The sequence below is a fragment of the Brevundimonas sp. 2YAF1 genome (genome assembly GCF_052114745.1).
GTDB lineage: Bacteria > Pseudomonadota > Alphaproteobacteria > Caulobacterales > Caulobacteraceae > Brevundimonas.
Window position 1 is genome coordinate 56270 of sequence record NZ_JBFRFI010000007.1, and the last position, 57250, is coordinate 113519.

48 protein-coding genes, 1 tRNA gene and 1 other RNA gene (2 of these 50 cut by a window edge) are annotated in these 57250 nt (G+C 68.7%); 20 read left to right on the top strand and 30 right to left on the bottom strand.

All coding sequences use genetic code 11. The features are described from left to right. From AB4Y68_RS10940 to murC, 3 genes are all read right to left on the bottom strand, one after another. Positions 1–229 carry the start of a D-alanine--D-alanine ligase gene (locus AB4Y68_RS10940; RefSeq protein ID WP_441455698.1) on the bottom strand. The gene continues 710 nt to the left of window position 1, outside the view, so only the first 229 of its 939 coding nucleotides appear in the window; the start codon lies at positions 227–229; its stop codon lies off the left edge, out of view. 228 nt (positions 230–457) lie between these two features. Beyond that, a complete protein-coding gene (murB, locus tag AB4Y68_RS10945) occupies positions 458–1366 on the bottom strand; it encodes a UDP-N-acetylmuramate dehydrogenase (RefSeq protein ID WP_441455699.1) in 909 nt (302 codons plus the stop codon). A gap of 151 nt (positions 1367–1517) precedes the next feature. Then, positions 1518–2963 (bottom strand): UDP-N-acetylmuramate--L-alanine ligase, encoded by a 1446-nt coding sequence (gene murC / locus AB4Y68_RS10950; RefSeq protein ID WP_441455700.1) that lies wholly within the window; start codon positions 2961–2963, stop codon positions 1518–1520. A 287-nt stretch (positions 2964–3250) separates the two neighbouring features. On the opposite strand from murC, the gene AB4Y68_RS10955 reads away from it, so the two are divergent. The 3 genes from AB4Y68_RS10955 (at position 3251) to AB4Y68_RS10965 (ending at position 7748) form a co-directional block, all read left to right on the top strand. Continuing rightward, positions 3251–4330, top strand: coding sequence for a site-specific DNA-methyltransferase (locus AB4Y68_RS10955; RefSeq protein ID WP_441455702.1), 1080 nt, complete (start codon positions 3251–3253; stop codon positions 4328–4330). 128 nt (positions 4331–4458) lie between these two features. Next, positions 4459–5568, top strand: a complete 1110-nt coding sequence (locus tag AB4Y68_RS10960) for a glycosyltransferase family 4 protein (protein WP_441455704.1) — start codon at positions 4459–4461, stop codon at positions 5566–5568. Positions 5569–5600: 32 nt separating this feature from the next. Then, the gene (locus AB4Y68_RS10965) at positions 5601–7748 is read left to right on the top strand and encodes an amylo-alpha-1,6-glucosidase (protein ID WP_441455705.1); all 2148 of its coding nucleotides are present in this window, start codon (positions 5601–5603) and stop codon (positions 7746–7748) included. On the opposite strand, the gene mutY is transcribed toward AB4Y68_RS10965, so the two are convergent. Beyond that, on the bottom strand, positions 7745–8767 hold the full coding sequence (gene mutY / locus AB4Y68_RS10970) for an A/G-specific adenine glycosylase (protein WP_441455707.1): 1023 nt from the start codon (positions 8765–8767) through the stop codon (positions 7745–7747). The genes AB4Y68_RS10965 and mutY overlap by 4 nt on opposite strands. A 103-nt stretch (positions 8768–8870) precedes the next feature. Then, positions 8871–9812, bottom strand: a complete 942-nt coding sequence (locus AB4Y68_RS10975; protein ID WP_441455709.1) for an acyl-CoA thioester hydrolase/BAAT C-terminal domain-containing protein — start codon at positions 9810–9812, stop codon at positions 8871–8873. Positions 9813–9964: 152 nt separating this feature from the next. Here AB4Y68_RS10975 and AB4Y68_RS10980 point away from each other — a divergent pair, with 152 nt between their 5' ends. From AB4Y68_RS10980 to smc, 5 genes are all read left to right on the top strand, one after another. Then, the gene (locus AB4Y68_RS10980) at positions 9965–10528 is read left to right on the top strand and encodes a DUF721 domain-containing protein (protein WP_441455711.1); all 564 of its coding nucleotides are present in this window, start codon (positions 9965–9967) and stop codon (positions 10526–10528) included. 100 nt (positions 10529–10628) lie between these two features. Next, the gene (locus AB4Y68_RS10985; RefSeq protein ID WP_441455712.1) at positions 10629–11261 is read left to right on the top strand and encodes a DsbA family protein; all 633 of its coding nucleotides are present in this window, start codon (positions 10629–10631) and stop codon (positions 11259–11261) included. Positions 11262–11285: 24 nt separating this feature from the next. Continuing rightward, complete coding sequence (locus AB4Y68_RS10990) at positions 11286–11891, top strand: DsbA family protein (protein ID WP_441455714.1); 606 nt, start codon at positions 11286–11288, stop codon at positions 11889–11891. After that, the gene (locus tag AB4Y68_RS10995) at positions 11888–12514 is read left to right on the top strand and encodes a DsbA family protein (RefSeq protein WP_441455715.1); all 627 of its coding nucleotides are present in this window, start codon (positions 11888–11890) and stop codon (positions 12512–12514) included. Before AB4Y68_RS10990 ends, AB4Y68_RS10995 begins: the two co-directional genes overlap by 4 nt. Positions 12515–12524: 10 nt before the next feature. After that, on the top strand, positions 12525–15965 hold the full coding sequence (gene smc, locus AB4Y68_RS11000; RefSeq protein WP_441455717.1) for a chromosome segregation protein SMC: 3441 nt from the start codon (positions 12525–12527) through the stop codon (positions 15963–15965). A 227-nt stretch (positions 15966–16192) separates the two neighbouring features. On the opposite strand, the gene AB4Y68_RS11005 is transcribed toward smc, so the two are convergent. Further along, the gene (locus AB4Y68_RS11005; RefSeq protein WP_441455718.1) at positions 16193–17068 is read right to left on the bottom strand and encodes a WecB/TagA/CpsF family glycosyltransferase; all 876 of its coding nucleotides are present in this window, start codon (positions 17066–17068) and stop codon (positions 16193–16195) included. Between the two features lie 55 nt (positions 17069–17123). Here AB4Y68_RS11005 and AB4Y68_RS11010 point away from each other — a divergent pair, with 55 nt between their 5' ends. Further along, complete coding sequence (locus tag AB4Y68_RS11010) at positions 17124–17594, top strand: hypothetical protein (RefSeq protein ID WP_441455719.1); 471 nt, start codon at positions 17124–17126, stop codon at positions 17592–17594. Between the two features lie 123 nt (positions 17595–17717). Here the strand turns inward: AB4Y68_RS11010 and AB4Y68_RS11015 are convergent, their stop codons facing one another. The 11 genes from AB4Y68_RS11015 to AB4Y68_RS11065 form a co-directional block, all read right to left on the bottom strand. Continuing rightward, positions 17718–18848, bottom strand: coding sequence for a mechanosensitive ion channel family protein (locus AB4Y68_RS11015; protein ID WP_441455720.1), 1131 nt, complete (start codon positions 18846–18848; stop codon positions 17718–17720). 248 nt (positions 18849–19096) lie between these two features. Further along, positions 19097–20179, bottom strand: a complete 1083-nt coding sequence (gene murG / locus AB4Y68_RS11020; RefSeq protein WP_441455721.1) for an undecaprenyldiphospho-muramoylpentapeptide beta-N-acetylglucosaminyltransferase — start codon at positions 20177–20179, stop codon at positions 19097–19099. A 13-nt stretch (positions 20180–20192) separates the two neighbouring features. Next, entirely contained in the window at positions 20193–21374 is a 1182-nt protein-coding gene (ftsW, locus tag AB4Y68_RS11025; protein ID WP_441455722.1) for a putative lipid II flippase FtsW, read from the bottom strand. After that, positions 21371–22891: a UDP-N-acetylmuramoyl-L-alanine--D-glutamate ligase gene (gene murD, locus AB4Y68_RS11030; protein WP_441455723.1), complete on the bottom strand. Its 1521-nt coding sequence runs from the start codon at positions 22889–22891 to the stop codon at positions 21371–21373. The genes ftsW and murD overlap by 4 nt, the downstream gene beginning before the upstream one ends. 133 nt (positions 22892–23024) lie before the next feature. Then, complete coding sequence (gene mraY, locus AB4Y68_RS11035; protein WP_441455725.1) at positions 23025–24134, bottom strand: phospho-N-acetylmuramoyl-pentapeptide-transferase; 1110 nt, start codon at positions 24132–24134, stop codon at positions 23025–23027. A 12-nt stretch (positions 24135–24146) separates the two neighbouring features. Further along, positions 24147–25589 carry a UDP-N-acetylmuramoyl-tripeptide--D-alanyl-D-alanine ligase gene (locus AB4Y68_RS11040; protein ID WP_441455727.1) on the bottom strand — a complete coding sequence of 481 codons (1443 nt, stop codon included), beginning with the start codon at positions 25587–25589 and terminating at the stop codon, positions 24147–24149. After that, on the bottom strand, positions 25582–27054 hold the full coding sequence (locus AB4Y68_RS11045) for a UDP-N-acetylmuramoyl-L-alanyl-D-glutamate--2,6-diaminopimelate ligase (RefSeq protein ID WP_441455729.1): 1473 nt from the start codon (positions 27052–27054) through the stop codon (positions 25582–25584). The genes AB4Y68_RS11040 and AB4Y68_RS11045 overlap by 8 nt, the downstream gene beginning before the upstream one ends. After that, complete coding sequence (locus AB4Y68_RS11050; protein ID WP_441455863.1) at positions 27051–28832, bottom strand: peptidoglycan D,D-transpeptidase FtsI family protein; 1782 nt, start codon at positions 28830–28832, stop codon at positions 27051–27053. Before AB4Y68_RS11050 ends, AB4Y68_RS11045 begins: the two co-directional genes overlap by 4 nt. A 20-nt stretch (positions 28833–28852) precedes the next feature. After that, the gene (gene ftsL / locus AB4Y68_RS11055) at positions 28853–29302 is read right to left on the bottom strand and encodes a cell division protein FtsL (RefSeq protein ID WP_441455731.1); all 450 of its coding nucleotides are present in this window, start codon (positions 29300–29302) and stop codon (positions 28853–28855) included. Beyond that, positions 29299–30261: a 16S rRNA (cytosine(1402)-N(4))-methyltransferase RsmH gene (gene rsmH / locus AB4Y68_RS11060; RefSeq protein ID WP_441455732.1), complete on the bottom strand. Its 963-nt coding sequence runs from the start codon at positions 30259–30261 to the stop codon at positions 29299–29301. Before rsmH ends, ftsL begins: the two co-directional genes overlap by 4 nt. Then, positions 30258–30734, bottom strand: a complete 477-nt coding sequence (locus AB4Y68_RS11065; protein WP_441455733.1) for a division/cell wall cluster transcriptional repressor MraZ — start codon at positions 30732–30734, stop codon at positions 30258–30260. Before AB4Y68_RS11065 ends, rsmH begins: the two co-directional genes overlap by 4 nt. Positions 30735–30879: 145 nt before the next feature. Between AB4Y68_RS11065 and AB4Y68_RS11070 the strand changes: the two genes are divergently transcribed. After that, complete coding sequence (locus AB4Y68_RS11070) at positions 30880–31176, top strand: hypothetical protein (RefSeq protein WP_441455735.1); 297 nt, start codon at positions 30880–30882, stop codon at positions 31174–31176. Between the two features lie 50 nt (positions 31177–31226). Here the strand turns inward: AB4Y68_RS11070 and rnpB are convergent. The 5 genes from rnpB to AB4Y68_RS11095 all read right to left on the bottom strand — a co-directional run bounded on the left by rnpB (position 31227) and on the right by AB4Y68_RS11095 (position 35556). Further along, positions 31227–31605: RNase P RNA component class A (gene rnpB / locus AB4Y68_RS11075), an RNA gene on the bottom strand. Positions 31606–31637: 32 nt separating this feature from the next. Further along, a complete protein-coding gene (locus tag AB4Y68_RS11080) occupies positions 31638–32399 on the bottom strand; it encodes an N-acetylmuramoyl-L-alanine amidase (RefSeq protein ID WP_441455736.1) in 762 nt (253 codons plus the stop codon). A 9-nt stretch (positions 32400–32408) separates the two neighbouring features. Beyond that, positions 32409–32729 carry a hypothetical protein gene (locus AB4Y68_RS11085; RefSeq protein WP_441455738.1) on the bottom strand — a complete coding sequence of 107 codons (321 nt, stop codon included), beginning with the start codon at positions 32727–32729 and terminating at the stop codon, positions 32409–32411. 127 nt (positions 32730–32856) lie between these two features. Next, complete coding sequence (gene sppA / locus AB4Y68_RS11090) at positions 32857–34644, bottom strand: signal peptide peptidase SppA (RefSeq protein WP_441455739.1); 1788 nt, start codon at positions 34642–34644, stop codon at positions 32857–32859. Positions 34645–34794: 150 nt separating this feature from the next. Next, entirely contained in the window at positions 34795–35556 is a 762-nt protein-coding gene (locus AB4Y68_RS11095; protein ID WP_441455740.1) for an SIMPL domain-containing protein, read from the bottom strand. 184 nt (positions 35557–35740) lie between these two features. Between AB4Y68_RS11095 and AB4Y68_RS11100 the strand changes: the two genes are divergently transcribed. The 8 genes from AB4Y68_RS11100 (at position 35741) to AB4Y68_RS11135 (ending at position 43193) form a co-directional block, all read left to right on the top strand. Then, positions 35741–35816, top strand: a tRNA-Ile gene (locus AB4Y68_RS11100). Positions 35817–36330: 514 nt separating this feature from the next. Beyond that, the gene (locus AB4Y68_RS11105) at positions 36331–36825 is read left to right on the top strand and encodes a GAF domain-containing protein (RefSeq protein ID WP_441455741.1); all 495 of its coding nucleotides are present in this window, start codon (positions 36331–36333) and stop codon (positions 36823–36825) included. Next, on the top strand, positions 36822–37718 hold the full coding sequence (locus tag AB4Y68_RS11110; protein ID WP_441455743.1) for an ROK family protein: 897 nt from the start codon (positions 36822–36824) through the stop codon (positions 37716–37718). The genes AB4Y68_RS11105 and AB4Y68_RS11110 overlap by 4 nt, the downstream gene beginning before the upstream one ends. 52 nt (positions 37719–37770) lie before the next feature. Further along, positions 37771–38448, top strand: a complete 678-nt coding sequence (locus tag AB4Y68_RS11115) for an SDR family NAD(P)-dependent oxidoreductase (protein WP_441455745.1) — start codon at positions 37771–37773, stop codon at positions 38446–38448. Beyond that, a complete protein-coding gene (locus tag AB4Y68_RS11120) occupies positions 38448–39266 on the top strand; it encodes an HpcH/HpaI aldolase/citrate lyase family protein (protein ID WP_441455747.1) in 819 nt (272 codons plus the stop codon). Before AB4Y68_RS11115 ends, AB4Y68_RS11120 begins: the two co-directional genes overlap by 1 nt. A 202-nt stretch (positions 39267–39468) precedes the next feature. Next, positions 39469–41529 carry a capsular polysaccharide biosynthesis protein gene (locus AB4Y68_RS11125; protein WP_441455749.1) on the top strand — a complete coding sequence of 687 codons (2061 nt, stop codon included), beginning with the start codon at positions 39469–39471 and terminating at the stop codon, positions 41527–41529. Positions 41530–41680: 151 nt separating this feature from the next. Further along, positions 41681–42826, top strand: a complete 1146-nt coding sequence (locus tag AB4Y68_RS11130; RefSeq protein WP_441455750.1) for a beta-ketoacyl-ACP synthase III — start codon at positions 41681–41683, stop codon at positions 42824–42826. Between the two features lie 100 nt (positions 42827–42926). Continuing rightward, complete coding sequence (locus AB4Y68_RS11135; RefSeq protein ID WP_441455751.1) at positions 42927–43193, top strand: hypothetical protein; 267 nt, start codon at positions 42927–42929, stop codon at positions 43191–43193. Positions 43194–43277: 84 nt separating this feature from the next. On the opposite strand, the gene AB4Y68_RS11140 is transcribed toward AB4Y68_RS11135, so the two are convergent. The 8 genes from AB4Y68_RS11140 to AB4Y68_RS11175 all read right to left on the bottom strand — a co-directional run bounded on the left by AB4Y68_RS11140 (position 43278) and on the right by AB4Y68_RS11175 (position 55236). After that, complete coding sequence (locus tag AB4Y68_RS11140) at positions 43278–43805, bottom strand: porin family protein (RefSeq protein ID WP_441455753.1); 528 nt, start codon at positions 43803–43805, stop codon at positions 43278–43280. A gap of 320 nt (positions 43806–44125) precedes the next feature. Beyond that, positions 44126–46816, bottom strand: a complete 2691-nt coding sequence (ppdK, locus tag AB4Y68_RS11145) for a pyruvate, phosphate dikinase (protein ID WP_441455755.1) — start codon at positions 46814–46816, stop codon at positions 44126–44128. 292 nt (positions 46817–47108) lie between these two features. After that, the gene (gene glyS, locus AB4Y68_RS11150; protein WP_441455756.1) at positions 47109–49313 is read right to left on the bottom strand and encodes a glycine--tRNA ligase subunit beta; all 2205 of its coding nucleotides are present in this window, start codon (positions 49311–49313) and stop codon (positions 47109–47111) included. Then, positions 49313–49693: a hypothetical protein gene (locus AB4Y68_RS11155; protein ID WP_441455758.1), complete on the bottom strand. Its 381-nt coding sequence runs from the start codon at positions 49691–49693 to the stop codon at positions 49313–49315. The genes glyS and AB4Y68_RS11155 overlap by 1 nt, the downstream gene beginning before the upstream one ends. Next, entirely contained in the window at positions 49690–50577 is an 888-nt protein-coding gene (locus tag AB4Y68_RS11160; RefSeq protein ID WP_441455759.1) for a glycine--tRNA ligase subunit alpha, read from the bottom strand. Before AB4Y68_RS11160 ends, AB4Y68_RS11155 begins: the two co-directional genes overlap by 4 nt. Before the next feature lie 194 nt (positions 50578–50771). Beyond that, positions 50772–51635 carry a 4-(cytidine 5'-diphospho)-2-C-methyl-D-erythritol kinase gene (locus AB4Y68_RS11165; protein ID WP_441455760.1) on the bottom strand — a complete coding sequence of 288 codons (864 nt, stop codon included), beginning with the start codon at positions 51633–51635 and terminating at the stop codon, positions 50772–50774. A gap of 4 nt (positions 51636–51639) precedes the next feature. Continuing rightward, positions 51640–53529 (bottom strand): tetratricopeptide repeat protein, encoded by a 1890-nt coding sequence (locus AB4Y68_RS11170; RefSeq protein WP_441455761.1) that lies wholly within the window; start codon positions 53527–53529, stop codon positions 51640–51642. 54 nt (positions 53530–53583) lie between these two features. Continuing rightward, a complete protein-coding gene (locus AB4Y68_RS11175; protein ID WP_441455865.1) occupies positions 53584–55236 on the bottom strand; it encodes an electron transfer flavoprotein-ubiquinone oxidoreductase in 1653 nt (550 codons plus the stop codon). A gap of 191 nt (positions 55237–55427) precedes the next feature. Here AB4Y68_RS11175 and AB4Y68_RS11180 point away from each other — a divergent pair, with 191 nt between their 5' ends. Together AB4Y68_RS11180 and AB4Y68_RS11185 are read left to right on the top strand one after the other, a co-directional pair. Next, a complete protein-coding gene (locus tag AB4Y68_RS11180; protein ID WP_441455763.1) occupies positions 55428–56240 on the top strand; it encodes a uracil-DNA glycosylase in 813 nt (270 codons plus the stop codon). A gap of 93 nt (positions 56241–56333) precedes the next feature. Continuing rightward, positions 56334–57250, top strand: partial view of a lytic transglycosylase domain-containing protein gene (locus AB4Y68_RS11185; RefSeq protein WP_441455764.1) — the 5' portion only. 811 nt of this gene lie beyond the right edge of the window; the window shows 917 of its 1728 coding nt (coding positions 1–917); its start codon is at positions 56334–56336; its stop codon lies off the right edge, out of view.

The window sequence follows — 57250 nt, forward strand, 5'->3', positions numbered from 1 at the left end:
CGCAACCGTCCTCGCCCCATTCGCCGTGCAAGGCGTTGAAGACGACATCGGGTTTAAGGGCGGTCAGCACCTGGGCCAGGTCGCGACCGGCGTCGACGCGCGTGACCTTGGCCACCTGCCCCTCCAGGGCGTCGGCGCAGCCGCGGCCGGACGACAGCGAAACCTCGCGTTCCGACGACAGGCCGCCCATCAGGACAGCGACGTGGAGGGTGTTCAGGGGCGCGCGCATGGGACGATCCGACTACTAGCCCGCCCCTATCGCCTGAATACGGTTAACCAGCTGGAAACGATAGCGGGACCGAGGGCGAATTCGTTGCGTCTTCCTTCTCCCCTTGAGGGAGAAGGTGGCGCGGCGCGCAGCGACGTGACGGAGGGGGCGTCTCGACGGCTGAAGTTTGCGTCGCCCCCTCCACCACTTCGTGGTCCCCCTCCCCATGGAATGGGGAGGAAAGAGCTTTTACTTCCGGCCGATCCGCTTGATTTCCCAGTCCAGCTGAACGCCGGTCTTGGCCAGGACGTCGGTGCGAACCGCCTCGCCCAGACCTTCGATGTCGGCGGCGGTGGCGTCGCCCGGGTTGATCATGAAGTTGGAGTGCAGTTCGCTGAACCTGGCCCCTCCCCCGGTCTCGGCGTGCAGCTTGCCGCGCCAGCCCGCGTCATCGACCAGCTTCCACGACGAATGGCCCTCAGGGTTCTTGAAGGTCGAGCCGCCGGTCTTTTCGCGGATCGGCTGGGTCGTCTCGCGACGGCTGGTGATCTCGCCGATACGGGCGGAAACAGCCTCGGGAGCGTCGGGCGCGCCGCGATAGGTCGCCTCCATCCAGATGATGTCGGCGGGGGCGTTGGAATGGCGATAGGTGTAGCCGAAGTCGGCCAGCACCAACTCGATGCGCTGCCCCCGACGGGTCAGGCCCCAGGCCGAGACCAGAACGTCCTTGGTTTCCGCGCCGTAGCAGCCCGCGTTCATGGTCAGGGCGCCGCCGATGGTGCCCGGAATGCCCGCATAGAACTCCAGCCCGGCGATGCCCGCCTTGGCCGAGGCCTTGGCCACCATGGAGTCCAGCGCGCCCGCGCCGACGGTCAGGGTCTCGCCCTCGGTCGTGATGGCGGCGAAGGCGCGACCCGCCAGACGGATCACCACGCCCTCGACCCCGCCGTCGCGCACGATCAGGTTGGAGCCCACGCCGATGATGGTGACCGGCACAGCCTCGGGCAGAGCCTTGAGGAAATCGGCCAGATCGTCAGCGTCCGCCGGGATGAACAGGGCGTCCGCCGCCCCGCCGACGCGGAACCAGGTGTAGGGCCCCAGCGGCTCGTTCAGCAGCAGCTTGCCGCGCACGGCGGGGAGGGTGTCAGTCCAGGACATCTATTAATCCGCTCATCCCGGCGGACGCCGGGATCCAGTTCTTTGGCTGCATCCAGCCGTTTGGCGTTCCGACCGATGTAGGGCGGCAAAGGCGCGTCGTGAAGCTCTCACTGGATCCCGGCGTCCGCCGGGATGAGCGGGAGCCAATGATCTAGGCGAGGGCTTCAAGCTGCGCCGGCAGGGCGTAGGCCCAGCTGGTGATGTCTCCGGCGCCGAGCAGGACGACCAGATCGCCCGGCCTGGCTTCGTCCTTGATGACGCGCGGCAGGACGGCGGCGTTTTCGAGGGCGGCGACCTGACGGTGGCCATAGCGGCGGATGCCGTCGACCAGAGCATGCTTGTCGACGCCTTCGATCGGCTGCTCGCCCGCCGGATAGACGTCGGCGACCAGAACGCTGTCGGCATCCGAGAAACAGGTGGAGAAGTCGGCCATCAGGTCGCGCAGGCGAGTGTAGCGATGCGGCTGGACCACGGCGATGACGCGCCCTGGGGCCTCGGCGTTCTGGACGACCTGACGGGCGGCCTTCAGCACGGCGGCGATCTCCACCGGGTGGTGGCCGTAATCGTCGATGATGCGCACGCCGCCGACCACGCCCGTGGTGGTGAAGCGCCGCTTGACCCCGCCGAAGCCGGCCAGACCGGCGCGCAGGGCGTCGTCGTCCACGCCCAGTTCGCGGGCCACGGCGATGGCCGCCAGCGAGTTGGAGACGTTGTGCCAGCCGGCCATGGGCAGATAGAGGCCCTCGATCCGCGTCGGCTCGTCCAGAGCGGCCAGACCCTGGCCCTGCACCACCACGTCGAAGCGGGCGCCGTCAGGCGACATCTGCACATTCTCGGCGCGGACCATGGCCTGCGGATTCAGGCCATAGGTGACCAGGCGGCGGTTATCGATCTTGGCCGCCAGCTTCTGCACTTCCGGGTGGTCCAGGCAGACCACGCCGAAGCCGTAGAAGGGAATGTCCTCGATGAAGTCACAGAAGGCCTTCTTGACCGCATCGAAGTCGCCGTAGTGGTCCAGGTGTTCCGGGTCGATGTTGGTGATGATCGCCACAGTGCATTTCAGGCGCAGGAAGCTGCCGTCGCTCTCGTCGGCCTCGACCACGATCCAGTCGCCCTCGCCCACCTTGGCGTTGGTGCCGTAGGCGTTGATGATGCCGCCGTTGACCACCGTCGGGTCCAGACCCGCCGCGTCCAGCAGACAGGCGACCATCGAGGTCGTCGTGGTCTTGCCGTGGGTGCCGCCGACGCCGATCGAGAATTGCAGACGCATCAGCTCGGCCAGCATCTCGGCCCGGCGGACCAGGGGAATGCGGCGCTCGCGCGCGACGACCAGTTCCGGGTTCGTCGCCTTGACTGCGGTCGAATAGACCACCGCCGAGACGCCCTCGGTCACGTGCGCCGCGTCATGGCCGATGTAGATGCGGGCGCCCAGGCGCTCCAGCCGCTCGGTATTGGCGCTGGCCTTGGCGTCCGAGCCCTGCACCTGATAGCCGATCTTCAGCATGATTTCGGCGATGCCGCTCATGCCGATGCCGCCGATGCCGACGAAGTGGACAGGCCCAAGGGCGAACGGGACGGGACGAAGGCGTGCGATCATCCCAGCGCATTAGCAAGCCGCGCGCCCGATTGCACGACCCTGTTTCCTCCTCCCCTTGCGCGGGAAGGTGGCGGCCGCAGGCCGACGGATGAAGGGTTTCGCAGAGGTTGGATGAGCGAGCAGGGTCAATGTCCCGCAACCCCTCATCCGACCTCGCTCCGCTCGGCCACCTTCTCCCGCAAGGGGAGAAGGGTTCTCTCGATTTGCCGGGATCTTAAGTTTGGTTACTCCGCCTTAACCGTAAGGATTCACCATAAGCGTCTCATCTGTCCGGGGCCGCTTATTCCATGTCCGAGTTGAAGACCGACGTCATCCTGCGGGGCGATTGCATCGAGGTGCTGAAGGGCCTGCCGGACAAGTCGGTGGACATGGTCTTCGCCGATCCGCCCTATAACCTGCAACTGGGCGGCGACCTGCTGCGCCCCGACAATTCCAAGGTCGACGCGGTCGACGACGACTGGGACAAGTTCGACAGCTTCGCCGCCTATGACGCCTTCACCCGCGCCTGGCTGGGCGAATGCCGCCGGGTGCTGAAGGACGAGGGTTCGCTCTGGGTCATCGGCAGCTACCACAACATCTTCCGGCTGGGCTCGGCGATGCAGGACCTGGGCTTCTGGGTGCTGAACGACATCATCTGGCGCAAGTCCAACCCGATGCCGAACTTCAAGGGCACGCGCTTCACCAACGCCCATGAGACCCTGATCTGGGCCGCCAAGTCGCGCGAGCAGAAGCGCTACACCTTCAACTACGACGCCATGAAGGTCTTCAACGAAGACACCCAGATGCGCTCGGACTGGACCCTGGCCCTGTGCACCGGGGCCGAGCGGATCAAGGACGAGAACGGCGACAAGGCCCACCCGACCCAGAAGCCCGAGGGCCTGCTGCACCGGGTCATCCTGTCGGCCTCGCGTCCCGGCGACGTCATCCTGGACCCCTTCTTCGGCACCGGCACCACCGGGGCCGCGGCCAAGCGTCTGGGCCGCCGTTTCATCGGCATCGAACGCGACGAAGGCTACGCCAAGGTGGCCGAAAAGCGCATCAAGGCCGTCATCCCGACCGCGCCCGAGGATCTGGTCGTCACCGGCTCCAAGCGGGCCGAGGTCAAGGTGCCGTTCGGCGCCCTGGTCGAAGCGGGTCTTCTGGCCCCCGGCGACAAGCTCTACTGCCCCAAGGGCGACCATGAGGCCCGCGTGCGGGCCGACGGTTCGCTGGTGTCCGGCTCCATGAGCGGCTCGATCCACAAGCTGGGCGCCCTGCTAGAAAACGCCCCGGCCTGCAACGGTTGGACCTACTGGCGGTTCAAGACCGATACGGGCCTGCGCCCCATCGACGCCCTGCGCGCCGAGATCCGCGCCGGGATGCAGTAGGCCGAGGATGGAAGGGTTCCGGTAAGCGCCGGGCGGGACTGACAAATATCGCTCCAGCCAAGCTGGAACCCCCCTTCATCGGCCTGTGTTGAGGATTCTAGCGCCATCGGGGGCGCTGGAGTCGGATCATGAAGATTGCTCAGGTCACGCCCCTCTACGAGGCGGTGCCGCCCCGGCTTTACGGCGGCACGGAACGGGTCGTGGCCCATCTGACGGACGCCCTGGTCGATCTGGGGCACGACGTCACCCTGTTCGCCAGCGCCGACGCTGAGACACGCGCGCGGCTGGTGCCGGTGCGCGATCAGGCCATCCGGCTGGACCCGGAGCCGCTGAAATCCGACATGGCCGCGCATATGACCATGCTGGCCGAGGTGCTGGATCGCGCCGACGACTTCGACGTGATCCATTTTCACACCGACATGGCGCATTTCCCCTTCTTCCGCGCTCTGGCGGACAAGACGGTCACCACCCTGCACGGGCGGCTCGACCTGAAGGACCTGGCGGAGGTCTATGAGCGCTGGCCCGAGTTCGGCCTGGTCTCCATCTCCGACGATCAACGCCGCCCCCTGCCCGGCGCCAACTGGAAGGCGACCGTGCACCACGGAATGTCGGGGGACCTCTATCGCTTCTCGCCGAAGACCGAGGGCTATCTGGCCTTCCTGGGGCGCATCTCGCCCGAGAAGCGTCCCGACCGCGCGATCGATATCGCCATGCGCCTGGGCAAGCCGCTGAAGATCGCGGCCAAGGTCGATGCGGCGGACAAGACCTATTGGGAAACCGTCATCCGGCCCATGATCGACGGCAATCCCCTGATCGAATTCATCGGCGAAATCGGCGACGCGCGGAAGTCCGCCTTCCTCGGTGGGGCTGAAGCCCTGCTCTTCCCCATCGACTGGCCCGAGCCGTTCGGACTGGTGATGATCGAGGCCATGGCCTGCGGCACGCCGGTCGTGGCATTCCGCTGCGGGTCGACGCCGGAAATCATCGAGGACGGCGCCACCGGCTTTCTGGTGGACACGCTGGAACAGGCCGTGGCCGCCGCCGGCCGGGCGCACAGACTGGACCGCGACGCGATCCGGGCGCGGTTCGATCTGCGCTTCTCGGCCACGGCCATGGCCCGGCGCTATCTCGACGTTTACGGCGACCTGCTGGCCCGACGCCCTTTCGCGGTCGATGTTCTGGACGACAGCCCGGCGCGACCCTTTCGCGAAGCGCGCAGTTTCGCCGGCCGCGTCTGAACCCTTTCGTCCCTCTGGCCATTAGGTAGAGCATGGACGACGCCTATTCGGTCCAGACCACCGCCGCCGACAACAGCGATCAGGACGGGCTAGAGACCCTGATGGCGCTGAAGGACTGCGACACCTTCCTGGTCGCGGACCATTGGGGCGATGTGAAGAGCGGCGCCGACGGCCTGTTCGATCAGGACACGCGGATGCTGTCGCATTTCGTCCTGACGGTCGGGCGGGCGCGGCCGTCGCGGCTCAGTTCTGGCGTGACCGAGGACAACGTCTTCTTCACCTGCCATTCGACCAACCGCCCCCTGCCGCCCATGGGCGGGCGCTCGGCCCCGGCGGGGGTGTTGCATCTGGAGCGACGCCGCTTCCTCTGGGACAAGAGGCTGTTCGAGCGGGTGCGGATGGTCAACCACGGCATCGAGGACATCCTGTTGCCGCTGGCCTTCGAATTCGGGGCCGACTTCGCCGACATCTTCCAGGTGCGGGGCACGGCGCGAGCGGCGCGCGGCGAATTTCATCCGCCCGTCATGGACGGACGCAGGGTGACCTTCAGCTACACCGGACTGGATCAGGTCACGCGAACCAGTTGCCTGGCCTTTTCCGAGCCGCCCGCGCGGCTGAGCCCGAACCGGGCCGAGTTCATGTTCAGCCTGCCCAAGGGCAAGCAACTGGATCTGTTCATCGAATGCGGTCTGGACGTCTGCGACGCGCCGGACCAGGAGCGCTGGCGCTGGAACTCCATCCAGGCGCGTCTGGCCATGCGCAAACGGCTGCGGCGAGGCGCGGGCGTGCTGGCTCCGCGCAATCCGCGCGTCAACGACTGGCTGAGGCAGTCGCGCACGGACGTGGCCCTGCTGACCACCGACCTGCCGACCGGCCCCTACCCCTACGCCGGCGTGCCGTGGTTCTCGACCCCGTTCGGGCGAGACGGGATCATCACCGCCTGGCAGATGCTGTGGATCGATCCCAGCCTGGCCAAGGGGGTGCTGACCTATCTGGCGGCGCGCCAGGCGACCGAGGTCAACGCCTTCATGGATTCCGCGCCCGGCAAGATCATGCACGAGACGCGCGGCGGCGAGATGTCCGCGCTCGGCGAGGTGCCGTTCGGCCTCTATTACGGAGGGGTCGACACCACCTGCCTGTTCATCGCCCTGGCCGGCGCCTACGCCCATCGCACGGGCGATCTGGCGACCATCCGCGCCATGTGGCCGAACCTGATCGCGGCGGCCGGCTGGATGACCGACTACGGCGACAGTAACGGCGACGGCCTGATCGACTATGCGCGGGGGGCGGACACCGGACTGTCCAATCAGGGCTGGAAGGATTCCGAGGACTCCATCTTCTACAGCGACGGACGCTTTCCCAAGGGGCCGATCGCCCTGCTGGAGGTGCAGGGCTACGCCTATGCCGCGTGGAAGGCGCTGGCCAGAATGGGCGAACTGCTGGGCGACGGGCGCGTGGAGGAATGGAGGGCTCAGGCCGAGCGTGTGCGCGCTGCGGTCGAGGAGCGCTACTGGATGGAGGACGAAGGCTTCTACGCCATCGCTCTGGACGGCGACGGCGAGCAGTGCCGCGCCATCGGATCGAACGCCGGCCACCTGCTGTTCAGCGGCCTGCCCTCGCACGAGAGGGCGCGGCGGGTGACGCGGCGGATGCTGACGGCCGAGTTCCGCTCGGGCTGGGGCCTGCGGACCCTGGGCAAGGGCCAGACGCGCTTCAATCCGATGAGCTATCACAACGGCTCGGTCTGGCCGCACGACACGGCCATGGCGGCGGCCGGCATGGCGCGCTATGGCGAGCGGCGCGCGGTGGCCATGCTGCTGGGCGAGATCTTCGGCGCGGCGGCGCATTTCGAGCTTCGCCTGCCCGAACTGTTCTGCGGCTTCATCCGCGAGACCGGTGAGCCGCCCATCGCCTATCCGGTCGCCTGCCTGCCCCAGGCCTGGGCGGCGGGATCGGTCTTCCTGATGCTGCAATCGGTGCTGGGCGTGTCGATCAATGCGGCGGAGGGTCTGGTCGAGGTGTCCAACCCCGCCCTGCCCGTCGGCCTCGACCGGCTGTCGATCATCGATCTCGCGGTCGGCGACGGCGCCATCGACCTGAACTTCCAGCGGCTGGACAAGCACGTCGTCGTCATGCCGCGCGAACGGCGCGGGACGGTCAGCCTGCGCGCGACGGGCTAGGCCGCCAGCCCCCGCTCCAGCGCCTTGCGGAACACCGTCGGCAGCGAGGCCAGCGCCGGGTCCGCCTCGGTCCACAGGAAGTCGCCTTCGCCCGCCTCGCCGACATGGACGGTCAGGGTCAGGCTGAAGTGGGTGAAGACGTGCTCGACCGCCCCCGCTTCGCGCCAATCCGACAGGGCCGGCGGATCAAAGGCGGGCGCCGCGCTCCAGTCCGAGGTCGGCAGGCCGACCATCCCGCCCAGCAGCCCCTTGTCCGGCCGCCGCACCAGGGCGACCCGACCGTCGGCGTCGCGCAGCACGAAGGCGTGACCCAGCCGGTGCGGCCGCGCGGCCTTCTTGGTCTTCAGCGGATAGCGTTCGGGCGAACCCGTGCTCAGCCCCTCGCAGCCGAAAGCCAGGGGGCAGAGATCGCACGACGGCGACTTGGGCCGACAGACGCCGGAGCCGAGATCCATCAGGGCCTGGGGCCAGTCGCCAGGCCGGTCGTCGCTGACGAAGAGGGCGGCCAGCCGCTTCAGCTCGGGCCGAGCGGCGGGCAGCGGCGTCTCGACCGCGAACAGGCGGCTCATGACCCGTTCGACATTGCCGTCCACGACATTGGCGGGCCGCTCGAAGGCGATGGCGGCGACGGCGGCGGCGGTATAGGCGCCCACGCCCGGCAGGGCCAGCAGGGCCGCCTCGCTGTCCGGGAAGACGCCGCCGTGGTCGCTGGCCACGGCCCGCGCGCAGGCCAGCAGGTTGCGGGCGCGGGCGTAGTAGCCCAGCCCCGCCCAGGCGGCCATCAGTTCGGCGTCCTCAACCGCCGCCAGATCGCTCACCGTCGGCCAGCGCGTGGTGAAGCGCTCGAAATAGGGCGCGGCGTGCGGCACCGTCGTCTGCTGCAGCATGACCTCGGACAGCCAGACTCGGTAAGGCTCCGTGCGCTCGCCCGACCCTGGCGGCGCGCGCCACGGCAGGGCCCGCGCATGGACGTCGTACCAATCAAGCAGGGCGGCGCGGAGGAAGGGGACGTCGAGCATCGCCGCCTTCTTAGCGTCATCCCGGAAAGCGCGCAGCGCTTATCGGGACCGCAGGACATGAAGGTCAGGAAAATATGCCGCCCGAAACCCGCAACGCCCCCCGTCAGTCAGCCAAGGCCTGCTTCAGGAATGCGACCGTCTTGGGCCAGACGTCGGCGCGGGCCGCGCTTACGCCTTCGGCGGTTCCACCGAGGAACAACAGACCGGCGGCCTGTTGCGGAGCCACGGCGCCAAGCGGCGGCCCGAACACCGCATGGCCCGCACCGACATAGTTCAGATGGGTGACGCCGTGTCGGAAGCCTCGCGCCTTCAGGCGCGCGACGATCCGTTCGGCCATGTCTGCGGACGGCCACAGGCCGTCGTCATCGCTCGACACCAGCAGGATCGGACCGGCGATCCGCTCTACCGCGATCTCGGCCTCCGGCGAGGCTGTCGGCAGACTGTCGGCATAGAGGCGGTAAACGCCTTGAAATCCATTCGACATATTATAGGGCACGTAGGGCAAGGAACGGCCCTCGGCGGTCCAGGACGCACCCGTCGGGCCGCCGGTCTGGTCGATGCCTTGCCACAGCACATGAGTCGGAACCGCCGCGACGACGGCCTTGATCCGGTCGTCCCGACTGGCGACCAGCAGCGCCAGTTCTGCGCCCTTCGACACGCCGACGACGGCGACGGGCTCGCCGGCGTTGGGGCCGGCTTTCAGCCAGGCGATCGCCCGACCCACCGGTTCGATCGGGACAAGGTCCAACTTGGGAGGCTGGCCCGGCTCCCCGAAATAGGACACGGCCAGGGCGTCCAGCCCGTCGGCCGCCAGCCTGCGCGCCACGGCGCGGGCGCCCCCAAGTCCCCCTTCGGACCCGCCCAGCACCACCACCGCGCCTCGCGCCGCCTTGGCCGGATCGGCGGGATAATATTCGGCGGCCAGGCCGTCGTCGCGGACGACTGTGGGAGCTGACGCCGAGATCGGAGCCGGGCTTTGAGCGTGAGCGGACACGGGCGGTCCCATCAGACACAGGACGGCGAAGGCGGCGGTGAAGCGGGACATCTCGCTCTCCATTAATTGAAGAGTACTTTTTAATTTAAAGTTCATTACATGTCTATGCACGGATAAGCGCGCCGCTGCGGTTTAATAATCCGACGAAGCCGTCCCGGCTCTAGGCCCTTCGGCTTCGACCGGGATGACGCTATGGTGCGTCGATGCGTCGTCCTCTGCCCACCGAAAGCGAAGCCCGCGAAATCCTGGCCCGACGCCGGACGCGCCCTCCGTTGCGCCCGCCTCCCCCGGCCGGCCGGTCGCTGGCTCCGCTGATCAAGAAGCTGGACGCCCAGTTCGGGCGCGGCGCCGGCGCGCTGGAGCCGCGCTGGCGCGAGATCGTCGGCGAGCGCCTGGCCCGCGTCACCCGCCCCCAGAAACTGACCAAGGGCCGCGGCGGCGCCGGGGGGACGCTGGAGCTGCGTGTGGCCGGCCCCGCCGCCCTGCTGGTCCAGCATCAGTCCGAGGACATCCTCCAGCGGGTGAACCTGTTCCTCGGCGCCGGATCGGTCGAGAAGCTGCGCATCGCCCAGGGGCCGGTGAAGCCCCTGCCCGAAGGCGGCGCCAAGCCGCGGCCGCGCGGCCAGGCGGTCCTGCCGCCCCTGCCTGCCTCGGTCGAAGCCGACCTGGCCGCCGCCGTCGAGGACGCCCCCGACGGGCTCAAGGCCGCCCTGCGCAAACTGGGTCGCGCCGTGCTGTCGCAGCCCCCCGAAAATGAGCGCCGTTGACAAACCTTCGCCGCACCTGTTCTCGACAAATAAGCGGATCGCGCGCGTCTTAGGGAATCGCGCCATCCTTCAGAGTCACACTCTCGCCCAAGGACGACCCATGGCTACGTTCCGTTACGCTTCGATGAGCCGCCGCGCGGCCCTGACCGCCGCCGCTCTGGCCGCCATGGCCACCGTCGCCGGCTGCACCGCCAAGACCGGCGGCGCCGCCCAGGGCGACATGGCGATTGGCGCGGGCGAAGACGCCAAGGTCACGGTCGTCGAATATGCCTCGGTCACCTGCGGCCACTGCGCCGCCTGGAACGAGGAAGTGTGGCCGGAATTCAAGACCAAGTATGTGGACACCAAGAAGGTCCGCTACGTCTTCCGCGAATTCCCGACCCCGCCGCAGGACATCGCCGTCGCCGGCTTCCTGATCGCGCGCTGCGCCGGACCGGACAAGTATTTCGACGTCGTCCACGACATCATGGCCAGCCAGAAGGAATGGATGGCGGGCGTCGCCCCGCGCAGCACCCTGTTCCGTGCCGCCGCCGCAGCGGGTCTGAGCCAACAGCAGACCGAGGACTGCATCCGCGACAAGGCCGCCATCGAAGAGATGAGCAAGCGCATCAAGGCGGGCATCGACGCCGGCGTGACCGGCACGCCGACCTTCCTGGTCAACGGCACCAAGGTGCTCGACAGCAGCCTGTCGAGCCTGTCGGAAGCCATCGACGCGGAACTGGCCAAGAAATAATCTCAAACGGGCGGGGGCGTGGCGATGTTGAGGAAACTGGCAGGGGCCGCGGCCCTGACTGTCGCGCTGGCGCTGGCCGCTTGCGGCGGCAAGAATGCGGCCCCCGCCGAAGGCGACATGGCTCTGGGCGCGCCCGAGGGCGCCACGGTGACGGTGGTCGAATACGCCTCCGTCACCTGCGGCGTCTGCGCCGCCTGGAACGAGGAAGTCTGGCCTGAGTTCAAGGCCAAGTACGTGGACACCAACAAGGTCCGCTACGTCTTCCGCGAATTCCCCACCCCGCCCCAGGACGTGGCGGTGGCCGGATTCCTGCTGGCGCGCTGCGCGGGCGAGGACAAGTACTTCCATGTGATCGACCAGATGATGCGGTCCCTGCCCGAACTGCATTCCGGGACCCCGGCGCGCGACATCCTGCTGCGCACTGCACGTGAGGCTGGCCTAAGCGAAACCCAGTTTCAGACCTGCGTGGCCGACCCGGCAAGCGTCGCCGCGATGGAAAAACGCATCAAGATGGCTCAGGACGCTGGTGTGACCGGCACCCCCACCTTCATGATCAACGGCGAAACTGTCCGCGACCCTTCGCTGGACAGCCTGTCGCAACGCATCGATTCCCTTCTGGTGACGAAATGAACATGAAGACCCTGTGGTGCGCCCTGCCTCTGGCGGCGGCGCTGATGACCGCCGCGCCCGCCCTGGCAGCCGATCCGGCCCCGACGCCCGTGCCGCCGGTGACCGCCACCGACCGGGTGCTGGGCCGCGCCGACGCCCCGGTGACGGTGATCGAATACGCCTCCTTCACCTGCAGCCATTGCGCCGCCTGGACCAATGAGGTTCTGCCGGACTTCAAGGCCCGCTATATCGACACGGGCAAGGTCAAGCTGGTCTTCCGCGACCTGCCGACCCAGCCGGCCCAGGTGGCGGCCACCGCCGCCGCCATCGGCCGCTGCGCCGCGCCGGACAAGTTCTTCGACGTGGCCCATCACTTCATGGCCGGTCAGGCCGCCGCCTTCGCCAGCGGCGACGCCCGCGACTGGTACATGGGCGCCATCGCCGTCAGCGGCCGCACCCAGGCTCAGATCGAGGCCTGCCTGGCCGACCCGGCGACGGGCCAGACGCTGCAGCGCGACGTGGAAGCCGCTGTCGCGGCGGGCGTGGACGGCACCCCGACCTTCTTCGTCAACGGCAAGCGCGCCATCGACCATTCGATCGAAACCCTGTCGGCGGCCATCGACCCGCTGATCAAGGGACGCTAATCGACCGCCCATGCAATTCCAGCGACTGAAGCTCGTCGGCTTCAAATCCTTCGTCGACGCGGCGGAAGTTCAGATCGAGTCCGGCCTGACCGGCGTGGTCGGGCCGAACGGCTGCGGCAAGTCCAACGTGCTGGAAAGCCTGCGCTGGGTCATGGGCGCCAACTCGGCCAAGGCCATGCGCGGCCAGGGCATGGACGACGTCATCTTCGCCGGCGCCGCGGGCCGACCGCCGCGCAGCCACGCCGAAGTCGTCCTGACCATCGACAACGCCCAGAAGCGCGCGCCCCAGCCCTTTACCGACAGTCCGGTGCTCGAGGTTTCGCGCCGCATCGACCGGGGCCAGGGCTCGACCTATCGCATCAACGGCAAGGAGGTCCGCGCCCGCGACGTCCAACTGCTGTTCGCCGACGCCTCCACCGGAGCCAACTCGCCCGCCCTGGTGCGTCAGGGCCAGATTTCGGAACTGATCGCGGCCAAGCCGCAGAACCGGCGAAGGATTCTGGAAGAGGCGGGCGGCGTCGCCGGTCTGCACACCCGTCGGCACGAGGCGGAGTTGCGGCTGAAGGCGGCGGAGACCAACCTTGACCGGCTGGACGACATCGGCCGCGAGCTGGAGACGGCCCTGAACCGGCTGAAGCGCGAGGCGCGTCAGGCCGAGAAGTACAAGAAGATTTCGGCCGAGATCCGCGCCCTGCAGGCCGCCCTGCTGTTCGTGCGCTGGAACGACGCCAAGACGGCGGCCGAGACGGCGGCCCAGGAGTTGCGCGACGCCGACCGCGCCGTGGCCGAAGCCACGACCGCCGCCGCCAAGGCCCAGACCGACGCCCTGAAGGCGCAGGAGGCGATGAAGCCCGCACGGGAAGAGGACGCCGTCGCCGGCGCCCTGCTGCACCGGGCCACGCTGGAACGCGACCGCCTCGACATGGCCGAACAGGCCGCCCGCGCCGAGGTCGACCGGCTGAAGGCCGAAGCCGCCCGGATCAACGCCGACGTCGAGCGCGAAGAGCGCATGGCCGCCGACGCCCAGCGCGAACTGGACCGGCTGGATCACGAACTGACGAAGCTAAAGGCCGAGATCGCCGCCGCCCCCGAGCGCGGCCCCGAGCTTGAAAAGGCGCTGCTGGCCGCCGAGGACGCCCGCAAGGCCGCCGACGGCGAGGTAGAACGCCTGGCCGGGACCCTGGCCGCCGTCGAGGCCCGCGCCAACGCCGAAAGCGCCCGGAAGCGCGACGCCGAGGCCCGTCTGGCCCGTGTCGTCGGCCAGTTCGAACAGGCCAAACGCGAACGCGAGGCCCTCGGCCCGCTGGAGACGCCGGAACTGGCGACCGCCCGCACGGCGCTGGAAACGGCCCAGGCCGAACTGACCGCCGCCCGCGAGGCCGTGGAAGCCGCCGAGGCCGCGCGCGGCGATCTGGCCCGCGCCGAGGCCGAGGCCCGCACCACCGCCCGCGCCGCAGAAGACCGGCTAGGTCGCCTTCAGACCGAGGCGCGCGGGCTGGCGCAACTGCTGGTCAGCGGCAAGCGCGACCACCCGCCCGCGCTGGACAAGGTGTCGGCGGCCAAGGGTTACGAGGCGGCGCTGGCCGCGGCTCTGGGCGACGATCTGGACGCCGCGCTGGACGCCCGCGCCGCTGCTCACTGGGCGGGCGCCGACGCGCCCTCCCCGGTCTGGCCGGAGGGCGTGACGCCGCTGTCCGCCCATGTCACCGCGCCCGCCGAACTGACCGCCCGTCTAACCCTGTGCGTCGTCGCCAACCAGTCCGACGCGCCGCGTCTGGCCAAGCTATTGCCTCCAGGCGCCCGCCTGGTGACGGTCGAGGGCGACCTCTATCGCTGGGACGGCTTCGTCAGCCGCGCCGAGGCGCCGCGCCCCGCCGCCGTGCGACTGGCCCAGCGCACCCGGCTGGCCGAACTGGAAGCCGAGATCGACACGGGCAAACCCGCGCTGGAGGCGGCACAAGCGGCTCAGAAGACGGCGACCGAGGCCTTCCGCGCGGCCGAGGAGGCGGTGAAGACCGCCCGCCTCAAACCCTTCGCCGCCGACAAGGCCGTGACCGCCGGTCGCGACCGGGTCGAGAGCCTGATGCGCGACCAGACCCGCCGCGAAGCCCGCGCCCAGGCGCTGGACGAAACCGTCGCCCGTCTGGACGGCGAGGTCGCCGAGGCCAGGGCCGCGCTGGAGGCCGCGCAGTCGGTCGAGGCCCCGTCCGAGACGATCGCCGGGCTGCGCGACGAACTGGCCGCCGCGCGCCTCAATGCCGACGCGGCCCGGCAAGCGGCCCAGACCGCCCGCTCGACCCGCGACGAGGAAGCTAGAGACCGCGCCGGGCGCGAACAGCGTCTGGGCAGCCTGAGCCGCGCCCAGGAGGGCTGGGCCGGACGCTCCAAGGAAAGCGCCGCCCGCGTCGCCGCCCTGGGCAAGGACGCCGACAAGACCGCCGCCAAGTTGAAGCAGGCCGAGATCGCGCCGCAAGGTTTCGCCGAACAGCGCGGCACATTGATGGACGCCCTGATCGCCGCCGAGACGCGCAAGAGCGCCTCAGCTGAGGCCCTCAGCCTGGCCGAAACCACGGCGGGCGACAGCGACCGCGACAGCCGCGCCGCCGAGGCGGCCGCCGGGGCCGCGCGCGAGGCCCGCGCCGGTCTGGCCGCCCGCGCCGAGGCCGCGACCGAGCGTCTGGCCGAGGCCGAGGCCAACGTCCGCGAGACGGCGCAGATGTCGCCGGACGAACTGGGCCAGAAGCTGGTCGACGACGCCATCGCCCGCCCGCCGGACACCGCCGGCGCCGAGAGCCTGCTGTCCGGGCTGGAACGCGAGCGCGAGGCCCTGGGCGCGGTCAACCTGCGCGCCGAGGACGAGGCCAACGAGTACGGCGAGCGTCTGGGCGCCATGAAGTCGGAACGCATCGACCTGACCCAGGCGATCGCCAAGCTGCGCGACGGCATCGACGAGCTGAACGCCGAGGGCCGTGAGCGGCTGGTGGCGGCGTTCGACGTCATCAACGCCAACTTCAAGGCCCTGTTCGAGGCCCTGTTCGGCGGCGGTCAGGCGGAGCTGAAGCTGGTCGAGAGCGACGATCCGCTGGAAGCCGGTCTGGAAATTTACGCCTGCCCGCCCGGCAAGCGGCTGTCGGTGATGAGCCTGATGTCCGGCGGCGAGCAGGCCCTGACGGCGGCGGCGCTGATCTTCGGCGTCTTCCTGGCCAATCCGGCGCCCGTCTGCGTGCTGGACGAGGTGGACGCGCCGCTGGACGACGCCAACGTCGACCGCTTCTGCCGGATGCTGCACGAAATGCGCTCGCGCACCGACACCCGCTTCATCGTCATCACCCACAATCCGGTGACCATGAGCCGGATGGACCGCCTGTACGGCGTCACCATGCCCGAGCGCGGCATGAGCCAGCTGGTCAGCGTCAACCTGAACCAGGCCGAGCAGATCGTGGCGGCTTAGTCGGAAGCGTCCGTTCGATGCGGGCGCAAAAAACAGAGTCCAATTCGTCTGAATAGTCTGAAATCAGCGCGGCGGTCTCCCTGTCAGCGCGCCTCGAACCCGACGCCTTGACCAGTATGGGGGCTTGGTGGGGCGCGTCAGGTCGATCCCGTCTGTTTCAGACGAAGTCGTGGGAATTCAGGGCCTCGGCCAGCGTCATTGCGATGGCTCGGCGAGGCGCCCAGAATTCAGCGCTTCTTGCGCTGCATCGCCGCCCGCACGTCGCCCAAGGCCGGTCCGATCAGGAACCAGGGCTCGACGCAGTAGCGGGCGAACAGGCGTCTTGGGTCGGCGAACAGGCGGAACAGCCATTCAACGCCGAGCCGCCCCATCCAGCGTGGCGCCGCCTTCTGAACCCCGGCCTCATAATCGAAGGCCGCGCCGACCGGCAGGATGACGGCCTGAGGGAGGGCCTCGATGTTGTCGGCGATCCACAGCTCCTGACGCGGCATGCCCATGCCGACGAACAGGATGTCCGGCTGGAACTCGACGATGGCGGCCAAAACGGCGGTATTGCCCAGCGATCCCGGCGCAGCGTCGAAATAGCCGGACAGGCCGCTGATCACCGCCCCCGGATAGCGCCAGCCCAGACGTTCCGCCGCCGTGGTCGCCACCCCTTCGGCGCCGCCGACATAGAGGACGCGCCAGCTCTTGCGGTTGGCCAGGCTCCAGAACTGGTCGCGCCAGTCCAGATAGGTGCAGCGGTGGAAGGGTCGGCTGTGCAGCCCCAGCAGCCGGGTGAAGTGGATCAGGGGCGCGGAATCCAGCTCCACCACCTCGGCCATGTCGTACAGCCGGCGCATCCCCGGCGTGCGGGGCAAGAGATACAGGCTGTGCAGGTTGTGGTTGGCGATGACGCTGCGACGGCCGGCCTCGACGCAGCGTTCGAGGTGCAGCAGCACTTCCTCGGGCCGCATCAGGTCGACGGTTTCGCCCAGGATGCGGACGCGCTCTTCCGGTCGGCGCGCCTGGCGGAACGGGCGACGTTGGCGCGCCCGCCGGTCGGGCGCGGCGGCAGCAAGATCGACTCCGAGCGGCTCCTGATACATGGCTTGTCTGTACACGCGCCGCCTCAACGGGCGGTTGGCGGACGCGGTTAACGAAACACGGGATGCCCGGATGAAGCGAGCCCTTACGGCGGCGACAATCGCCGCCTCGACCCTGCTGGCGACAGCGGCGGTCGGTCAGGACCACGCCCTGGTCCTGACCGGCGTGGGCCGGTTCGCGGTCTTCGCCGACGCGGCCTCGATCACGCCCGACGGCGCCCCCAGGAACTCAAGCGTGCGGATGCGCTCGCTGCAGGTCAGCGAAGAAGACATGGTCATCGGCGGCGTCGCCTATTCCGGCGGCTGGTCCTGGTGGCGGTTCGACTGCGCGGCGCAGACGGCGGACCGGCTGGACTTCGCCTCGCTGAAGGCTGACGGGACGGAGGGGCCCATCACGCCGGAAAACGCCCCGCCCTACGCCATTGCGCCCGGCGGGGACGCGGCGGAATTGGCGGCCGTGGCCTGTGGGACGGAGGCTGGTCCGACCGATGCGGTCAGCACGGCCGACGCCGTGCGCATCGGACGCCAGCGGATGAAGGACTGAGCTTCTCCCTCCCCTTCATGGGGAGGGTAGCTGACGCGCAGCGTCAGACGGGTGGGGACGCTTTGGCAATCAGACATCGCGCTCCGTTTCACCACGCCCTCCCCACCCGGCTTCGCCTTCGGCTCAGCCACCCTCCCCATGAAGGGGAGGGAGAATTTCGCGAACCGCCCGATCCATATCCACCCGATCCCGCGGCAGGGCCTGGGGGCATTCGTCGCGCATGAAGGCCAGCATCTTCTCGCGCACCTCGCAGCGCAGGTCGAAGGCCAGCGAGGCGTTCCTGGCGCTGGTCAGGCAGCGGACCTGAGCGACGCGCTCGGTGATGTCCGTCACCTGCAGGGCCACCACGTCGCCGTCCCAGTGGGGCGAGGCGTGGGCGATGGCCTCCAGCTTGACCCGCAGCCGGTCTATCGGCGCCTCGTAGTCGACATAGAGGAAGGCGACGCCGATCAGGCTGGAATTGTCGCGGGTCCAGTTCTGGAACGGCTTCTGGATGAAATAGGTCAGCGGCAGGATCATCCGCCGCCAGTCCCACAGCTTGACCACGACGTAGGTCGAGGTGATCTCCTCGACCCGGCCCCACTCCCCTTCGACGATGACGGCGTCGTCCAGGCGGATCGGCTGGGCCGTGGCGATCTGGATGCCGGCCAGCAGGTTGGTCAGGAAGGGTTGCAACGCCAGACCGGCGACGATGCCGACCACGCCCGCCGAGGCCAGCAGCGACAGCCCCCATTGCCGCACGCCCGGAATGGTCAGCAGCGCCAGGCCCAGCGTGATCAGGCCGATCAGGATGGCCGCCACCCGCTGCAGGATGCGCGTCTGGGTGACGTGCTTGCGGGCCAGGAGGTTGTCCTCCGTGTCCATATTGAACTTCTTCAGATGGACGATGGCCCCCATGTCCACCGCGCCCGCCAACATCCAGCCGCACACCAGGATGAAGCCGAACAACAGGGTGCGCCGGATGAAGAGCGATGGCTCGGGGTCCAGGGGCGAGACCGTCACCGCCAGGGCCAGGGCGATGATCATCACGGCGATCCGCACCTTGAGCCGGGCTCGACCCAGCATCCCCTTCCAGAAAACGTCGCGGTTGCGCACGGCCAGTTTCAGCAGGGCGAAGACCACCTGGTTCGCCGCCCAGCCGATGAAGACGAAGACGACCGTGATGATCGAGATCACGGCCCATTCGGGCAGCCAGTGGAACTGATTCCACAGAGCGAAAACGGAGTGGGTCAGGTCGATGACGAACTGGGGCATGGATGCAGCCTAGCTGGGGCGTAAGGCTGCGTCATCCCGCATCCACCCTCTCCCGATGGGAGAGGGCTTGAGCCTCCAAGAGCGCAGCGATTGGCAAGGCGAAAGGGTGAGGGTTCCCAGCCGTCCGTCGGCGCAAGCCGCCGCGCCACGGCTGACGCCGACTGAACGCATAGCCCCTCACCCTTTCGCGCAGAATGATCGCTTCGCTCTCGTGCGCTCAAGCCCTCTCCCGCCGGGAGAGGGTCTGCTCAGGCCGCCGCCTCGACCAGATCGGCCAGACGGGCGGCAGCGTCGGGGATGGCGACCGAGCGGGCGGCGGCGGACATGGCCGCCAGCCTGGCCGGGTCCGACAGGATGTCCATCAGAGCCGCGGTCAGGCTGTCGACCGTCAGATCGTCCTCGGCGATGACGCGGGCGGCGCCGGCCTCGGACAGGGCGCGGGCGTTCAGGGTCTGGTGGTCGTCCATGGCGATCTTGAGCGGGATCAGCACGGACGGCAGGGCCGCGACCGCCAGTTCCGAACAGGTCGAGGCCCCGGCGCGGCCGATGACCAGATGCGCCTTCGACAGGCGGTCGGCCATGTCGCGGAAGAAGGGGGCGACCTCGGCCTCGATGCCGGCGTCGAGATAGATCTGACGGGCGCTCTCCAGCGTCTCGGGTCGCGACTGCTGCTGCACCTTCAGACGGTCCCGGATCGCCTCGGGCAGCGCCGCCAGGGCGCGGGGCGCGGTCTCGGACAGGATGCGGGCGCCTTGGCTGCCGCCGGTCACCAGCACGTGGATCGGGCCGTCGGCGGCCGGCGCGGTGTAGGGGCGGTCGAACAGGGCGCGGATGTCGGGACGCACCGGGTTGCCGACGACCTGGGCGCGGGCCTTCACCGGCTCGGGCGCGCGGCCGAGCGTCGGAAAGGCCGAGGCCACGCCGTCGACGCGCGGGGCCAGCATCCGGTTGGTGCGGCCCAGGACAGCGTTCTGTTCATGGATCAGGGTCGGGCGCTTTTGCAGAATGGCCGCGACCAGGGCCGGGGCGGACGGATAGCCGCCGAAGCCCACCACCACGTCGGCGTCCAGCCGGTTGAACGCCGACTTGGCCTGCCCCACCCCGCGCAGGATGGCCAGACCGGCTTTCAGCAGGCCGACGGGGCCCGATCCCGTAGCCGCGTCCAGCGCCAGACGTTCCTCGGCGGGGAAGGCGTGGGCGTACTTCTCGCCGCGCGCGTCGGTGGCCAGCACCACGCGCCAGCCGCGCGAGGCCAGTTCGCGGGCCAGAGCCTCGGCGGGGAACATGTGGCCCCCAGTGCCTCCGGCGGCGACGACGCAGACCTTGTTCATGGCAGGCACTCTCTTACGGCAGCAGGCGACGGCGCGGCGGCGAAATGTTGGAGCCTGGCTCATAGGCCCCAGGACGGCGTCGGGTCAGGGCCAGGGCGAACCCCATGGTCAGCCCCATGGCCATCATGGACGAGCCGCCATAGCTGATGAAGGGCAGCGTCATGCCCTTGGTCGGGATCAGATTCAGGTTCACCGCGACATTGATGCAGGCCTGCAGCCCGATCAGCATGAACAGGCCAGCCGCCGCCGTCTGCTCGAACGGGTCGTTCAGCTTCATCGCCCGGCGCATGCCGCGAATGACGATGAAGGCGTAGAGGCCGATCAGGATCAGGCTGAGAACCAGGCCGAACTCCTCGGCGCCGACCGAATAGATGAAGTCGGTGTGCAGGTCGGGGACCGAACGTTTCATCACCCCCTCGCCGATGCCGCGTCCGACCAGACCGCCCGCGCGGATGGCTTCGGACGCCTTGTCGATCTGGTGGGTGTCGGTCGTCTCGGGCGACATGAAGCGGCTGAGGCGGTCGCGCATGTGGCTGAACATGAAATACAGCGACACCACCCCGCCCGCGCCCATGGCGGCGATGACGGCGACCCATTTCAGCGGCACCCCGGCCATGAAGAAGACGGCCATGAAGGTGGTGGTGATCAGCAGGGTCTGGCCGATGTCGGGCTGGATCAGCAGCAGGCCGACGGTCAGGGCCCACAGGCCGAAGCCGATGCTGACGCCGGGAACCCCCTGCCCCTTCTGCGCCTCGGCGAACATCCAGGCGGCGAAGATGATCAGGCCGGGCTTGGCGAACTCGGACGGCTGCAGGCTGAACGGGCCGAGGTTCACCCAGCGCGCGGCGCCCTTCACCGTGTCGCCGATGAAGGGCAGGGCCGCCATGACCACAATGGCCCCGAACAGGGCCAGCACCGCGATCCGCCGCACCCCGCGCGGCGACAGCAGGGAGGTGGTCAGCATCAGGGCCGTGCCCATGCTCGCCCAGACGATCATCCGCCATGAATAGTGGAAGGGATCGGTGATCGATTCGTCCGCCAGAATGGCGGCGGGACTGGAGGCGAAGCTGAGCGAAACGCCCAGGGCCACCAGGGTCAGGGCCGCGCCCAGCAGGCCGCGGTCCACGGTCCAGAACCAGCGCGCGATCAGGCTCTGGTCATTGCGCGAAAAGGGATGGCTGTAGCTCTGGCTCATGCGGCGGGCTCAGGCTTGGCGCCCAGCGCCAGCACGGCGGCGCGGAAGGCTTCGCCCCGCACCTCGAAATCGGGGAACTGGTCGAAGCTGGCGCAGGCGGGCGACAGCAGCACGACCTGCTCGCCGCCGGCCTTGGCCGCGTCGGCGGCGGCCAATTCGACCGCGCGCTCCATCGTGTGAGCGACGACGTGCGGCGTGTCAGACAGGGTGACAGAAAAGGCGTCGGCGGCCTCGCCGATCAGATAGGCCTTGGCGACGTGGGGGAAGAGGTCGCGCAGACTGTCGATGCCGCCCTCCTTGGCCTTGCCGCCCGCGATCCAGAAGACCGAGGGGTAGGAGGCCAGGGCCTGACGCGCGGCGTCGGCGTTGGTGCCCTTGGAGTCGTTGATGAAGCGGACGCCGCCGAGACGGCCCACGGCCTCCATCCGGTGCGCCAGACCGGGGAAGGTGAGCAGGCCTTGGACCGCCGCGTCATGCGACACGCCGAGCGCGCGGGCGGCGGCATAGGCGAAGGCGGCGTTCTGGGCGTTGTGACGGCCGGGCAGAGAGCGGGCGGCGGAGAGGTCGGCGACGGGCTGGCCTTTGCAGGAGAGAGAACCGGGCGCGGCCACATACCCTTCTCCCCTTGCGGGAGAAGGTGGGCCCGAAGGGGCCGGATGAGGGGTTGCGCCGACAGAAGGTTCAAGCACGCTTTCGGATCGGGAGAGAGACCCCTCATCCGTCAGGCTTCGCCTGCCACCTTCTCTCGCAAGGGGAGAAGGACCGGTTGCGACGGTTTCGACCCGCCGCCCCTGCGCCCGCAGGTCCGCTGCAATCCCCCGCCCCCAGGCCTCGTCCACGCCAACCAGCGCCAGCGCCTCGTCGCCCTGCCCCTGGAAGATGCGGCGCTTGGCGGCGACATAGCCCTCCATGCCGCCGTGACGATCCAGATGATCAGGGCTGATGTTGGTCAGGATGGCGACGTCGGGCGCGAAACTGGTGGTCAGATCCAACTGATAGGACGAGACCTCGATGACATAGACGGCCTCTGGCGTCGGCTGCGGCAGGGCCAAAACCCCGATGCCGATATTGCCGCCGATGTGGACGGTCAGGCCCGCCCGTTTCAGCACCCAGCCGATCAGGGCCGTGGTCGTAGACTTGCCGTTGGTGCCGGTGATGGCGACGACGCGGGGGCGCGCCTCACTCGGCAAGGCGGCTAGGGCGCGAGCGAACAGTTCGATGTCGCCGATGACCGGCACGCCCGCCTGATGGGCGCGCTCCACGGTCCAGTGCGGCTTGGGATGGGTCAGCGGCGCGCCGGGCGACAGGACCAGGGCGGCGAAGCCCGACCAGTCGGCGCGGGTCAGGTCCTCGACCACGAAGCCCTCGGCCTCGGCCTGCATCCGGCCCGAGACGCCGTCGTCCCACAGGACAGGGACGGCGCCGCCAGCCTGAAGCGCGCGTGCGGCGGTGATCCCGGAACGGCCCAGGCCGAAGACCGCAACACGACGCCCCTCGAAACCGGGAACCGGGATCACCCCTGACCTCCGTCATCCTCGGGCTTGTCCCCAGGATTCAGAGACACCGACATCAGCCGTCCTGTCTCAACGTCGAACGTCGAGGGTCTGGATCCTCGCCCCAGGGGCGAGGATGACGCAGAGGAAAAGGCCGTCATCGCAGTTTCAGCGTGGCCAGACCGAGCAGCGCCAGCATGGCGGCGACGATCCAGAAGCGGATGACCACGGTCGATTCCGGCCAGCCCATCTTCTCGAAATGGTGGTGGATCGGCGCCATCAGGAAGATGCGCTTTCCGGTCAGCTTGAAATAACCGACCTGGATCATGACCGAGGCCGCCTCGACCACGAACAGGCCGCCGACGATGCCCAGCACCAGCTCGTGCTTGGTGGCCACGGCGATCGAGCCGAGCGCGCCGCCCAGAGCCAGCGAACCGGTGTCGCCCATGAAGATCTTGGCCGGGGGGGCGTTGTACCAGAGGAAGCCCATGCCCCCGCCGATCATGGCGGCGCAGAAGACGGCCAACTCGCCCGAACCGGGCACGTGGTGGACCTGCAGATACTCGGCAAAGACGAAGTTGCCGACCAGATAGGAGATGATGCCGAAGGCGCCCGCCGCCATCATCACCGGCACGATGGCCAGGCCGTCCAGACCGTCGGTCAGGTTCACGGCGTTGGAGAAGCCGACGATCGTGAAGGCGGCGAAGATCACATAGAACCAGCCGATGTTCAGCAGGACCGCCTTCAGGAAGGGGAAGGCGATCGAGGTCTCCAGCCCCGGCGAGGTCGGCGAATGGGTCATCCACAGCACGGTCAGGACGCCCGCAATGACGGAAATGACCGTCTGGGCCGCCAGCTTCTGTTTCGAAGTCAGGCCAGCCGAGGTCTGCTTGGACACCTTGGCGTAGTCGTCAACGAAGCCCAGCACCCCGAAGGCGGCGGTCACGGCCGAGACGATCCAGATATAGGGGTTGGTCAGATCGCCCCACAGGAAGACCGCCACGCCGATGCCCGCCAGGATCATCAGCCCGCCCATGGTGGGGGTGCCGACCTTGGACAGGTGAGAGACCGGGCCGTCGTCGCGGATCGGCTGGCCCTTGCCCTGCCGCGCGCGCATCCAGTTGATGAAGCGGCTGCCCATGGCCACCGCGACGATCATGGCCGTGGCCATGGCCAGGGCGACGCGCACCGTCTGATACTGGATCAGGTGCAGCAGCGGATATTCCTGCGCGACGTCGGCGTAGTAGAGGTAGAGCAGGTAGAACATTCTTGAGTGACCCTATCGCGTCGCGCGCGGCGCGACGCTGCTTGAGGGGTTATTGCCTTCGCCGTCAATCGCCAGGTTCGCAAGCGCGGCCGCGACCAGCGACGCCTTCGAACCGTTCGAGCCCTTGACCATGATGATGTCGCCGGGCGCGACCAGCTTGCCGGCTTCGGCGGCCAGTTCGGCGGCGGTGGCGCGCCACAGGCCGCGCCGCGAGGGCGGCAGGGCGTCATGCAGGCGGCGCATCTCCATGCCCGCCGCGTGGACCAGGTCCAGGCCGGCGGCGGCGATGGGCTGGATCAGGCCTTCGTGCAGGGCGCGACTGTGTTCGCCCAGCTCCAGCATATCGGTCAGGACGACGATGCGGCGGCCGCCCTCGGGCACCGGCCTGGCCCCCAGGCTGAGGAAGCCTGCCTTCATCGACAGCGGATTGGCGTTGTAGCTCTCGTCGATCAGGGTGAAGGCGCCGCCGGGGATGGCGACGGTCTTCAGTTGGCCGCGCCCCGCCAGCGGCTGGAACCCGGCCAGGGCCTGCAAGGCCGTGTCCAGCGACACGTCCAGCGCCCGCAGCATCAGGATGACGCACAGGCTGTTCAGCCCCCAATGCACGCCCGACTGGGCCAGACGGTATTCGAGGCGATGACCATCGATCTCGGCGGTGACGCGCGCGCCCTCGGCGTCGGCCTTGAAGCCCAGCAGGCGGGCGTCGGCGCCCGCGCCCGAGCCGAAGGTCTGGACCTTGGCCCCGGCATCGACCGCCGCCTGACGCACCAGATCGGAATAGGCGTTGTCGGCGTTGACCACGGCGACGCCGCCGGGGACCAGGCCGTCGAAAATGGCAGCCTTCTCGCGCGCCACGCCCGCCTCGCCGTCGGCGAAGGCCTCGATATGGACCGGACCGACCGTGGTGACGCAGGCCGCGTGGGGGCGGACAAACTTCGACAGCGGGCCGATTTCGCCCGGCGCGTTCATACCGATCTCGAACACCGCGCGCTCGGTGCCCTGCGGCATCCGCGCCAGGGTCAGCGGCACGCCGATATGGTTGTTGTAGCTCTTGATCGAAGCATGGGCGGGACCGGCCAGATCGAGGCCCGCCTTGATCGCCTGGGTCACGCTGGTCTTGCCGACGCTGCCGGTGACGGCGCCGCGCAGGCGCGCGCGCTCGCGGGCCGCGACGCCCAGGGCCTCCAGCCCCTTCAGGGTGTCGGGCACCAGAACGTAAGGTCCGCCCTCGACGGGCCGGTCGACCAGGGCGACGGCGGCTCCGGCGGCGAAGGCGGCGGCGGCGAACTCATGCCCGTCGCGCGCGCCGTGCAGGGCCAGGAACAGGTCCCCGGGCGCGATCTCGCGGCTGCTGTAAGTCAGGCCCGAGACGTCTGCATCGGGTCCGTGAAGCTGGCCCCCGGTCGCCGAGGCGATGGCTTCGGCGGTCCAGAGCGGCGTTTGGGTGTCAGGCATGATCGCGCAGGGCTTCGGTCGCTTCGGTGGCGTCGTCGAAGGGATGGATCACCCCGGCGACGATCTGTCCCTGTTCATGCCCTTTTCCGGCGATCACCACCACATCTCCTTCGCGCATCAGCGATACAGCGTGATGAATGGCCTCGCGGCGGTCGCCGATCTCCAGCGCGTCGGGGCAGCCGACGCGGACCTGGGCGCGGATGGCGGTGGGGTCTTCCGAGCGCGGATTGTCGTCGGTGACGATGGCCACGTCGGCCAGACGGCCGGCGATCTCGCCCATCATCGGCCGCTTGGCGCGGTCACGGTCGCCGCCGGCGCCGAAGACGACGATCAGACGGCCCGTCGCGTGGGGCCGCAGGGCTTTCAGCACCGTCTCCAGACCATCGGGCGTGTGGGCGTAGTCGACATAGACCTCGCCGCCGCGCGAGCCTTCGCCCGGAATGCGCTGCAGGCGGCCTTGCGCGCCCTGGATGAACTCCATCGCCGGTATGACGCGATCAGGGTCTTCGCCGCCGGCGATGCACAAGCCCGCCGCCACCAGGGCGTTCGAGGCCTGGAAGGCGCCGGCCAGCGGCAGCAGGATGTCGTAGATGCGGCCGCGCGCGTCGATGGTCAGGCGCTGGCCTTCCGGCGTCGCCCGGCGCGCGATCAGGGACAGGTCGCGCCCGCGCTCGCCCACGCCCATGACGCCGAGCCCGGCCATGATCGAGGCCGAGGCGAAGGCCGAATAGGCGTCGGAATCGGCGTTCAGGACGGCGGTGCGGCCGCGCGGCAGCAGGGCCTCGAACAGGCGCAGTTTGGCGGCGCGGTATTCGGCCATGGTGCCGTGATAGTCGAGGTGGTCCTGGGTCAGGTTGGTGAAGCCGGCGGCGCGGATGGCCACCCCGTCCAGACGGCGCTGGTCGATGCCGTGCGACGAGGCTTCCAGCGCCAGGTGGGTCACCTCCTTGGCGGCCAGTTCGGCCAGCAGGCGCGCGGCCTCGGCGGCGTCGGGGCTGGTCAGGCCGGGGCCGGTCAGGGCGTAGGTCCTGTCGCCCTTCTGACCGACCACGCCCAACGTGCCCATGCTGGCCGACTTGAGGCCCAGGCCGGCCCAGATCTGGCGGCAGAAGTTGGCGACCGAGGTCTTGCCGTTGGTGCCGGTGACGGCGACGCAGGTCTTGGGCTGGGCGCCGTAGAAGCTGCGCGCGGCCAGGGCATAGGCCCGGTGCACGTCGCCCGAGGCGACCAGCAGGGGCGCCGCGCCGGCGGGGGTGTCGGTCGGCGCCAGGATGGCGGCGGCGCCCTTGGCCAGGGCTTGCGGAATAAAGGCGCGGCCGTCGGCGGCCGACCCCGGCAGGGCCACGAACAGGGCCCCCGGCACGACCTTGCGGCTGTCGGCGGTGATGGCGGTGATCTCGGGGTCCGAGCTCAGGTCGCGGCGCAGGAGTTCGGACAGGCGCAGGGAGGATTGGGGCACGCTCATCGGCCGTCGCCCTCGACGTCCTGGAACTCGGGGATCTTTTCGCCGAGCGCGGTGGACCAGCGGTCGGCCTTGCGCTCGACGCCCAGGAAGGGGGCGATGCGGTCGGCGATGCGGCCGACAGCGGGCGCGGCGACATAGCCGCCGGTGCGCGGATAGGAGGAGGGCTCGTCCACCAGAACGAAGATCGTATAGCGCTTGGCCGTCACCGGGCCGTCGGCGGGGAAGACGGCGGCGAAGGAGCCGACGGCGTGGGTCGGGTCATAGCGGCCGTTGACCAGTTTGTTGGCCGAGCCGGTCTTGCCGCCGACCCGCAGGCCCGCCGCTTCGGCGAACCGGCCCGAACCGCGCGTCACATTGCGGCGCATCAGGTCCAGCATGGTGGCCGAGGTCTCGGGCGAGACGACCCGACGCGCCTGGGCGTTGGGCAGGCCGCCCTTGCGCAGGGTCAGGGGGATGTAGCGCCCGCCGTTGGCCAGGGCGCCATAGGCGGCCACATACTGGATCGGCGTGACCATGATGCCGTAACCGAAGGACAGCGAGGCCAGGGTCGAGTCGTCCCACTTGCGGACGTGCGAGGGTCGGGCCGATTCCTTCAGCTCGATCGGCGCGGCGTCCAGCAGACCCAGTCGCTGGAAGTAGTCGCGCATCACGTCGCCGCCCATTTCGACGGCCAGACGCGAGGTGCCGATGTTGGACGAGTGCAGATAGACTTCTTCCAGCGTCAGTACCTTGTTGGTGGCGTGGAAGTCCTTGATGCGGCGCTTGCCGATCTGCAGCGCCTGCGAGGCGTCGAACAGGGTGTTCATATCGGCCCGGCCGGTGTCGATGCCGGCGGCGACGGTGAAGCTCTTGAACACCGAGCCCATTTCATAGTGGGCCGAGGTGACGCGGTTCAGCAACGCCTCCTCGGGCGCGGCGTTGCGGCGGTTGGCGTCGTAGGTCGGCCAGCTGGCCATGGCCAGGACCTCGCCGGTCTGGACGTCGGTGACGACGGCGACGGCGCCCTTGGCCCCGGCGGCCTCGGCGGCGGCGGCCAGCTCGTTCTCGACCACGCCCTGCACCCGCAGGTCGATCGACAGCTGGAAGTCCTCGCCGGCGGCGCCCGCCGCGCGGATTTCCTTGTCGAAGGCCAGTTCCGAACCGGACACGCCCTCGCCGCCCGTATCGGAGCGGCCGATCAGGTGAACCGCGGAACTCCCCAGCGGATAGACGCGGCGGTCCTCGGGCTCGAACGAAACGCCGCCCAGCGCCAGGGCGTGAACCGCGCGACGCTCGGACGGGGTCAGGCCGTTCAGCACGACCAGGCGACGCTCGCCGTCCAGCACGCGATCCAGACGCTTGGCCGAGACGCGCGGCAGGGCGCGGCGCAGCTCGACCTTGGCGGCGGCGGGGTCCCAGATTTCGCGCGGATCGATATAGAGGCCGTAGTGGGTGATGTTGGTAGCCAGCAGCTGGCCGTTGCGATCCACCAGATCGGCGCGTGTCAGGGCGTTCGGGTTGAAGCCCACGCCCGATCCGCCGCGCGGCGCGAACAGGGCGGCGTGCGCCGCGCCCAGCGCCAGACAGGCGAAGACCGCCGAGAACACCGCCAGGATCAGGAAGATGCGGACGCGGGTGTCTTCTTCCGGACGGCCGTCGGCGCGGGCGCGCTCGAACGAATGCTCCATCCACCAGACACAGGAGGCGACCCAGCGCCCCCAGGCGGCGAACAGACCGCCGACCGACGGCCCCTGGGCGCGCGGCTGCGGACGGCCCGGCGCGGGTCGGCGATAGTCCATGCCGTGATGATGGTGAACGCTCAATGCAGAGCCTCCCCGACCACAGGCGCGGGAACGGCGACAGGCGCTGCGGCCGGGGCGACCGGGGCAGCGACCGGGGCAGCGGGCGCAGTGACGACCGGCGCGGAGGCGACAGCGACGGGGGGGGCGATGGCAGGCAGACCGGCTTCGACAGCCTGACGGCGAACATCGACGGGTCCCAGGCCGATTTCGCGCGACAGAGCCTCCAGCCGGGCAGGCTGCTCCAGCCGGGTCGCCTCGGCGCGCAGCAGGCGCACGCGCTGGCGGCTCTCCACGATGTCGCCTTCGATGCGGGTGATCTCGGCGCTCTCGCGGGCCGCGGCGGCCTTGGCGATATAGACGGAGAAGACCAGGGCGGCGACGCAGACCACGCCGATGATCTCGACGCAGCGCACGCCGCGGACCTTCCAGTCGAACAGGCGTTTGACCGGAACGGGCACGGCGATCATCGGCGCTTGCCTTCGATCGCGCCCCAGGCCGGCGCCGCAGTGCGGACGGCGGCGCGCAGCTTGGCCGAACGGGCGCGGGGATTGTCGGCCAGTTCGGCCTCGCCCGCCTCGCGCGCGCCCTTGAACATCAGGTCGAAGCTGGGCTTGCGGGTTTCCACCGCGACCGGCGCGTGACGCGAACCGCCCGGCGCATTACCGGAGCGTTCGGTCAGGAAGGCTTTGACGATGCGGTCTTCCAGCGAATGGAAGGTGACCACGACCAGACGCCCGCCGGGCGCCAGCGTCGCCTCGGCCGCCTCCAGGCCGCGCTCCAACTCGCCCAACTCGTCATTGACGGCGATGCGCAGGGCCTGGAAGACGCGCGTCGCGGGATGGATCGGCGCGCCGCGACGACCGCCCAGGGCCTTTTCGACCACGGCGGCCAGATCCAGCGTGCGGCTGAACGGCTGTTCCAGACGGCGACGCAGGATGGCGGTCGCCGCGCGGCCCGACTGACGTTCGTCGCCGTACTGCTTGAAGATATGGGCCAGCGGCCCGTGATCCCAGGTGTTGACGATGTCGGCGGCGGTCGGCCCCGTGTCGCCCATGCGCATGTCCAGCGGCCCGTCGCGCATGAAGGAGAAGCCGCGCTCGGCCTGATCCAGCTGCATCGACGAAACGCCGATGTCGAAGACGGCGCCGTCCAGCTTCGCCTTGCCGCTCTCGGCGAAGGCCTCAGCCAGACCCGAGAAGGGCGTGCGGATCAGCTGGAACTGGCCCGGATAGGCGGCGGCGACGGCGTCGGCATGCGGCTGAACCGTCGGGTCGCGATCCAGACCGATGACCTGGGCGCCGCGCTCTAGGATGGCGCGGGTATAGCCGCCGGCGCCGAAGGTGGCGTCGATGATGACATCGCCGGGCTGCGGGTTCAGCGCCTCGAGGACTTCAGCCAGCAGGACGGGAGCGTGCGGAGAGGTCATGCCGCGCCCCCGATCTTCGCCGCCGAAGCCTGACGGCGCATTTCACCGAACTGCTTCAGGCCCTCGCGCGCCATGCGGCGCTGCTCGGCGCGGTGCGCGGCCCACTTGTCCTTGTTCCAGATCTGGAAGCGCTCGCCGACGCCGTAGATGACGACCGTGTCCGACAGCTCGACCTCGGCGCACAGATGCTCCGGCAGAGTGATGCGGCCGCCCGAGTCATAGGCCAGCGGCTTCTGCTCGCCGAAGATCGAGGCTTCCAGCGCCGAGCGGTAGGGGTCGCCGAAGGGGAGGCTTTCGATAACGGCGCGGTATTCGGCGAACAGCTTGTCGCCACCGGCCTCCAGGCAGTCGGCTTCGATGGAGGGGAAGCAGAAGACGCCGTGTTCAGCGCCGTTTTCAGCCGTGCGGAATTCCTGGGGGATCAAGAGACGGCGCTTGCCGTCCAGCTGCTTCTCGTAGGTCGAGAGAAACACGCTTTGCCCAATCGAGCCCTTCGGCCCGCCCCTGAAATCCGTTGAAAACACCATGCGTCGGGCCGCAGCCCCTACTCATGAGGCTTTGGGATAGCATGGGATCAGATGGGCCTCAATGGGATTAGTTGACACCCTTTAACCAAATTTGCAGTTCGACGAACGCTTCGGCAAGTCAAAAACAGGAACATACAAGCAACATCAAGAGTATTCACAGCCTGTGGACCGCTTTTTTCGCCACGTTTTCAACGCAGGGGTTAATGACGTCGCCGCGCCCCCTCGTCCGCCACCCTGCGCGAACCCTGACAAGGATGAGCGCGCATCCACGCTGGATCCTCGGGTCAAGCCCGAGGATGACGGCGTCAGAAAGGTGCTGAAAACGGCCTCAAGCAAGCCGAAGGTCGGTAGACCCAAACGCGGCCTCAAGCAGGCCGAAGGCCGGTAGGCCTAGAACACGGCCTCAAGTAGCCCGAAGGGCGATAGGCCCCAAGAAAATATGCCAGACGGCCTGTAAGCCGGGTTCTGTTCCGCCCCGAAAGGCGGCGACGATCATTCCTCTGGACCGCCCATTGCTGAGCGGTTCTCGCGACCTACCCGGACGCCTCGGGCGGTGAACCCTGCGGCCGAAACCGCGCGACGTCCCTATTCGGTCTTGCTCCAGGCGGGGCTTGCCATGCCGCCGACGTTGCCGCCGACGCGGTGGGCTCTTACCCCACCCTTTCACCCTTCCCCGGGCCGAAGCCCAGGCGGTTTGCTTTCTGTGGCGCTATCCCTCGGGTCACCCCGGGCGGGAGTTACCCGCCGCCTCTTCACCGTGGAGCCCGGACTTTCCTCGACAAGAGCAAGCTCTCGCCGCGACCGCCCGGCCGTCTGGCGGGGGCTAAGTGCGCGTCTTGGGCGCGCGCGTCAATCCAGAACGCCCGTGACGCTGCCCGCCGAAGCCAGTTGCAGCAGGCCGACCAGACGCGCCCGGGTCTCGCCGTCGGCGATCCCGTCGATGCGGTCGGGCCGCCAGTGGCGTTGGAAGGCCTCGATCGTCAGGCGGGTCTCGTCGTCGTATTCGCCGCCCGGCTTAACTCCATAGCCCAACCGGTGCAGGCCCGAGCGCAGGACGATGACGCCCAGCCCCTCGTCGCCCGGCGACAGGTCGGCCCCCAGGGCGGCGATGCGTTCGGGCGCGGGATCGAACCACAGGCCGTGCCCGGCTTCGGCCAAGCGCTTCCACGGGAACAGTTCGCCCGGATCCTGCTTGCGGTCGGGGGCGGTGTCGGAATGGCCGACGATGCGGGCGTCGGCGATGGTCCAGCGCGAACGGATGTCGGCGATCAGTTCGACCACCGCCGCGATCTGCACGTCGGGAAAATCGCGATAGCCGAACTCATGACCCGGATTGACGATCTCGACGCCGATGGAGGCGCCGTTGACATCCGTCTCGCCTTGCCAGATCCCGCGACCGGCGTGCCAGGCGCGGCGTTCCTCGGGCACCAGACGCAGGACCGAGCCGTCCTCGTCGACGACATAGTGGGCCGAGACCTCGGCCGAGGGATCACACAACCGGGCGACCGCGCCCTCGGCGGTCTGCATGCCGGTATAGTGCAGCACCAGCATGTCCGGCGGGGCGCGCCGGGCGTTGAAATTAGGAGACGGCGCGTCGGTGAAGCTCAGCATGACGCCCGATCAGCGCCCTTCGCGTTCCCAGCCGTAGGCGACCCAGGTGTCGCCGACCTTGTGCGCGTCGATTACGCCCTCGCCCTGACGGGCGCGAGCGGCGGACGCGCGGCGGGCGCGGAAGGCGAAGCCGGCCAGGAAGACGACCACGCCGGCGATCAGGGCGATCACGGCGACGGCGGCGGCGGTCAGCACAGCCAGAACCGCACCCACCGTCACGGCCAGGGCCGTGGCGATCAAACCGCCGAACCAGACGATCGGCGCCAGCAGGCCGCCCGAGCGGCGACGGGCGTTGAAGTCGATCTGGGCGAAGGGGTCAGACTGGATCATGGAACGGCCTTTCGTGGCGCGCCGATGAAGGAACGCCTGAAACGCAATGTCGGTCCATCGACATGAACGGTCAATGGACTGCGACATCACGCATCAGTCAGGGTCTTGGCTCTGAAGGATGGGCCCTTCAAAAAGCCGGTTGATCGGCCAGCACCAGCGCGCCGCGGCTGCGCATCCGGTCGGCCTCGACCCGGTTCAGCATGGCCTGGGCCGCCGGATCGCCCATGACGCGACCGACCGAGATCATGGCCTCGGCCGCCTGGCCCGAGGCGCCGAACGCCGAGGCCAGGGCTTCCCACGGCGATTGCGGCGTGGGGAAGCGCTTGAACCGCACCGACTCGCTGGTCGGGATATTGGCGAGTTGGCGGGCCTTGATGACGGCCTCGTTCAGCCCCCCCAGTTCGTCGACCAGACCCAGGGCCTTGCCCTGCGCCCCGGTCCAGACCCGGCCGCGGGCGATCTCGCGCACCCGTTCGACCGGCAGTTTCCGGCCCGTCGCGACGCGGGCCACGAACTCCTCATAGACCCGGTCCATCGAGGCGGCGAAGGCGGCGCGCTGTCCCTGGTCGAAGCTCTGCGACGGCGAGAAGGCCGAGGCGTAGTCGCCGCCGACCGACAGGCCGCGCATGTCGACGCCGAAGCGGCCCAGGGCGTCGGCCAGAACGAACTTGCCGCCGAAGACGCCGATGGAGCCGGTCAGGGTCGAGGGCTGGGCCACGATCCAGTTCGCTTCCGAACTGACCCAATAGCCGCCCGAGGCCGCATAGGCGCCCATGGACACCACCACCGGCTTGCCCGCCGCCTTGGCCGCACGCACGGCGGCCAGGATCTGCTCCGAGGCTTCCGGCGAACCGCCCGGCGAGGAGACGCGGAAGACGATGGCCTTTACGCTCTTGTCCTCGATGGCGTCATAGATGGCCTTGGCCGTGTCGTCCGAACGGATGTCCGAGCCCGAGCCGAAGGGCGAGGCGCTCTGGCCGCGCCCGGTCATGATCGCGCCCTCGCCGCCGACGATGGCGATGGCCGACTTGCCCGAGCCGGTGCGCGCGCCCTGCATCGAGGCGTAGTCGCCGAACTTGACGATCTTGGCGTCCTTGCCGGCCTTGGCCTTGGCGGCGGCCTCGGCCTCTTCGACCTGGCCGATCTTGTCGACCAGTTTCAGCGACAGGGCCTGTTCGGCCGAATAGGGACCGGCCTCGACGACGGCTTTCAGCGCCTCGGGCGTGGTCTTGCGGTCGCGCGCGACATTGGCCAGGGCGCCGTCGTAGATGGAGGTCATCCACGCCGTCATCGCCTCGCGGTGCGGGGCGGTGAAGTCGCTCTGCGTGAACTCGTTGACGGCGTTCTTGTATTCGTAGCGCTGCTCGAACTCGGGTTTGACGCCGTATTTCTGGAAGGCGCGTCCCAGGAAGATGTTGTCGGTCGACAGACCCGCGGCCTGGAAGCTGGCGGTGTTCTGCATCCACAACTGGTCGGCGCTGGCCGCGACCATATAGCTGGAAACTACCGCACCGACGGGCATGAAGCCCTGGCTGTGGGCGATGACGGTCTTGCCCGAGGCGCGGAAGCGGTTGATCGCCTGACGCACTTCGTCGGCGGCGGCGGGCGTCATGCCGCCTTCCGGCGCGCGGACCAGCAGAACCTTGACGCTGGAATCCTTCTCGGCCTGGGCCAGGGTGTCGACGATATGCACCACCGACAGGCCCGAACCGCCGAAGACCGCGAAGGGGTTGGTCGGCTGCTGGTCGGTCAGCCCCTCGCGCAGGTCCAGTTCCAGCACCGTATGGGCGGGCGTCGCCGGCTTGGACGCGCCGGCCGCCGCGGCGAAGAACAGCAGGGCCGCGATCGGCAGCACGATGAAGAAGGCCACAAGCCCGGCAAAGACGCCGAGCATGGTCAGGAAGAACTGTTTCATGAAAAAGGCGGCCGTCCAGTCAGATGGCCACGCGCGGCCGAGCGCGAGCATAGGGCGCGCGCGATCACCGTCAAATGAAGGCGCGGTAATGAAAGGCAGAAAGGGCCCGCCGTCGCCGGCAGCCCCTCCCCTTGCGCTCAATTCAGCCGATCAGCGGCCGATGTCGTAGGTCCCGCTGATGTCAATGCGGACGGTCAGTTCGCCCGCCGACACCGGGGTCGAGGCGTTTCCGGCGTCCATCGCCATGGCGCGGGCGTACATCGGACGCGGCGGTTCGGGGGCATAGCCGCCGCCCTCGGTCAGGGTGCGCACCCCGCCCAGTTGAACGCCCAGGGCCTGGGCGTAGAGCCGCGCCTTGTCCTGCAGGGCGCGCACGGCCAGCAGGCGAGCCTGATCCTCGGCCGCCTTGGCGTTCTTCAGGCCGAAGGAAATGCCGTCGATCTGGTTGACGCCCGCCGCGACCACGGCGTCCGCGGTCGTGCCGACCTTGGCCAGATCGTTGATGACGACGGTGACGCGATTCGAGGCCTGGTAGCCGCGCAGCTTGGGCGGTTCGTTCTGCTGATAGTCGTATTGCGCCGACAGGTTCAGACCCGAGGTCTGGATGTCGCGTTCGGCGATGCCGGCGCGGCGCAGGGCGGCGACGACGCGGGTCATCTGCTGGGCGTTCCGGGCCATGGCTTCCTGAGCCGTGACAGCCTCCGTCACCACGCCGAAATTGATCGTCGCCTGATCCGGCGCGACGCGGACTTCGCCATAGGCGGACAGGTTGAGGGCGGGCTGCTGGGCCATGGCGTGCATCTGCATCTGCATTGGCGCGGAACCGGGTTGAGCCTGTGCGGAGGCGACGGCGGGAACGGCCAAGGTCATCAGGGCCGTGCCCAGCATCATGGCGCGTGCAGTGCGGGTCATCATCGTCTCCGTCAAAATCCAATGGGCGGGCGTGTTCGCCAGCCACGACCTACCTTGGCCGTTTCAGCCTGAACAAACGCTCAAGCCCCCTGTGCAGGTTCCGTTCATCGGCATGAAAAGCAAGACAGGTTCCGGGCGTCTTTGCAGCGGCCGCGACGCCTGCTAGGCACAGCGCTCCCCTTGGGGGCCTGTAGCTCAATGGTTAGAGCCGACCGCTCATAACGGTCTGGTTGGGGGTTCGAGTCCCTCCAGGCCTACCAATTTCCTCCTGCCTCATCGCGCGCAGGGACCGACGCCGTCATGGAACGAGCGCCCTACTCCACCATCCTAACGCGTGATGTCATTCGATGGGCAGGCCTGCTTCGGCGGAAGCCTTTTCGCCTCCTCAGATTTCTGCCGCCGCGCTCAAGAACTTATTTTTTGTCGGGACAATGCCGCCTCAATTGCCGGAAGTTTAGCTGCTAGTCTTCTCCCCGCACATGAAAGGCAAGACGACGTGAGAGAATCGAAGGGGAAGACCAAAAAGGTCCAGCCAAAGACGAATGCTTCCAATCCGAGCATGAAAGACCTGATCGACAAGGCTCCGCCCGGGTCGAAGAAGTCGAAGTAATCACGAGGCCTTCCGGAAACGGCGGGCCTTTTTCGTGCGCGTTTCTCAACCGAACACAAGACCTGCTGCGCCCTCTGCGGCGCCGCTATCGGCCGTGAGCATCCGCAACCCTATCGTCCGCCGAGGTTTCGCCTATATGGCCATGAGCCATTCGGAGAGCCGCCATGTCCTATGTCGCCCGCGACGACCGCCCCGCCGACAAGGCTGAACGCTATGCCGAGGTCGAGGCCGAGATTCTGGCGGTGCTGGACGGCGAGCCGAACGGGACGGCGCGGATGGCGACCGTGGCGTCGATGCTGGCGGACGCCTTTCCCGTCTTCTTCTGGACCGGATTCTACGTCGTGGACGAGGCTAAGCCGCAGGAACTGGTGGTCGGCCCCTATCAGGGGACGCTGGGCTGCCTGCGCATTCCGTTCGGACGCGGCGTCTGCGGCGCGGCGGCGCGGGATCGCCAGACCCAGGTGGTCGAGGACGTCCACGCCTTCCCCGGCCACATCGCCTGCGACAGCCGCTCGGCCAGCGAGATCGTCGTGCCGGTGCTGGACGCAGGCGGCGACCTGATCGCCGTGCTGGACGTGGACGCGACCGAAAAGGCCGCCTTCGACGCCGGGGACGCCGAGGCGCTGGAGCGGCTGATGGCCAAGGTGTTCGCCGGTTGATGCGGATCGGCGTCGATTTCGGCGGCACCAAGATCGAGGCGGCGGCGCTGGATGACGCTGGCGCCTTCGCCGCTCGGATCCGCGCGCCGAACCCCGGAACCTATGACGCCGCCCTGGCCCTGGTTGCGGACCTGATCGCGCGGGTCGAGGCCGAGGCGGGTCCGGCGCGCTCGGTCGGCCTGGCCATTCCGGGTTCGCCCTCCCCGCGCACCGGCCTGATCCGCAACGCCAACTCGACCTATCTGAACGGCCGTCGCTTCGCCGAGGATCTGGAGATCGCGCTGGGCCGCCCGGTGCGGCTGGCCAACGACGCCAACTGCCTGGCCCTGTCGGAGGCGATGGACGGGGCGGGGGCGGGGGCGCCCAGCGTCTTCGGCGTCATTCTGGGCACCGGCTGCGGCGGCGGACTGGTGATCAACGGCGGGCTGGTCGAGGGCGCGCATGGGGTCGCCGCCGAAATCGGCCACATCTCCCTGCCCTGGCCGACCGCCGACGAAGCGCCGGGCCCCGCCTGCTGGTGCGGACTGAACGGGTGCCTGGAGACCTGGGTTTCCGGCTCGGGCTTCCAGCGCGATCACGAGGCGACGACGGGACGGGCATGGAAGGCTCAGGCGATCGTCGAGGCTGCGCGTCGGGGCGACCCGGGGGCCGTCACGGCGCTGGACCGCTACATCGACCAGCTGGGGCGCGCGCTGGCCATGGTCGTCAATCTGGTCGATCCCGAGGTCTTCGTCCTGGGCGGCGGCATGTCGAATGTCGACGAACTGTACGCCCGCCTGCCCGAGATCGTGGGGCGCTACGTCTTCTCCGATCACTGGGAAGGGCGGATCGTTCCGGCGAAATGGGGCGATTCCTCAGGCGTGCGCGGCGCGGCGCGCCTCTGGACCGATTGATCCGCTGACAGGCCCCGCTATGGTCCGCGCCGAACCATCAGGGAGCGGGACAATGGGCGAACGGGTCGTGGCGATCACCGGCGGACATGGCGTGCTGGGCCGGGCCGCAGTCGAGGCCGCGCTGGCGCAGGGTCTGAAGGTGGCGGTCATAGACCACGCCAGCGGCCATGCCGTGCCCGAAGGCGTGCTGGAGGTCGGCGGCGTCGACCTGACCGACGCCAAGGCCGCCGCGCAGGCCATGGAGGCGGTCGTCGCCCGCTTCGGCCGTTTGGACGCCCTGCTGAACATCGCTGGCGGCTTCGTCTGGCAGGCCGTCGAGGGCGGCGGCGATGAATGGGACTGGATGCACGCCCTGAACCTGAAGACGACGTTGAACGCCAGCCGCGCCGCCCTGGCGCACCTGAAGGCCTCGGCCGAGGGGCGGATCGTCAACGTCGGCGCCCATGGCGCGCTGAAGGCCGCGCACGGCATGGGCGCCTACGCCGCGTCCAAGTCGGCGGTGCACCGGCTGACCGAAGCCCTGGCCGACGAGCTGAAATCGACCTCGGTCACGGTCAACGCCGTCCTGCCCTCCATCATCGACACCCCGGCCAACCGCGCCGACATGCCCGACGCCGATCCGGCCAGGTGGGTCGCGCCCGCCGATCTGGCCGCCGCCATCCTCTTCCTGGCCTCGCCGGAAGCGCGGGCGATCACCGGCGCCCTGGTCCCCGTCACGGGCCGGGTCTGATGCGCGCCCGCAGCGTCCTCTACCTGCCCGGCTCCAACGCGCGGGCCATCGAGAAGGCGCGCGGCCTTGCCTGCGACGTGGCGGTGCTGGATCTGGAGGACGCGGTCGTGCCCGGGATGAAGGCGGAGGCGCGGGCGGCGGCGGTCGCGGCGGCGCGCGAAGGCGGTTTCGGCCCGCGCCTGGGCGTGCGGATCAACGGGTTGGACACGCCCTGGGGCGCCGACGACCTGAAGGCGCTGCGCGACGCGCCGGTCGATCTGATCGTCGCGCCCAAGGTCGAGAGCGCCGCGACCGTGCGCGCCCTGTCGGACAGGATGCGCCCCGGCGCCGATCTGTGGGCCATGATCGAGACCCCGCGCGCCCTGGTCGATCTGAAACCCATAGCCGAGGCGGGCGGGGCGTTGGCCGGCCTGATGCTAGGCGTCAACGATCTGGCCAAGGCACTGAAGACCCGCGCCTCGCCCGATCGCGAACCGCTGAAGCCCTGGCTGGCGGCGGTCGTGGCCCATGCTCGGGCCAACGGGTTGCTAGCCGTCGACGGCGTGTTCAACCGGATCAAGGACGAGGCAGGCTTTGCGGTCGAATGCGCGCAAGGGCGGCTCTACGGCTTTGACGGCAAGAGCCTGGTCCACCCGTCGCAGATCGAGGCCGCCCATGCGGCGTTCGGTGCGTCGGCGGAAGAGATCGAATGGGCCCGCACCGTCGTCGCCGCCTTCGCCGCCCCCGAAGCCGAGGGGCTGGGCGTCCTCCGCGTCGAAGGCGAGATGGTGGAGCGGCTGCATCTGGCTCAGGCGCAGGATTTGCTGGCCGGCTCTTAAGACAATCCCTTCTCCCCTTGCGGGAGAAGGTGGCCGAGCGGAGCGAGGTCGGATGAGGGGGTCTCCCTGTGCTGGCATCTCTCTGCACCGGCAAACGTCACGAGACCCCTCATCCGTCGACCTTCGGCCGCCACCTTCTCCCGCAAGGGGAGAAGGAAGCTGGAGAGTGGCGTCCTGCCCGCGTTGCCCCTAGACACACCTCATGATCGCACCGCAGCCGACGCTCCATAAAACCCGCGCCTGGGCCTGCGCGCCGGGCGTGCTGCAGGTCCCGTTCCTGAAAGCCTTCCTGCCCGACTATGCGCCGACCGCCCTGCCAGGACCGCAGACCGAGGCGGTGCTGGGCTGGGGCATGAAGCCGACGGCGGCGGCGGGCCGGCGCTGGGCCGAGAAGAACGGCAGACCCTATGTGGCGCTGGAGGACGGCTTCCTGCGCTCGGTGGGCCTGGGCGAGAGCGGGGCGACCAGCCTCAGCCTGATCGTCGACGACCTGGGGGTCTATTACGACGCCACGCGGCCCAGCCGACTGGAGCGGCTGATCGAGACCGCGCCCGACTGGTGCGACGCCGCCCTGCGGACCCGCGCCCGCGGCCTGATCGGCCGCATCGTCGCCGCCGGCATAACCAAGACCAATATGGGTGCCCCCCTGGACCCCGCCGTGCTGAAGCCGGGGCGCCGGGTGCTGATCGTGGATCAGACGGCGGGTGACGCCTCCATCGGCTATGGGCTGGCGAGCGAGGCCAGCTTCTCCGACATGCTGGCGACCGCGCGGCGCGCGGAGCCGGGCGCCCAGTTGATCGTCAAACGCCACCCGGCGGTGGCGGCGGGACGCAAGCAGGGCTGCATCCCGGCGAGCGAGTTGGAAGGCGTCACCCTGATCGACACCGACGTGCGGCCCGCCGACCTGCTGGCGGCCGTGGACGCCGTCTATGTCGTGACCTCCGCCCTGGGGTTCGAGGCCCTGTTGCGCGGCCTGCCCGTGCGTTGCTTCGGCGCGCCCTTCTATTCGGGCTGGGGGCTGACGACGGATGCGGTCCAGACCGGGCGGCGCGGCGTGGCGCGCGATCTGGAGCAGGTCGCGGCGGCGGCGCTGATCGCCTACACCCGCTACGTCGACCCGGTGACTGGTCAGCGCTGCGAAGCCGAACAGGCCCTGGAACGGCTGATTGCGCTTCGCGACCGGGCCGACCGACTGGCGGGCGACTGGGCCGCCGTCGGCTTCGCCCCGGCCAAGCGGCCGCCGGTGCGCCGCCTGCTGAATTCGCCCAAGGGCCGCGTCCGCTACTTCTGGCGCTCATCCGCCGCCGTCGCCCACGCGCGGGCGACGGGCGGCAAGCTGATCTGGTGGGCCGGCAAGGAGACGCCGAAAATCCGCGCCGCCGCCGACGCCTTCGAGGGCCCGGTCGTGCGGATGGAGGACGGCTTCATTCGCTCACGCGGGCTGGGGTCCGACTTCTTCGGCGCCCTGTCCGTCGCCCTGGACGATCAGGGCGTCTACTACGACCCGACCCGGCCCAGCCGTCTGGAAAGCCTGATCGAGGCGGACGAACCGTCGCCGGATCAGACGGCGCGGGCCGAAGCCTTGCGCGCCCGCGTGGTCGAGGCGGGCCTGTCGAAATACAATCTGAAAGGCGCGGGCGTTCCGGCGCACTGGCCCACCGACAGGCCGATCCTGCTGGTCGTGGGTCAGGTCGAGAACGACCGCTCCATCATGATGGGCTGCGGCGACCTGCGTACCAACTCGGGGCTGGTGAAGGCGGCGCGAGCGGATCATCCCGACGCCTTCCTGATCTATCGCAACCACCCGGACGTAACGGCGGGCAATCGACCGGGCCTGCTGGATCATGCGGCGATGGAGGAGGTCGACGCCTCGGCCGACGACCTGGACATCATCGACTGCCTGAACGCCTGCGACCGCCTGGCGACCCTGACCTCCCTGACCGGGTTCGAAGCCCTGATGCGGGGCAAGCCGGTCAGCGTCTATGGCCGGCCCTTCTATGCGGGCTGGGGCCTGACCGACGATCAGCTGACGTTCGAGCGCCGCACTCGCCGCGCCTCGCTGCAAAGCGTCATCCACGCCGCCCTGATCGGCTATCCCGTCTATGTCACGCCCGAGGGCTGGCCGTGCGAGGCCGAGGACCTGGTCGAGGCCCTGATCGCGGCGCGCGACCATCCCCTGCCCGCTCCGCCGCGCGGGCGGATCAATCGATGGTGGCGCGGCATCAAGGCCAGCCTCGACCGGAGCGCGCCACCGGCCTATTGAGAAGGTTCGTTATCGCTACGGACTCGTCCGGTCGCGATGTCGCCCGAACTTCGCCGCGAGGCGCAGACATTATCCGCTTGTCGAGCGCGGGGGACTCCATGTTCCCTCACGGAGCGAGGCGCCGCGCGCCGAGCGTCAGGGAACCACTCCAGTGCATAATGCCGTCATTTCCGCCACCGGCCTGTTCACGCCGGCGCAGTCCGTCTCGAACGCCGAACTGGTCGCCGCCTACAACGCCTGGGCCGACAGCTGGAACGCCGAGAACGCCGAGGCCATCGCGGCCGGCGAGCTGGAGCTGAAGACGCCGTCGTCGGAAGGCTTCATCGAGAAGGCCTCGGGCATCAAGTCGCGCTTCGTCATGGACAAGAGCGGCATCATCGATCCCGAGCGGATGCTGCCGCACCTGCCCGCGCGCGGCGACGACGAGCTGTCGATCCTGGCCGAGATGGGGGTGAAGGCGGCTCAGGACGCCATCAAGGCCTGGGGCAAGCCGGTCAGCGAGATCGGCGCCGTCATCTGCGCCGCGTCCAACATGCAGCGCCCCTACCCCGCCATGGCCATCGAGGTGCAGCAGGCGCTGGGGATCGAGGGCTTCGCCTTCGACATGAACGTGGCCTGCTCCTCGGCCACCTTCGGCATCAAGACGGCGGCGGACTTCGTGGCCTCGGGCTCGGTCAAGGCCGTGCTGATGGTCAATCCCGAGATCTGCTCGGCGCACCTCAACTTCAAGGACCGCGACAGCCACTTCATCTTCGGCGACGTGGCCACCGCCGTCATCGTCGAGGCCGAGGATCAGGCCGGATCGGGCGGCTGGGACATCGTCGGCACGCGGCTTCAGACCCGCTTCTCGAACAATATCCGCAATAATTTCGGCTTCCTCAACCGCGCCGCCCTGCCGACGGACGAGAGCGAGCCTGTTTCCTCCGACGGCCTGACCGACAAGATGTTCGTCCAGCAGGGCCGCAAGGTCTTCAAGGAGGTGGTGCCCATGGTCTCGGAGATGATCCTGGACCACGCCGCCGAGCTGAACCTGGACCCGCACGGCCTGAAGCGGCTGTGGCTGCACCAGGCCAACATCAACATGAACCAGATGATCGGCAAGAAGGTGCTGGGCCGCGAGCCCGAGGCCGAAGAGAACGTCATCATCCTCGACGACTACGCCAACACCTCGTCGGCCGGGTCGATCATCGCCTTCCATTTGAAACAGGACGGGTTCGCGCCCGGTGATGTCGGGCTGATCTGCAGTTTCGGGGCGGGCTATTCGGCAGGCACGGTTTTTGTGCAAAAGCGCCCCTGATGCCGCATAACAGGAATCATTATTTCCGGCGCCGCTTGCACTGTTCGCAAAATTTTGCAAACCGTTACGGGTGTCGAGAACGTGGGGGGATGGCGCCCGAATGACTCAGACAGTTTCACCGTGGGCGGAGAAGCTCAGCGACCCGTTGGCCCATGATGTGGCGACGGTGCTGAAACATATGGGCGGTTCAGCCCATCAGGACATCGTGGTCAACTGCGTCGCGGCGCTGAAACGCCAGCGCGGCGAATCCGTTACCCACGACCTGAAGATGAAGATCATCGAAGTGTTCGAACGCTACCGCGACTTCTTCATCAAGCCGTTCGGCGAGAACTCGCTGCGCTGGGCCCTGGCCCCGGGTCTGGCCTAGACAGCCTCTCAAACGAACGAAAAGGCCCGCTCCTTCCGGAGCGGGCCTTCGTCGTATTCAGCGCCAAACTGTGAACGTCAGGCCTTAGAAGCGACGGACGTAGCTGACCGAATAGGCGTCAGCCTCGCCGCCGTTGTCGCGGAAGTCGCGACGGGTCCAGTCGGCGCGGACGCCGTTTTTGCCGTCCAGGTAGTAGTTGGCGCCGACGCCGTAGTTCCAGCTGTCGCCGCCCACGTCGGTGTTGGCGCCGGGGAACTCCTGCTTCAGTTCGGTGTGGCCGTAACCGCCACGAGCGAACAACTCGAGCTTGTCGCTGACCGGGTACTTGCCGACCACATAGCCGGCGGCGTCCCACTCGTGCTTGATCTTGCCGTCCACCCCGGCGACGGAGAAGTCGTCGTTCTTGACGCCGACCGAGGCCTCGGTTTCGACGGCCAGGTAGCGGTTCAGGTTCACGCCAAGACGGCCGGTCACGGCGCCGGTCGTGGCGGAGTCGCCTTCAAGATGCGTGTAGCCCAGCGAGCCGTAACCGCGGGCGTCAGGTCCCGATTGAGCAAAAGTCGGAGCGGCAAAAACAGAAATGGCGGCGGCGGCGAGAATAATGTTACGCATTGTTTCTATAACTCCTAGCAAAACTAGATGTGGTGACTTCTGCGGTCACCGGCCCCATCCAGTGAGGGAGTAAATGGGCGCCCCGCCGAGACGTTCCATAGACTGACGAATACATAGACGTTACCGTGCGCCACCAGACACATACGTCGTTACGTCGATCACGACCTTTATCCGGCACGAAAAAGGCGGCCCCGAAGGACCGCCCTTGCACGCTCAGACCTGAAACAGGCCCTAGAGCCTGATCGGTGGATCAGGCTCCAGGATTGATGCTGGAGCGAATATCTGGGTTCAGATGCGATCGCATCTGAACCGATTTCGCTCTAGCGGTCCTTCTCGCGCTCTTCGCCGGAACGGGCCGACAGCGCGGCCTGGGCCGCCGCCAGACGGGCGATCGGCACGCGGTAGGGCGAGCAGGAGACGTAGTCGAGGCCCACGCTCTCGCAGAAGGCGATGGAGGACGGGTCGCCGCCGTGTTCGCCGCAAATGCCCATCTTCATGTCCGGCTTGACCGCGCGACCGCGCTCGGCGGCGATGCGGATCAGGTCGCCCACGCCATCCTGGTCCAGACGGACGAAGGGATCGGTCTCGAAGATGCCCTTGTCCAGATAAGCCTGCAGGAAGTGGCCGGAGTCGTCGCGGCTGATGCCGAAGGTCGTCTGGGTCAGATCGTTGGTGCCGAAGCTGAAGAACTCGGCGTATTCGGCCAGATCGGCGGCGCGAAGCGCCGCGCGCGGTAGTTCGATCATGGTGCCGACCAGATATTCGACGCTGTCGCCCGCATCCGCGAACACAGCCCTGGCCGTGCGGTCGGTCAGTTCGCGCAGGTATTTCATCTCCAGACCCAGGGCGACCAGCGGGTGCATGATCTCCGGGATCGGGGCGACGCCGGTCGCCTTCTTCACCTCCAGCGCCGCCTCGAGGATGGCGCGGACCTGCATCTCGTAGATCTCGGGATAGGCGACGCCCAGGCGGCAGCCGCGGTGGCCGAGCATGGGGTTGGTCTCGTGCAGCTCACGCGCGCGCCGCTTCAGCTTGGCGGCGTCCAGACCCGAACCGGCGGCCAGGGCGTCGATGTCGGCGTCCGTGTGCGGGATGAACTCGTGCAGCGGCGGGTCCAGCAGGCGGATCGTCACCGGCAGGCCGGCCATGATGGTGAACAGGTCGGCGAAGTCGGCCTTCTGGAAGGGCGCGATCTTGGCCAGGGCGATGCGGCGGCCCTGTTCGTCGTCGGCCAGGATCATCTCGCGCACGGCGGCGATGCGGGCCTCGTCGAAGAACATGTGCTCGGTGCGCGACAGGCCGATGCCCTCGGCGCCGAAGCCGCGCGCGGTCTTGGCGTCCAGCGGGGTCTCGGCGTTGGCGCGGACCTTCAGGCGACGCACGCCGTCGGCCCAGGCCATCAGCGTCTGGAAGTCGCCCGTCAGTTCCGGCTCGATCATGGCCACGGCGCCGTCCAGCACCTCGCCCTTGCCGCCGTCGATGGTGATGATCTCGCCGGCCTTGAAGGTGCGGCCGCGCGCGGTGAAGGTCCCGGCCTTCTCGTTGATCGAGATTTCGCCGGCGCCCGAGACGCAGGGACGCCCCATGCCGCGCGCCACCACGGCCGCGTGGCTGGTCATGCCGCCGCGCGCCGTGACGATGCCGCGCGCCGCGTGCATCCCGTGGATGTCCTCAGGCGAGGTTTCCTCGCGCACCAGGATGACGGCGTCGCCGACCTGCGACAGGCGCTCGGCCTCGTCGGCGTCAAAGACGATCTTGCCGGTGGCCGCGCCGGGCGAGGCCGGCAGGCCCGCCGCCACGACGGTGCGGGCGGCGTTGGGGTCCAGGGTCGGGTGCAGCAGTTGGTCCAGGGCAGCGGGTTCGACCCGCGACACGGCCTCTTCCTGCGAGATCACGCCTTCCGAGGCCAAATCGACGGCGATCTTCAGCGCCGACTTGGCGGTGCGCTTGCCGTTGCGAGTCTGCAGCATCCACAGACGGCCCTGCTCGACCGTGAACTCGATGTCCTGCATGTCGCGATAGTGGCTTTCCAGCCGCCCGACCACGTCGACGAACTCGGCGAAGACGACCGGCATGGCCTCTTCCATCGAGGAGGCGGTCTCGCCCATTTCCTCGCGACCGGCCTTGGTCAGGGACTGCGGCGTGCGGATGCCCGCGACCACGTCTTCGCCCTGGGCGTTGATCAGGAACTCGCCGTAAAGCTTGGCTTCACCGGTCGAGGGGTTGCGGGTGAAGGCGACGCCGGTGGCGCTGGTCTCGCCCATGTTGCCGAACACCATCGACTGGATGTTGACGGCGGTTCCCCAGCTTTCGGGGATGTCGTGCATGCGGCGATAGAATTTCGCGCGGTCGTTCATCCAGCTGGCGAAGACGGCCGAGACGGCGCCCCACAGCTGGTCATGCGGGTCCTGCGGGAAGGGTTGCCCCAGTTCGCGCTCGACCAGAATCTTGTAGTCGCCGACGACCTTTTCCCAGTCGGCGGCGGTCAGGGCCGTGTCGATCGAGACGCCCAGACGATCCCTGTGGTCGTCCAGAACCTCCTCGAACTGATCATGGCCGATGCCCAGAACCACGTTGGAATACATGGTGATGAAGCGGCGGTAGGAGTCGAAGGCGAAGCGGCGGTCGCCCGACAGCTTGGCCAGCCCCTCGACCGTCTGGTCGTTCAGGCCCAGGTTCAGCACCGTGTCCATCATGCCCGGCATCGAGGCCCGGGCGCCCGAGCGCACCGAGACCAGCAGGGGGTTGGACGCATCGCCGAAGGTCTTGCCGACAATGCCCTCGACGGTCTTCAGACCGGCCGCGGCCTGCGCGGCCAGCTCGGCCGGATAGGTTTCGCCGTTGGAGTAATAGTGGACGCAGGCTTCCGTCGTGATGGTGAAGCCGGGCGGCACCGGAAGGCCGAGGGACGACATCTCGGCCAGGTTCGCACCCTTGCCGCCGAGAAGGTTCTTCATCGACGCATCGCCGTCAGCGGATCCGCCGCCAAAGCCGTACACCCACTTGGTCATCTTGCAGTCCCTGAGCCGTGGTCTTGCCGCGCGGGTGCTTTGAGTCCCGCTTAAGGTGGCCCTGACTAGCGTGCTGCAGGCGCGAAGGCGAGGCCGCGGGTGTAACAATGCGTGTGAGGATGTGTCGTTTCACACCCCTGCCCTTCTCCCCTTGCGGGAGAAGGTGGCCCGTCAGGGCCGGATGAGGGGTCTCTCGACGCAAAAAGGGGCCGCAAGACTTTGACGTCCCGCAACCCCTCATCCGTCTGGCTGCGCCAGCCACCTTCTCCCGCAAGGGGAGAAGGGTCAGAGTTTAGCCCGCGATCTGCCCGAAGTCCGCCACCCGGCCCATGACGCCGCGCACCTGACCCAGCAGCTTCAGGCGGTTCTCACGCTCCTCGGCCACATCGGAGTTGACCATGACGCCGGTGAAGAAGGCGTCGACCGGGCCGCGCAAGAGCGCCAGCGCCGTCATGGCGGCGGCGAAGTCTTCGGTCTCCAGGGCTGCGTCCACGGCGGTCGCGGCGGCGGCGGCGGCGAAGGCCAGGGCGGTTTCTTCCGCCGGCTGGTTGGCCAGGCCGGTGGCGACGGCGCCCTCGGGCAGCGGCCCCTTCTTCTCCTCGGCCTTGAGGATGTTCGACGCCCGCTTGTAGCCGGCCAGCAGATTGGCCCCGTCGTCCGTGGCGAGGAAGGCGGCCAGCGCCTCCACCCGACGCACGATCCGCACCAGATCGTCGTCGCCCAGAGCAAAGACGGCAGCCACGAGATCGTGACGCTGGCCTTGGTCACGCAGCAGGACGGTCAGGCGGTCGGCGAAGAAGGAGAGCAGTTCGGCGCTAGTCGCCGGGGGATACATCCCCGCTTCTAAGCGGCGATTAAACTCAATGATCGTATTTTGGATATGACCGTCGAGACTCAGAATGGATTCAAAACCAGCCCGCTGAATCTGTTTAACGGTCTGCTCCCCCAAGGTATCGCCTGCCCAGCGGAGCATAGAAATCAGTGCGCGCACGTAGCCTCGAGCGAATGGCTCGGACAACGACATCCGAACCCCGTTCTCCAGCACCAGCCGGATCACGCCCAGCGCGGCGCGGCGCAGGGCGTAGGGATCGCGCGAGCCGGTAGGTTTTTCGTCGATGGCGAAGAAGCCGACCAGGGTGTCCAGCTTCTCGGCGATGGCGACGGCGACGGTGACCGGGGCGGTCGGGACCGTGTCGCCCGGACCCTGCGGCTTGTAGTGGTCGCGCACGGCGTCGGCGACGGCGTCGGGATAGCCGGCCAGACGGGCGTAGTAGCCGCCCATGATCCCCTGCAGTTCCGGGAATTCGCTCACCATCCCCGAGGCCAGATCGGCCTTGGAAATGCGCGCAGCCTCGAAAGCCTGTTCCGGCTCAATATCGAAGCCTTGGTCCTTCATGACTTGGGCGATCTCGCGCGCCAGCACCGCAATGCGCTCGACCCGCTCGGCCAGCGTGCCGAGCTTGGCGTGGAAGGTCACGCCCTTCAGCTTGTCGTTCCAGGCGTCGAAGCCGACCTTTTGGTCCTCGTCCCAGAAAAAGCGGGCGTCGTTCAGGCGGGCCGACAGGACGCGGCTGTTGCCGGCGGACAGGGCCTTGCCGCCGTCGGTGGCCTCGATATTGGAGACCACGAGGAAGTTCGGGGCGAGACCGTCTTTCGACGGATCGCGCACGGCGAAATACTTCTGGTGCACCTTCATCGACAGGCGGACCACTTCGGGCGGCAGGGACAGGAACTGCGGGTCCATGTCGCCCAGGATCGGCGTCGGCCATTCGGCCAGACCCGCCACCTCGTCCAGCAGGCCGTCGTCATCGACCAGAGCCAGACCGCGCGCGGCGCAGGCGGCCTTGGCGGCGTCCAGTATGCGCAGCTTGCGGTCGGCCACGTCCAGCAGGACGAAGTCGCGTTCCAGCTTAGCGCGATAGTCGGGGAAGTCCTTGACCGCGAACGGCTTGCCGCTGCCGAGGAAACGATGGCCCTCGGTCACATCGCCTGAGTGGATGCCGTCGATCTCGAACGGGACCACCGCCCCGTCGAACAGGGCGATGATACGCTTGATCGGGCGCACCCAGCGCAGGGTTCCCGTGCCCCAGCGCATCGACTTGGGCCAGGGGAAGCTGCGGACGATCTGATCGACGGCCTCGGCGAAGACCTCGGTCGTCTGGCGGCCCTTGCTGCTGATCTCGGCGAACCAGACGCCGTCGCGCTCGACCAGTTGGTCCTGCGTCAGGCCGGTCTTGCGCAGGAAGCCTTCCAGCGCCTGAGCGGGTGCCGAAGTCTTGGGTCCCTTGACCTCTTCGTTGCGGTCTTCGGCGGCGGTCGGCAAGCCGTCGATCACCAGCGTCAGACGGCGCGGCCCAGCAAAGGCGTTCAGCGCGTCCCAGGTCAGGCCCGCCGCCTTCAGACGCTCGGAGACCATGCGTTCCAGGTCGCGCGCGGCGCCCTGCTGCATGCGGGCGGGGATTTCTTCGGAGAAGATTTCGAGGAGAAGCTGGGGCATCAGGCGGCGGACTCTTCGGTCGTGGCGGCAGACCGCATCAGGGTTAGGGCGATGTCCCGCAGGGCCAGGGGCGCGTCAGCCGCGCTCGGCTCGCCGCTGAAAGAGATGTTCAGCAGGAAGGTCTGCGGCGTCAGGAAGGCGTTCTGCAGGATGCCGAACCATTCCTCGCTGACCACGACCACGCCGCGCCAGCCGCCCGGCTGCGCCGTCAGGTGGCTGCTCAGATCATTGGCGTGACGCACGATGCGAACCTCGGCCCACGACTCCTGACCTTCGATTTCCACGCGGCCGCTGGAGAAGAGCGAGATCGGCTCGCCGGGGTGCTGTTCCAGATTGGTGTCGGCCAGATCGAAGGAGAGGATTCCAGAGACGGAGGTCATGCGGTCGCCCGTTCGTGTTCGACTTGAGCGAGAGCGCAGGCTTTGCACAGGTCGCGGATGCGGCCGATGTAGCTCTGGCGTTCGGCGACGGCGATGGCGCCGCGGGCGTCCATCAGGTTGAACAGGTGCGAGGCTTTCAGCACCTGGTCATAGGCGGGCAGGACCAGCGGCTGGCCCTGCGGACCCTTCATGGTCAGGAAGTGCGCGGCCTCGCGCTCCATGTCCTCGAAGCGGCGCTTCAGCGCGGCGACGTCATAGCCGTGGAAGTTTGCTTCACTCTGTTGGCGCTCGTTCTCGAGGAAGACCTCGCCGTAGGTCAGGCCTTCCTTGTTGAACTTCAGGTCATAGACGTTGTCGACGCCCTGAACATACATGGCCAGACGCTCCAGCCCGTAGGTCAGCTCGCCCGAGACCACGTCGACCTCGATGCCGCCGACGCCCTGGAAATAGGTGAACTGCGTCACCTCCATGCCGTCGCACCAGACCTCCCAGCCCAGGCCCCAGGCGCCGACGGTCGGGTTCTCCCAGTCGTCCTCGACGAAGCGGATGTCGTGCAGCTTGGGGTCGATGCCGATGGCGGCCAGCGAGCCGAGATAAAGCTCCTGCAGGTTGTCCGGGTTCGGCTTCAGGACGACCTGATACTGGTAATAGTGCTGCAGCCGGTTGGGGTTCTCGCCATAGCGGCCGTCGCCGGGACGGCGCGACGGCTGGACATAGGCGGCCTTCCACGGCTTGGGGCCGAGCGCGCGCAGCACCGTGGCCGGGTGCAGGGTGCCGGCGCCGACCTCGATGTCATAGGGCTGCAGAATGGCGCAGCCCTGGTCGCCCCAATATTTATGCAGGGTCAGGATCAGGTCTTGAAAGGCGAGTGGTTCGGTCGTCACGGCGGCTCGTTTCGCAGCGCAAAATTTGAGCGCGGACCCTAGAGGGCGGCGCAGTCGAGTTCAACCGGAGGCGAGCCCTCCATTCCGTCATCCCGGCCAAGCGGCGCAGCCGCGCAGAGCCGGGACCGCAACAGACGCCGCCGCTTCCTGCGGTCCCGGATAAGCGCTGTGCGCTTTCCGGGATGACGAAAAAGCTAGCCGCCAGCGAGGACGCACGACCGCACCCACCAGCCGGGGCGTTGCAGCGCGCCCGCGGCCGCTTCAGCCGCCGCCGCATCGTCAAACAATCCAAACACCGTCGCGCCCGAACCCGACATCCGCGTCAGGCGGCAACCGGGCGCAGCGCGCATGGCCGTCAACGCCTCGCCTATGCCCGGCGTGACGCGCAGGGCGGACGCCTCCAGATCGTTGCGCAGCGCCCCCAGCCAGTCGATCACGGCGACGGGCGACCAGTCGGCGGGGGCTTCCGGGCAGTCCGCCCCGCCTTGGGGCGCATCGTCATAAGCCTGGTAAACAGCCCCCGTCGGCGACGGCAGGCCGGGGTTCAGCAGCACGGCGTGCAGCGGCGGCAGGCGCGGCTCGTCGGTCAGGGCGTCTCCCCTGCCCGTCGCCCAGGCCGGGCGCGCGCGCAGGCACATCGGCCCGTCCGCCCCCACCTCGCCCGCGACGCTTTCCAGCGCCGCCTCGTCCAGATCGAGGTCCAGCAAGCGCGCCGCCAGCCGGATGGCCGTGCCCGCATCGGCCGAACCGCCGCCCAGACCCGCCGCGATCGGCAACTGCTTGTCCAGCGTCACGGCGACCAGGGGCGCGCCGATCCCGGCGGCGTCGCCCAGCGCGCGAAGCCCCTTGAGGATCAGATTTTCGCCCTCGCCCGCCAGAGCCCCGCCGAACGGGCCGGTCACGCTCAGCGACAGGCGTTCGGCGCGCGTCACGCTCACGACGTCGCCCACGTCGGCGAAGGCGACCAGACTGGCGAGCGGGTGATAGCCGTCGGCCGCCACGCACCCGACATGCAGGAAGAGGTTGATCTTGGCGGGCGCGAGCCCGGTCAGCGTCACGACGTCAGCTCTCCGCGCCCGTCCCTGCGCCGACGCCCGCGCCCTTGTCGCCGGTCGGTTCCTGGCCCAGCTTGTCGCGCAGCTTGGCTTCGACCTCGGCCTTGCGTTCCGCATCGACGTCCAGGGTCAGGACGCGGTTCCACTGGAAACCCGCCTCGCGCTGGCGGCCCACGGCCCAGTAGGCGTCGCCGAGGTGGTCGTTGATCTCGGCGTTGGCAGGCTCCTTGGCCACCGCCCGCTCCAGCGTATCGACCGCCGCCTCGAACTGGCCCTGGCGATACTGGGCCCAGCCGAGCGAATCCTGGATGTTGCCGTCCGACGGATCGGCGGCGAAGGCGCGGGCGATCATCGCCGCCCCCTGCTCGACCCGCGTACCGTTGTCGACCCACAGATAGCCGAGGTAGTTCAGCACCGTCGGACTATTGGGTTGCTGCTGCAGGGCGACCCACAGTTCGGCCTCGGCCTCGGGCTTGCGGTTCAGCGCCTCATAGGCGGCGCCGCGCAGGAAATGGACCTCGAACCCCTGATCGGCGGCGTTCAGCAAGGGGCCGTTCAGCAGGGCCAGCGCCTCCTCGTACCGCTTCATCTGCACCAGTTGGCCGGCCAGCATATAGGCGATGGTCGCCTCGTTCGGGCGGGCGGCGGCGGCGCGTTTCAGTTCGGCCAACGCGGCCTCGGACTGGTCGTCCTTTTCCAGACTGAGGCCGCTCTGCACCCGGGCGGCGGCGTAGAGCTCGGGATCCTTCTCGGTGACCTGCGACAGGGCGGCGCGGGCCGCCGGCTCCAGCCCGGCCTGCTGCAAGGTCTGGCCGATCATCAGCCGGGTCTGGTCGTCGGGGTTCAGGTTCAGGGCCAGACGCAGATAGACCACGCCGAACTCCAGCGCGCCCTGGGCGACGGCCTGATCGGCGGCGGTCTTCAGCGCCAGGGCCGCGCCCTGACGCCAGGTCGGGGCGGCCGGCGGACGTCCCTTGGCCAGGACGCGTTCGCGCGCCCGACGCGTGGCGCGATCGGTCGCGCCAGCGGTGATGGCGGCGTCATATTGGGCCAGAGCCAGGTCGCGCTTGCCCCGCCGTTCCAGGAACTCGCCATAGGGCAGCCGGAACAGGGACGAAGCGATGGCGTGGCTGGTCAGGTCGCGCCATTCGGCGTCGGCCTCATCGTAGCGACGACGAAGCTCCAGCAGCTGGGCGCGGTTGCCGCGCGCCACCAGGGTGCTGATCGGATCCAGCGTCGTCGGCGGCGCGGCCAGGGCCCGGTCCCAGTCGCCGGCGGCGGCCGCGACCCAGACCTGGACATAGAGGCCGGCGCGGTCATGCGGCGCGCCGATGGGCGCGGCCTTGAACAGGGCGTTCGCACGGCGGGCGTCGCCGCCGACGAAGGTCTGAACCGCCGAGACCAGACGTCCGGCCTGGACGATGACGGGCGAGACCCCCTCGCCTTCCGGCGCGATCCGGCCCGCGACGTCGAGGTCGCCGGCCAGAAGGGCGGCGGTGAAGGCCTGTTCGCGCACGCGCGGCTGTTCAGGCGTCAGGGCCTCGACCCGCGCCAGATAGGCGGCGCCCGCCGCGCTCTCGCCGCTAACCAGGGCGTTGCGGCCCGCCAGATAGAGGCCATAGGCGCTGTGCTGCGCCGCGTCGGTCGGGATCGGCGCCCAGACCGGAGGAATCGGCGCGACCGTCGGTTCGGCGGCTTCTTCGGTCGTTTCATCGGCCGGGACGTCGACGTCCGGTTCCGGCGTCGGTTCCGGCTCGGCTGCCGGCGCGGGCTGGGCCGGCGCGTCCTGAGCCGGCGGCGTCTTGGGCGCCTCCTGGGCCAGGGACGGCGCGGCGAAGCCCAACGCGATCAGCGAGGCGGCGGCGAACAGGGCGGAACGGCGGAAGGCGAAGCGCATGAACCGACCCTTCACGCTTTCCCTTCCGCCCGCAAGAGGCGGAAACGCCTCGACTTACATGTTCGGATAGTTGGGGCCGCCGCCGCCCTCCGGCGTGGTCCAGACGATGTTCTGCGACGGGTCCTTGATGTCGCAGGTTTTGCAGTGGACGCAGTTCTGGGCGTTGATCTGGAAACGCGGGTTCGACTGGCCGTCCGCGTCGTACAGCACCTCATAGACGCCCGCCGGGCAGTAGAGCCGCGCCGGTTCGCCGTACTGGGGCAGGTTGACGTTGATCGGCACGGACGGGTCCAGCAGTTTCAGGTGGGCCGGCTGGTCCTCGGCGTGGTTGGTGTTCGAGATGAAGACGCTGGACAGCTTGTCGAACGACAGCTTGCCGTCCGGTTTGGGATAGACGATCGGCTTGAAGTCCTTGGCCAGACCGGTCGAGGCCGCGTCGGTCTTGGCGTGCCTCATCGTGCCGAAGACCGAGAAGCCCCCCGTCAGGTGGTTGATCCACAGGTCGAACATGCCGACCGCCCCGCCCATCATGGTGCCCAGCTTGGACAGCAGGGGCTTGGCGTTGCGGACGACCTTCAGTTCCTTGTAGACCCAGGACGCCTTGTAGGCCGCCTCATAGGCCTCCAGCACGTCGCCCTCGCGGCCCGCGATGACAGCCTCATAGGCGGCGTCGGCGGCCAGCATGCCGGTCTTCATGGCGTTGTGGCTGCCCTTGATGCGGGGCACGTTCACGAAGCCCGCCGAGCAGCCGATCAGGGCGCCGCCGGGGAAGGCCAGCTTGGGCACCGACTGGAAGCCGCCCTCGGTGATGGCGCGGGCGCCATAGGAGACGCGGGTGCCGCCCTCCAGATGCTCGGCGATGGCGGGGTGATGCTTGAACTGCTGGAACTCGTCGAACGGCGACAGGAAGGGGTTCTGATAGTTCAGGTGCACCACGAACCCGACCGACACGTAGCGGTCGCCGAAGTGGTACAGGAAGGAGCCGCCGCCGGTCTTGTCGTCCAGCGGCCAGCCGGTCGTGTGCTGGACCAGGCCCGGCTGGTGCTTCTCGGCCGGGACCTGCCACAGCTCCTTCAGGCCGATGCCGAACTTCTGCGGGTCCGAGTTCGCCGTCAGGTCGTGGCGGGCCATGATGGTCTTGGCCAGCGAGCCGCGCACGCCCTCGGCGATGAAGACGTACTTGCCGTGCAGTTCCAGACCCGGCTGGAAGTCGCCGGTCGGCTTGCCCTCGCGGTCGATGCCGAAGACGCCGGCAACCACGCCCTTGACCCGCCCCGTCTCTTCTTCCCAGACGACGTGGCTGGCGGCCATGCCGGGATAGACCTCGACGCCCAGGGCCTCGGCCTGCTCGGCCAGCCAGCGGGCGACATTGCCCAGGGAGGCGATGTAGCAGCCGTGGTTGTGCATGAAGGGCGGCATGGCGAACATCGGCAGCGAGGCCTGCCCCTGCGGGCCGAGCACCAGGAACTTGTCCGTCTTGACCAGGGTCTCCAGCGGCGCGCCGCGTTCCTTCCAGTCGGGGAACAGCTCGTTCAGCGCCTTGGGGTCGATCACGGCGCCCGACAGGATATGGCCGCCGATCTCGGCCGACTTTTCCAGAACGGCGACGGAAATCTCTTTCCCGTCCTTCTCGGCGCGCTGCTTCAGGCGGATGGCGGCGGACAGGCCGGCAGGGCCGCCGCCGACGATGACGACGTCATATTCCATGACCTCGCGCACGACGCCGGCCAGGGCCTCCAGCGGCGGCAGCTTGTCGATAACGGCTTCCTGCCAGGCGTTCGTCGCGCCGCCTTCGATCGCTTGCTCGCCCATGATCCCCTGAATCCTCGTTATCTTCGTGGTTATCCGTCTTATCGTGAGGTGACGCGGCGGCGGTCAAGGCTTATCCCTGTCGCGGAATGACGCCCCAGCCCCTCGACACCGCCGCGACCGAAGCCCTGCTCGCCTTCTGGCGCGATGCGGGGGTGGACGCCTGCTATCTGGACGCGCCGGTCGATCGCACGGTCTTCGTGGCGCCGCCCGTGGCCCAGACGGTGCAGCGGGCGACCGCGTCGATCACCGCCATCCATGGCGCTCTGTCCGGCGCGGACGCAGTGAACGAGGCGCGCCGTCTGGCTGCGGCCGCGACGACGATGGACGAATTGGCCGACGCCGTGGCCGCCTTCGAGGGCTGCCCGTTAAGGGCCATGGGCGCGAAACAGGCGGTGTTCGCGCGCGGCAATCCGAGCGGCTCCATCCTGCTGATCGGCGAGGCGCCGGGCGAGACCGAGGACCTGCGCGGCGAGCCCTTCGTCGGACAGGCCGGGCAGTTGATGGACCGGATGCTGGCGGCGGCGGGTCTGGCGGATCAGGCCTTCATGACCAACACCGTCTTCTGGAAGCCGCCCGGCAATCGCCTGCCCACGCCGCATGAACAGGCCGTTTGCGCCCCCTTCCTGGAGCGCGCCTTCGCCCTGATGCAGCCCAAGGCCGTTCTGCTGGTCGGGGCGGCGGCGGCGAAATCGGTGCTGAACACCGACGAAGGCCTGATGAAAATTCGCGGCCAGTGGCGCGAATGGTGCCTGGCCGAAGGCGGGGTTTCGGCCCCCGTTCTCGCCACCCTGCACCCCGCCTTCCTGCTGCGACAGCCGCAGGCGAAACGGGTCGCCTGGGCCGACATGCTGTCGCTGGCGGCGCGTCTGGATACGGCTCAGGTTGAGCCCAACCGCTGATTCAGGCATGGTCGGCGGCTGTCGACCAGTCCACAGAGCGCTGACAATCCCGAGTCGAGACGGGAGCGGCGCCGACGAAGGGGGCCGCCGCGTATGTACCTTTTCCGCCGCGCGAGCCTCGCGCCTCTGCTCGCCGCTGCGCTCTGCGCCACGGTTGCGCCCGCCGCTCTGGCTAATGACGGGCGGGCGGCTGACGGAGGGGCTGACAGCGGCGGGACCGCCTATATCGCCAACGACTCGGATCGGACGCCCACGGCGCTGAGCAGCGAAGATCGCCTCAGCTACACCACCGCCTTCGACGCCCTGCGGCGCGGCGATCTGGAGCTGGCCCGCACCTCGGCGCGTCAGGCTCGCGACCGCGTCCTGCTGGGTCAGGTCGAGTTCGAACGCCTGTTCCACCCCACCCACGTCGCCACCTATGAAGAGCTGACGGCCTGGCTCGAAACCTATGCCGACCTGCCCATGGCCCAGCGTGTCTATACGCTGGCGATGCGCCGCATTCCCGACGGCGCGCCCGAGCCGAAACGCCCCGGCAACCTGCTGGAGCGGACCTGGGCCAGCGTGACGGGGGCCAGCGTGACGGGGGCCGCCTCGAACGACGGCGGCGTGATCGATCCGGCCAAGGCCGCGCGCGTGGCGCTGAACAACGACGACCTCGCGGGCGCCTATCGCACCGGCGTCGAGATGGGCGACTGGTGGAGCGCCGGTCTGGCCGCCTGGCGGCTGCACGAATTTTCCAACGCCTTCCGCGCCTTCGAGCGCGTGAGCCAGGACCCGACCGAGGATCCCTGGGTGCGCGCCGGCGCCGCCTTCTGGACTGCCCGCGCCGCCGGTCAGTCGGGCCGTCAGGACCGCGTCGTCGAATATCTGCGCCAGGCGGCGCGCTGGCCCGCCACCTTCTACGGCCAGGTCGCCCTGCGCCAGTTGGGCGAAGAACCGGTGATCGAGAACCTGGGGCCGCGCGCCTATACGGCGACGCTGCAACGCGCCGGCTTCACGCCCGAGCCGAC

What these genes read in the sequence shown, in the direction of transcription:
- murB (WP_441455699.1), bottom strand. Translation starts at nt 1,366, where the DNA reads ATGTCCTGGACTGACACCCTCCCCGCCGTGCGCGGCAAGCTGCTGCTG.
- mraY (WP_441455725.1), bottom strand. Translation starts at nt 24,134, where the DNA reads ATGTTCTACCTGCTCTACCTCTACTACGCCGACGTCGCGCAGGAATAT.
- AB4Y68_RS10965 (WP_441455705.1), top strand. Translation starts at nt 5,601, where the DNA reads ATGGACGACGCCTATTCGGTCCAGACCACCGCCGCCGACAACAGCGAT.
- AB4Y68_RS11080 (WP_441455736.1), bottom strand. Translation starts at nt 32,399, where the DNA reads ATGCTGAGCTTCACCGACGCGCCGTCTCCTAATTTCAACGCCCGGCGC.
- AB4Y68_RS11115 (WP_441455745.1), top strand. Translation starts at nt 37,771, where the DNA reads ATGGGCGAACGGGTCGTGGCGATCACCGGCGGACATGGCGTGCTGGGC.
- glyS (WP_441455756.1), bottom strand. Translation starts at nt 49,313, where the DNA reads ATGCCCCAGCTTCTCCTCGAAATCTTCTCCGAAGAAATCCCCGCCCGC.
- smc (WP_441455717.1), top strand. Translation starts at nt 12,525, where the DNA reads ATGCAATTCCAGCGACTGAAGCTCGTCGGCTTCAAATCCTTCGTCGAC.
- AB4Y68_RS11175 (WP_441455865.1), bottom strand. Translation starts at nt 55,236, where the DNA reads ATGGAATATGACGTCGTCATCGTCGGCGGCGGCCCTGCCGGCCTGTCC.
- ftsL (WP_441455731.1), bottom strand. Translation starts at nt 29,302, where the DNA reads ATGATCGCCGTGCCCGTTCCGGTCAAACGCCTGTTCGACTGGAAGGTC.
- AB4Y68_RS11120 (WP_441455747.1), top strand. Translation starts at nt 38,448, where the DNA reads ATGCGCGCCCGCAGCGTCCTCTACCTGCCCGGCTCCAACGCGCGGGCC.
- AB4Y68_RS11135 (WP_441455751.1), top strand. Translation starts at nt 42,927, where the DNA reads ATGACTCAGACAGTTTCACCGTGGGCGGAGAAGCTCAGCGACCCGTTG.
- AB4Y68_RS10990 (WP_441455714.1), top strand. Translation starts at nt 11,286, where the DNA reads ATGTTGAGGAAACTGGCAGGGGCCGCGGCCCTGACTGTCGCGCTGGCG.
- AB4Y68_RS10975 (WP_441455709.1), bottom strand. Translation starts at nt 9,812, where the DNA reads ATGTCCCGCTTCACCGCCGCCTTCGCCGTCCTGTGTCTGATGGGACCG.
- AB4Y68_RS11105 (WP_441455741.1), top strand. Translation starts at nt 36,331, where the DNA reads ATGTCCTATGTCGCCCGCGACGACCGCCCCGCCGACAAGGCTGAACGC.
- AB4Y68_RS11015 (WP_441455720.1), bottom strand. Translation starts at nt 18,848, where the DNA reads ATGCCCCAGTTCGTCATCGACCTGACCCACTCCGTTTTCGCTCTGTGG.
- AB4Y68_RS10995 (WP_441455715.1), top strand. Translation starts at nt 11,888, where the DNA reads ATGAACATGAAGACCCTGTGGTGCGCCCTGCCTCTGGCGGCGGCGCTG.
- murG (WP_441455721.1), bottom strand. Translation starts at nt 20,179, where the DNA reads ATGAACAAGGTCTGCGTCGTCGCCGCCGGAGGCACTGGGGGCCACATG.
- AB4Y68_RS11125 (WP_441455749.1), top strand. Translation starts at nt 39,469, where the DNA reads ATGATCGCACCGCAGCCGACGCTCCATAAAACCCGCGCCTGGGCCTGC.
- sppA (WP_441455739.1), bottom strand. Translation starts at nt 34,644, where the DNA reads ATGAAACAGTTCTTCCTGACCATGCTCGGCGTCTTTGCCGGGCTTGTG.
- AB4Y68_RS10980 (WP_441455711.1), top strand. Translation starts at nt 9,965, where the DNA reads ATGCGTCGTCCTCTGCCCACCGAAAGCGAAGCCCGCGAAATCCTGGCC.
- AB4Y68_RS11045 (WP_441455729.1), bottom strand. Translation starts at nt 27,054, where the DNA reads ATGAGCGTGCCCCAATCCTCCCTGCGCCTGTCCGAACTCCTGCGCCGC.
- AB4Y68_RS10960 (WP_441455704.1), top strand. Translation starts at nt 4,459, where the DNA reads ATGAAGATTGCTCAGGTCACGCCCCTCTACGAGGCGGTGCCGCCCCGG.
- ppdK (WP_441455755.1), bottom strand. Translation starts at nt 46,816, where the DNA reads ATGACCAAGTGGGTGTACGGCTTTGGCGGCGGATCCGCTGACGGCGAT.
- AB4Y68_RS11085 (WP_441455738.1), bottom strand. Translation starts at nt 32,729, where the DNA reads ATGATCCAGTCTGACCCCTTCGCCCAGATCGACTTCAACGCCCGTCGC.
- AB4Y68_RS11170 (WP_441455761.1), bottom strand. Translation starts at nt 53,529, where the DNA reads ATGCGCTTCGCCTTCCGCCGTTCCGCCCTGTTCGCCGCCGCCTCGCTG.
- AB4Y68_RS11155 (WP_441455758.1), bottom strand. Translation starts at nt 49,693, where the DNA reads ATGACCTCCGTCTCTGGAATCCTCTCCTTCGATCTGGCCGACACCAAT.
- AB4Y68_RS11010 (WP_441455719.1), top strand. Translation starts at nt 17,124, where the DNA reads ATGAAGCGAGCCCTTACGGCGGCGACAATCGCCGCCTCGACCCTGCTG.
- AB4Y68_RS11095 (WP_441455740.1), bottom strand. Translation starts at nt 35,556, where the DNA reads ATGACCCGCACTGCACGCGCCATGATGCTGGGCACGGCCCTGATGACC.
- AB4Y68_RS11180 (WP_441455763.1), top strand. Translation starts at nt 55,428, where the DNA reads ATGACGCCCCAGCCCCTCGACACCGCCGCGACCGAAGCCCTGCTCGCC.
- AB4Y68_RS11050 (WP_441455863.1), bottom strand. Translation starts at nt 28,832, where the DNA reads ATGGACTATCGCCGACCCGCGCCGGGCCGTCCGCAGCCGCGCGCCCAG.
- ftsW (WP_441455722.1), bottom strand. Translation starts at nt 21,374, where the DNA reads ATGAGCCAGAGCTACAGCCATCCCTTTTCGCGCAATGACCAGAGCCTG.
- AB4Y68_RS11040 (WP_441455727.1), bottom strand. Translation starts at nt 25,589, where the DNA reads ATGCCTGACACCCAAACGCCGCTCTGGACCGCCGAAGCCATCGCCTCG.
- AB4Y68_RS10955 (WP_441455702.1), top strand. Translation starts at nt 3,251, where the DNA reads ATGTCCGAGTTGAAGACCGACGTCATCCTGCGGGGCGATTGCATCGAG.
- AB4Y68_RS10985 (WP_441455712.1), top strand. Translation starts at nt 10,629, where the DNA reads ATGGCTACGTTCCGTTACGCTTCGATGAGCCGCCGCGCGGCCCTGACC.
- rsmH (WP_441455732.1), bottom strand. Translation starts at nt 30,261, where the DNA reads ATGACCTCTCCGCACGCTCCCGTCCTGCTGGCTGAAGTCCTCGAGGCG.
- mutY (WP_441455707.1), bottom strand. Translation starts at nt 8,767, where the DNA reads ATGCTCGACGTCCCCTTCCTCCGCGCCGCCCTGCTTGATTGGTACGAC.
- murC (WP_441455700.1), bottom strand. Translation starts at nt 2,963, where the DNA reads ATGATCGCACGCCTTCGTCCCGTCCCGTTCGCCCTTGGGCCTGTCCAC.
- AB4Y68_RS11140 (WP_441455753.1), bottom strand. Translation starts at nt 43,805, where the DNA reads ATGCGTAACATTATTCTCGCCGCCGCCGCCATTTCTGTTTTTGCCGCT.